Here is a 55874-nt window from a genome sequence, read left to right on the forward strand (position 1 = left end):
GGGCAAGTTGACGACCGCCTCCAGCCAGCTGCGCACCGATGCTTCGACCTTCGGTTCGAACCTGTCTGTGGTGCAGAACCGCCAGGACTTCAGCAAGAACCTGATCAACGTGCTCGACACGGGCGCGTCGAACCTGACGGCGGCGGATCTGAACCAGGAAGCTGCGAACTCGCAGGCCCTGTCGACCCGTCAGTCGCTGGGCATCTCGGCCCTCTCGCTGGCGAACCAGGCCCAGCAGGGCATCCTGCAGCTGCTGCGCTAAGCATCAGCCGCATCGAAGTCGGAACGGCCGGAGCCACGCCCCGGCCGTTTCCGTTTGCGCGTCCGGTTCAGTTTCCTTTGGACGGGGAGGCCCCCGCCCGCCGGAGCGCGTCCGCCAGGGCCCCGCCGCCGGCTGCCGGCGTCGGGTTGGATTGCATCCGGCGCGGGTCGGGCGACGGTTCGCTGGTGCGCCGCGCTTGTGATCCCGGCTCGATCGGATCGTCGAGCCGCATCGACAGGGCGATGCGCTTGCGCGGGACATCGACGCTCAGCACCAGGACCCGGATGACCTCGCCGGTCCGGACCACCTCGGCGGGTGAGGCGATGCGCCGGCGCGCCATCGCGGAGATGTGGACCAAGCCGTCCTGGTGGACGCCGATATCCACGAAGGCGCCGAACGCCGCGACGTTGGTGACCACGCCTTCGAGCTGCATGCCGGGCCGGAGATCGCCGATGGTCTCCACACCCTCCTGGAAGCTTGCCGTCTTGAAGGCCGGGCGCGGATCGCGGCCGGGCTTTTCCAGCTCGCTGATGATGTGGCGCACGGTCGGGGGGCCGAAGCGGTCGTCGGCGAAGGCTTCGGGCGAGAGCTGGCTCAAGGTCGCGCTATTGCCGAGCAGCACGCGGATGTCGCTCTTGGTCGCCTGCAGGATCCGGCGCACCACGGGATAGGATTCCGGGTGGACGCCGGAGGCGTCGAGCGGATCGTCGCCGCCCTGGATGCGCAGGAAGCCGGCGGCCAGCTCGAACGTTTTCGGGCCGAGACCCTGCACCTTCTTGAGGGCCGTCCGCGTCCGGAACGGACCGTTCGCGTCCCGGTGCGCCACGATCCGGTCGGCCATCGACGTGCCGAGGCCCGAGACCTGGGCCAGCAGGGCCGGGGAGGCGGTGTTCACGTCGACGCCCACCGCATTCACCGCATCCTCGACCACCGCCGAGAGCTGGCGCGACAGCTTCGTCTCGCTGACATCGTGCTGGTACTGCCCGACCCCGATCGATTTCGGGTCGATCTTCACCAGTTCGGCCAGCGGATCCTGGAGCCGGCGGGCGATCGAGGCGGCGCCGCGATGGGACACGTCGAGATCGGGCAGTTCCCGCGAGGCGATCTCCGAGGCCGAGTAGACCGAGGCGCCGGCCTCCGAGACCGTGACCTTTGCCAGCGTCAGGTCGGGATTGGCCGCCACGATCTCGGCGGCCAGCCGCTCGGTCTCCCGGGACGCGGTGCCGTTGCCGATGGCGATCAGCTCGACCCGGTGCTGGCGGCACAGCCGACCGAGGCTCGCCACCGCCTCCTTCCAGCGCCGCTGCGGCTCATGCGGGTAGGTGGTCTCCACCGCCACGATCCGGCCGGTCGCATCGGCCACCGCGACCTTCACGCCGTTCCGGTAGCCGGGATCGAGCCCCAGCGTCGCCCGCCCACCCGCGGGTGCGGCGAGCAGCAGGTCCTTGAGGTTGCCGGCAAAGACCTTCACGGCCTCGTCTTCGGCGCGCTCGAACAGGCGGGTGCGCAGATCCTGCTTGATCCCGGTCCGGATCTTGGTCCGCCAGGCGGTGCGCACGACGTCCAACAACCAGGCATCCCCCGGCCGTCCCCGGGCGGCGATGCGATGCCGGCTGCAGATCGCGGTCTCGAACGGGCCGGGCTTCCCGGGCTCCGAATCCTCGCCTTCGGCGGCGAGATCGACATCGAGCACACCTTCGCGTTCCCCGCGAAAGATCGCGAGGATCCGATGCGACGGCATCCGCTCCAGCCGCTCGCTCCATGCGAAGTAGTCCGAAAACTTCGCGCCCTCGGCGGCCTTGCCCTTGCGCATTTTCGACGCGAGCTGGCCGCTCCGCCAGAAATCCGCGCGCAGGCGGCCGACCAGGTCGGCATCCTCGGCGACATGCTCGATCAGGATCGCCTTGGCGCCCTCCAGGGCGGCCTCGGTGTCGGCGATGCCTTTCTCAGCGGACACGAACGGCGCCGCGGCGCGCTCGGGCGCGATCTCGGGCTTTGCCAGCAGGGCCTGGGCCAGGGGTTCGAGGCCGGCCTCCCGGGCGGTCTGGGCCTTCGAGCGGCGCTTGGGCCGGTAGGGCAGGTAGAGATCCTCCAGCCGCGCCTTGGTGTCGGCGGCGGCGAGGGCGGCGGCGAGCGCCGGCGTCAGTTTTCCCTGGGCGCGGATGCTCTCCACGATGGTGGCGCGGCGCTCGTTGAGGTCGCGCAGGTAGCCGAGCCGCTCGTCGAGCTTGCGCAACTGCGCGTCGTCGAGGCCGCCGGTGTTCTCCTTGCGGTAGCGGGCGATGAACGGGACGGTGGCGCCGCCATCGAGCAACGCCACGGCAGCGGCGATCTGCGCCTCCCCGACCCCGAGTTCTTCGGCGATCAGCGCGTTCACGGATGTCATGCGGGCTCCGGCAGGCGAAGGGCGGGGCCCTGCCATAGCCCCCGCGCCGTCGGATGCAAGGCGCCCCGGAGAAGCCGGTCAGGCGTCGCCAATCCGCGCATCGGAGGCGGCCTTGACGGTCTGGGCGAAATCCAGAACGCGACGTCGCTGCGAAGAATCCGTGATCGACAGCATGAGCTGGAGTAATTCTTCGGCGTCCGCGAGGTACTTGGGGGCCGTTTCGCCGAAGAATGTTTCAGGCGCGCAGCCCAGCGTTTTGGCGAGGTTCTGGAGTGTTCGGCGCGACCGGTCGACCGAGGATCCGCTGCCGTACGCCATTGATTCGATCCGCTTCGTCGCCCGAGCAAGCGATGCCGCACAGACATCCGCCGACGAAGGGCAACAGGTGACGGGAGTGTAATCCGATCGAACCGAGCACCTGCGTGTGCAGGAATCGGGGTGACGATCGGATAGCGGGGCGCGGAGGCTGCAAAGCGATGCAAGACGCCCGCGTTGAGCGCCGGTGGATCGAACCCATTCCGGCTACCCCGGTCAAGGGATCCGGTGCGACATTCACGCGTGCGTACAGATTCAGACACTTAAGCGGCTGAGCGAGGCGGAAGCCCCTCAGACCCCAGATCCCCCGCCGGCATCGGTGGCCGTCATCACCTCGTCACCGGCGCGTGCTGAGTTTTTGGCGGCACGTTGTGAATCGGCGAGCAGCCCGTGCGCTTCGAGATTCGCGCCAGCAACAGGTCGCTGTGGTCCTGGGTCCTCGTGAACGAGACCGAGGAGACGGTGGTCGAGTCCCGGCGCGATTTTCCGTCCCAGGCGCAGGCGACGGCGGCGGCGATGGCGTTCGCGCAACTCGTCGCCAGGGCCGGGCGCAATCTCGCGGGCGTGCCGCGCGCCGGCGGATTTTTGTAAGGCTCCCGGCTCAGGTCCGGTGACGCAGCAAACCCATCACGCTCCAGCAGGCGATGAAGCAGCCGACCCCCATGGCGCCGAGGCAGCTGATGGTGCGCACCGGTTCGCCGCGGGCCAGCACGATGGCGATGGCGAGGGGCAGCAGCAGGAACGCGAGCAACAGGGTCATGGAGAGCTCCGTTTGGATCGGCCGACCCTAGGAGCCGTTGGTTAATCACTCCTGACGACGGCCGCCGGCCGGTCCGCCTCGGGCCGGTGACCTCTCGATCCGCGCTGTCCTCCATCCGGGTCCTGCGGCGATCACGAGGGCCAGCCGCCGGCTCACCCGACGCGATACTGGTCGTCGCTCACCGGTTCCAGCCACGTCACCGCTGTGCCGTCCAGGCGCTCCTGGATCGCGATGTGGCTCATCGCCGTCGTCGCGGTGGCGCCGTGCCAGTGCCTCTCCCCAGGCTCGAACCAGACCACGTCGCCGGCCGCGATGTCTTGGATCGGGCCGCCCTCCCGCTGCACCCAGCCGCGGCCGAAGGTGACGATCAGCGTCTGGCCGAGCGGGTGCGTGTGCCAATTGGTGCGCGCCCCCGGCTCGAAGGTCACATGGGCCCCCGCCACCCGGGCGGGATCCGGCGCGGAGAAGAGCGGGTCGATCCGGACGGTGCCGCTGAACCAGTCGGACGGGCCGGGCCCCGAGGGCTGCGATCCGCTGCGCTTGATCTCCATGGAATGTCTCCTTCGATCACCGTCAGGACCTGTTCAGAGCGACCAACCGCCATCGACCGAGATCGACGCGCCGGTGACGAAGGCGCCGAGGTCGGAACTCATCCACAGCACGGCCTCGGCAATTTCCTCGGGTTTGCCGAGCCGGCCGACCGGCTCCAGGTCGATCGCCTTTTGGATGTCGCCGCCGGTGAAACGGTCCATCATCGGCGTCTCGATATTGCCGGGCAGGATCGCGTTCACCCGGATGTTGGCCTTAGCGTAATCGAGCGCGGCCGATTTGGTGAGTCCGATGATGGCGTGTTTCGACGCCGCGTAGCTCGCGCCGCCGGCTACGCCCCGGATGCCCGCCCCCGACGCGGTGTTGACCACCACGCCGCCGCCCTGGCGCAGCATCTGGGTGATCTCGTGCTTCATGCACAGGAACGTCCCGCGCAGGTTGATGTCGAGGATGCGGTCCCAGTCCTCGAGGGTGATGTCCGCCACGGGGGCAGCGGTATTCTCGACCCCGGCATTGTTGAACGCGATGTCGATCCGGCTGAAGGTCTCGACGGTGCGCGCCACCGCGGCCTCGACCTGCTCCGGCAGCGCGACGTCGCAGGCGAGAACCAGAACGTCGGCGCCCGCTTCCCGGATCGCGTCCGCGGTCGGCCGGAGGGCGGCTTCGGTCCGGTCGAGGATGGCGACGCGGGCGCCCTCCCGGGCGAAGGCGATGGCCGTCGCCCGTCCGATGCCGCTGGCGGCCCCGGTAATGAAGGCGGTTTTGCCGGGAAAGCGGTTGGCGTTGGACATGGCCTGACCTCATCGGTTCTGAGCGGATCGTCGCGTCGGGACCGATGTAGCGGCGGCCGCAGGGGCCTGTGAGGACCCGGCGCCTCATTGCAGCGATGAGCAGAGCTCATCGTGCGCGGGCCGGTCGCCGTCCGCTACAGGCCGAGGGGACGCAACTCGCGGATGAGGGCGATCAGCAGGCGCAGGCCGGTCGGGAGCTGGCGCCGGCCCGGATAGTAGATGTGGAATCCCGCGCCCGCGGGAGACCAATCGTCCAGGACGGTCCGCAGGGCGCCGTCGCTGATTAGCGGCGCCACGCTGGGCTCCGGCAGGTAGGCGAGCCCCGCGCCCGCGCGGGCGAGGGCGACCACAAGCTCGGTGCTGTCGAGGGTCAGGGCGCCCGGCACATCGATCGCCACGGTCGCGTCGGCCGTCTCGAATTCCCAATGATAGATCTGGTCGTTGCCGAGGCGGATCCGCAGGCAGCGGTGGCTGCGCAGGTCGCCCGGCACCTTGGGCACGCCGACCGCCTCCAGATAGGCGGGCGCGCCCACGACGAACCAGCGGATGTCGGCGGACAGGCGCTGAGCGATCATGTCCTCCGGCACCGTGTCACCATAGCGGATCCCGGCATCGGCCCCGGCTTCGACCACGTCGATCAGGTGGTTCGACACGCGAATGTCGATCTCGACGTCCGGATAGCGGGCGAGGAAGATCGGCAGAACCGGGGCGAGCAGGAGGACGCTCGCATGTTCCAGGACGTTGAGCCGGATCCGGCCCGCCGGCGCACCGCGATGGCGGTTCAGTGCCTCGACCGCCGAGCCGATGGAGGCGAAGGGGGCATCCACCGCGGCGAACAGCTCCTCGCCGGCGGCGGTGAGCGTGACGCTCCGGTTCGTCCGGTTGAGCAGGCGGACCCCAAGCCGCGTCTCCAACCCCTTCAGGGCATGGCTCAGCGCCGAAGCGCTGACGCCCAGTTCGAGACCGGCGCGCCGGAAGCTGCGATGCTTCGCGATCGCCAGGAAAGAGCCGACATCGGCCAGATTGGCACGGTTGTGCTGCACTGGGCGGTTGTGGCTTCGCGCAGGGCTCAGCGCAACCGTGGTGAGTGGTGTTCAACGTGGATGGAGGGCCGCGCTGGCGCGGTCGCCGATCGGAACACCAGGAAATCTTGCCGAATCCTGATCGGCGCCCCTCCCACCCAATCCCCTCATGCTGAGGCGGTGTCGCGCACCGACGCCCTCGAAGGAGCCCTCTGGGAATCGCGCGGCTGGCTGGAGGGCTCCTTCGAGGCCCAGCGATCTTCGATCGCCGGGCACTTCAGGATGAGGGGGCTGGGTTGCAACAACGCTGGACCCGACACGCGCCCGCGCCTGAACCCTCACCCCCTCGGCGGCGCCGCCCTAATCCAACCGCACCAGCCGGTCGAGGAGCGCGCGGTCGTGCAGCAGCGCCATGCGCTCCTTGGGCGAGAGCCAGGCCCGGGCCTCGGCCACGGTCTCGGCTTCGCAGATCTTGGCGGTGGCCAGCGTCTGGTCCGGGTCGATGGCGCCGCGGGGGCGGGACAGGCCGGCGGGCAACATGGTCGCGTGGGCTTCGGCCAGCGCGGGGTCGGCGTGGAGGGCCGCCAGGGCATCGGCCTCGTCGAGGCCCTGGGCGGCGTTGCGGGCGGCCAGGGCGCCGGCCCGGACGGCGATCTCCGGCGGCGACGCCTCCTCGGGGGTGGCGAGCAGGAGGCGGCGCTTGAGGGCAAGGCCGAGGCCGAGCTGGCCGCTCGCCCAGGAGATCGGGATCGCCAGCACGAGGCCCACGATCGTCGGGCTCATCCACAGGAACAGCGAGGTCGCGAGCGCGAAGGCCGCGATCCCGGCGACGAGGCCGAGGACCATGTGCCAGCGGTGCCGGGCGACGATGTCGCGCATCGGGATCGAGCCGTCGTCCCGGCGCTGCGGGTTCCAGCCGGTGTCGCGCCCGAGCAGGATGCCCATCACCGAGCCGGACTGGATCACCATCGCCACCGGGGCGACCAGGGCCGAGAGCAGGATCTCGACCAGGCTCGACAGGACCAGCCGGCCGGCGCCGCCGCAGGCCCGGCGCACCGGCCCGTCGAGGAGGGCCAGGATCAGGCCGAGGAATTTCGGGGCCAGCAGCACCGCCATGGTCAGGCCGAACAGCTGGAGCGCGCGGACCGGGTCGAACCGCGGGAAGACCGGCGAGAACCCGGCGCCGCCGAAATAATCCGGCCGCTCGGTGGCGGTCTGGAGGACCAGCAGGATACCGACCACGAGTTGGCACAGCCAGAGCGGAGAGGCGAGGTAGCCGGCGATGCCGGTGGCGAAATGCTGGCGGGTCGCCGGGTGCAGGCCGGCGGCGCCGATCACCCTTGCATGCTGGAGGTTGCCCTGCGCCCAGCGCCGGTCGCGCACCGCCACGTCGATCAGGGAAGGCGGGCTCTCCTCGTAGGAACCCGGCAGCCGGTGCAGCATGTAGACCGCCCAGCCGGCCCGGCGGATCAGCGCCGCCTCGACAAAGTCATGGGACAGGATGTGGCCGCCGAAGGGCGGCTTACCGGGCAGGTCCGGCAGGCCGCAGGATTGCGCGAAGGCGCGGGTGCGGATGATAGCGTTGTGGCCCCAGTAATTGCCGTCGCGGCCCGACCAGGCCGACAGCCCGGCGGCGATCACCGGCCCGTAGATTCGGGCGGCGAATTGCTGGAGGCGGGCGAACAGGGTGTTGCGGTTGATGATCAGCGGCAGGGTCTGGATGATGCCGGCATCCGGGTCGGCCTCCATGGCGGCGGCGAGCGCGACGATCGCCGCGCCGCTCATCAGGCTGTCGGCGTCGAGCACCAGCATGTGGTCGTAATGGCCGCCCCAGCGGGTGACGAAATCGCCGATATTGCCGGCCTTGCGGTGATGGTTCTTGGGCCGGTGGCGGTAGTAGAGCCGGGCGCCGAGGCCGAGGCGGCGGCGCAGGTCGAGGAAGGCGCGCTCCTCGGCGATCCAGGCATCGGCTTGCGTCGAATCCGAGAGCACGAACCAGTCGAAATGGTCGCCGAGCCCGGTGGCCTCCACGGCTTCGCGCATGGCCTCGACGCCCGCGAAGGTCCGGGCGGTGGCCTCGTTGTAGACCGGCATCAGCACGGCGGTACGGGTGTGGAGCGTGGCCGGGACCGGGTTCGGGCGCGGCCGGCGCAGTAGCATCGCGAAGCCGAGCAGGCCGCTGGTGAAGGCCAGCGCGATCCACGAGAAGGTCAGGCAGAACAGCACCACCAGGACGAGCTGGAGGGCGGTCGGGCTGCCGGAGACCGACACGGTCTCGACCATCTGCCAGCCGCCGTAGCCGGTGAGCGCCAGGGCGCCGCCGAATACGAACAGCCGGGCCGCCCAGGGCGATCGGTTCTTGCGCGTCGGCTGGTGGGCGGCGGCGCGATCCCAGGACCCGAGATCCTGCACCGGCATTGCCAGGGGTGCTTCGGGCGGCATCGCGGCGGTATTCTCGGAACGCGCGGGGCCGGCATCCTGGCGGGATGCGGGCGGCGGCAACGTCGTGGTCTCGTCCAGGTGCACGGCGGGGTGTGATCCTCGGGGTGATCGGCGAAAGAAAATTACGGCGTCCAGCGGAACAGCCAGGTCTCGCTGGCCCTTTCCTGGCCGCGCCGGAGGCCCAGACGCAATTCGCTCGCCCGCTCGCTGCCGGGATCGAGCTCGAACAGCACCCGCAGGGTGCGGCGCTCGGGGTAGTGGAAGCGGTCCTGCCGGGTGATCGTGCCGGTCGAAGCGGTGAGCGCGATCTCGATCTCGTCGGGCCGGGCCAGCCCGTCGCCCTCGAAATCGACCGCGAACAGACGCCGGTTGCCGGAGCTGCCGCGGCCGGCGCGGCTATCCTTCACCCGGGCGAGTTCCGCGGGCAGCGGATCGGGCCAGCCCTTGGACCAGTGCTGGCGGCAGAGGAAGCGCATCTCGCCGCCCTTGGCGAGCTTCGCCTTCGGGCGCCAATAGGCAAAGACGTTCTCGTTCAGCTCGGAATCACTGGGGATCTCGAGGAGCGTCACCGCGCCCTCGCTCCAATCGTCCTGCGGCTCGATCCACAGGGACGGGCGCTGCTCCCAGTGCCGCCGGTCGTCCTCGAAATCGGCGTAGGCGCGGGCGCGCTGCATCAGGCCGAACCCCTTCGGCCCCCGGTCGAGGAAAGCCGAGACCTGCAGCGCTTCCGGGTTGTGTACCGGGCGCCAGATCGGCTCGCCGTAGCCGTTGCGGATCGCCAACCCCTCCACCGAGAAGGCAGCGGCGCGCAGATCGTCGACCTTCTGCCGGTCGAGGGGGCCGAACAGGTAGCTGCCCTGCATGCCGCCGAGCCCGATATGGTCAAGCTCGGCCCGGGCGAACACGGTGCCGTCGATCCCGGCCACGGAGGCTTCCTTGCCCGGCGTCAGCGTCAGCCGGAACGCGGCGGCGGCGGATTCCGACTCCACCAGCGCGTGGACGGTGATCGGCTGCCCGGGCGCGGGGGCCTCGATGAACAGGGCCCGGAACAGCGGGAATTCCTCGCCCCGGGAATCGGCCGGCCGCAAGGCCAGCGCCCGGGCGTTGATGCCGAAATCCTGCCCCTCGGCCACCAGGCGGAAGAACGAGGCGCCCTGGAACAGCGCGAAGTTCGACGGTTCGCCGCCGTCGCCGAACCGGGCGCGCAGGCGGAAACCCGAGAAGGCGGTGTCGGCGCTCAGGTCCGGTAGGGCGATGTTGGCGGCGATCAGGCTGTCCTTGTCGTAGGGCACGGGCTGGACTAGCCCGTTCTCCACCACGAACAGCGAGACCGGCGTGTCGAAGATCGAACCGCGCAGCAGCGGCTCGATCGCGTAGCCGAAATCGCGGTCGGTCCAGATGGCGCGGCCGGGCACCGGGTGGATTGCCTCGTAGGCATCCCGGGACAGGCCCTTCAGCACCGCCGGCACGTCGTCGGTCCTGGGCGCGACGTAGGCGGCCGCGGCCCGGGCGCGGGCGATGTCGATCAGGGTGTTGGCCTCGAACGGCGCACCGGCACCGGGCAGGGTGGTCGCCGGGTTGGCGCCCTGATCCGCCGCGGCCGCTCCCGGACTCGCCGGCAGAAAACTCGCGGCGGTGCCCACGGCCCCGGCCAATACGGCGCGGCGGGTGGGAGCGGCGGCGAATCCGTCGGCGGTGGTCATGCAGGCCTGCGTCTCAAGTGGCGGAACGGTGCCTGTATACCGGGAGGCCGGCTGAACCCAGGGTTAAGCGCCGGTTCGGACGGAACGGGCGCGCCTCCGTTGACTTAGCGCAAGCCGGCTCTCTAATTCCGGGGACTGAATCGCACGGGGGAGGCAGCATGGGATCGTTGCGGGTCACGGGCCACGGCGTGGATCTCGGAGAGAGTCTGCGCGGCCGTATCGACGAGCGGATGTCCGCCACGCTCGACAAATACCTCGACTCGCACATGAACGATTCCTGCACCGGCCACGTCACGCTCAGGCGCGACGGAACCGCGTACCGGACGGGTTGCGTGCTCCATCTGGCATCAGGTCTGACCATCGAGGCGGTGGGCGTGTCCCACGATGCCCGGTCGAGCTTCGAGCAGACCGCCGACAAGCTCGAGACGCGCCTGCGTCGCTACAAGCATCGGTTGAAGCAGCATGCCAGCGGCCCGAGCGAATCCGCGGCGATCGAGGCCGCCTACGCGGTGTTCGCATCACCCGAGGAGGCGAACGACGACGAGCCGGAGGACGGCGACGCCCACCCGCCGATCGTCGCCGAAAGCACCAAGACCCTGCAACGCCGCACCATCGGCGAGGCGGTCACGGCCCTCGATATGACGGGATCCCCAGTGGTTGTGTTCGTCCACGCTGGCACCGGACGCGTCAACGTCGTATACCGGCGCAGCGACGGTGCGATCGGCTGGGTGGACCCGCCGGGCGCCGTCGACTGACGCGTGTGGACCGTGGGAACGGAGCCGGAACCGGCCCGTTCTTCGGCCCATTGATAGTCGGGGGCGTGGTGCGAGACGCCTCTGCGACGAGGCCCGTTCCGACGCGGACGGGTGACGGGGCAACGGTCGATCGATGCCAATTCTGGAATTCCTCGACCCCGAATCGGTCGTGTCGTCCCTGCGTGCGCGCGCCAAGAAGCAGGTGCTTCAGGAACTCGCGGCGCAGGCGGTGCGTCGGTTGCCGGCACTCGAGGAGCGGCCCGTCTTCGACACGCTGCTCCAGCGCGAGCGCCTCGGCTCGACCGGGATCGGCGAGGGCGTTGCGATCCCGCACGGCAAGCTGCCCGGTCTCGACCGGCTGTTCGGCCTGTTCGCGCGGTTCGACCGGCCGGTGGATTTCGAGGCCCTGGACGGGCAGCCCGTGGACGTTGCCTTCCTGTTGCTCGCTCCCGAGGGGGCGGGGGCCGATCACCTCAAGGCCCTGGCCCAGGTCGCCCGGGTCCTGCGCGAGCCCGGCATGCTCAACCACATCCGCGCCGCCCGCGATTCCAGCGCCCTCTACGCGCTCCTGACCCGCTCGACGGCGCCGCAGGCTGCCTGATGCCGCTGCCCCGTCTCGCTGCGACCCTGGTGATCCTCGCGGGTTTTTCCCACGTCGCCCAGGCACAGGGTGAAGCCACCTGCGGCCGCGACGTCCTGGTGGCGCAGTCGATGCAGCGCCAGGCCCTGGAACAGCTGGAACAGGCGGACGGCGACGACGTCCAGAATTGCCGCGTCTGGCGCCGTCACGTCGACACGATGCGCCGGGTCGCGAGCGTCTACGGCCGCTGCCTCTCGGGCTCGGAGCGCGCCCAGCGGCTCGCTCAGGTGCAGGGCTCCGACCGGGAGTTTTCCGCGACGATCAAGGCGCGCTGCGGCGGGCGGTGACAAACCGTTCGATCGCGTTCCGATCGTTGAGCGACGCTTCGGATCGACCGGTCTTCCATCCAACCCCCTCATCCTGAGGCGGCGGAGCGCAGCGCAGCCCTCGAAGGAGCCCTCCAGTACCCTCCCGATCCCTGGAGGGCTCCTTCGAGGCTTCCACTTCGGGAAGCACCTCAGGATGAGGGGGGTGGATGGGAAAGCCGGGGGTCCAGAAACTCGGCCTTCCAGCGCCCAGAAAAATCAATCGATCCCGCGCATCATCAGCGGCTCGGCGACCATCTTCACCGGCTTGCCGCGGCCGATCAGGATTGCCGCCCGGGAACGCTCCGGATCGTCCTCGAAGCGCGTGCGCACCCAGCTCGCCAGGAATTTCACGTATTCCGAGGCCAGGAGCTTGGCCGTGGGCGGGCTCTGCCACCAGTGGTCGGCATCGAGGCCCTCGGTGACGACCGGATGCGGCAGAACGCGGTCGCTGTCCTGCAGGGCATGGTCCAGCTCGATCAGCGTCCGCGGCATGTGGTAGTTCGAGGTCACCACCGCGACGGTGCTGAAGCGGTGCGCCCGCATCCAGCGCCGGGTCTCGATGGCGTTGCCGATGGTGTTGCGCGCCCGGTAATCGAGATCGACGCAGCAGGCGATCAGGGCGCGCTGGGACGGGTTGAGCCGGGCGATCTCGTCGCGGCTGGTGCGCTCGTTGACGCCGGTGATGAGCAGGCGCCGCCCGTAGCCGCCGGCCAGGAGGTCGATCGCGTCGCCGATCCGCTGCGCGCCGCCGGTGAGGGCGACGATGCCGTCGGCCCGGTCGGCCGGGCTGCGCTCGTGCCGGGCGAGGGCGCCGACGAAGACGAGGAAGCCCGCGAACAGCGCGAGGGCGCCGAGGCCGGCGCCGAGGCTGCAGACCCACAGGGCGCGCCGGCCCCGGGGAAGCGGGTGTGCCGGCGCAGCGAGGCGGCGCGGCGGAAACCGCTCGTTCCAGGCCCAGCCGATCGCGTCGGTCGGGCAGGGGGCCGGTGCGCGTTGCATCCGCGTGGTCATCCTCCGGAGGATCGGCGCCGAATGCGGCGGCCCGGAGGCAGCCGTATCGGCCTCACCCACACCGCCGCGATAACCTTTCCCGATCGTTAACGTTTGGCCCGGACGCCCTGTTTCCCCTGAATGCCCCTACCGTTACGGGTTCAGGACAGGAACCGCCGCACGGTGATCCGTGAGACCACACCGGTGACCAGCGACGCGATCACGCCGATCAGGATGATGCTGGCATAGCCGCGCAGCCCGACCTGGACGGCGCCGAACAAGGCCTCGACCTCCTGGCCGGCCGGTCCCGAGCGGGCCGCCCGGGCGAGCAGGCCGGCGATGGCGAAAGCGAGGATCGCCAGCCCGGCCCCGATCGCACCGCCGCGCAGGCCGAGCCCGAAGAATCGGCGCTGGAACGCCCGGGCGATGTAGTCGTCGTCAGCGCCGACGAAATGGAGCACCTCCACCACCTCGCGGTTGCCCGCCATGGCGCCGCGCGTGGCGAAGGTCACCGCCAACCCGGTGGCGACCAGAACCAGCACCACCATGCCGATGCCGATGCCCACGAAGGCGTTGGCTGCGGTCGAGAGCCGCTGGAGCCAGAGCGCGTGGTCGTCGAGGCTCGCCACGCCGGGGAGCGCCTCGGTGAGGCGGGTGCGCAGACGCTTCAGGTCCGCGCTCCGGTTGTCGGCGAGCTTGAGGGCGATCAGGCGCGGCACCGGCAGGTCCGATAGGTCGAGGCCGCTGCCGAGCCAGGGCTCCAGCAGTCGCTCGGCCTCCGCCTTGGAGAAGACCCGCGCCTCGGCGATCCCCGGCTCGGACTTGGCGATCGTCTCGGCCCGGGCCACGTCGGCATCGACGTCCCGGCCGGGGCCGGGCCGGACCTGGATCGTCACCTCCTGAGCGACGTCGCCCTGCCATTGCCCGGCATTGGTGGCGACGATCTCGGCGGCGCCCGCGCACAGCCCCGCCAGGAAGGTCAGGATCGCGATGACCGCCGCGAGCGAGCGTCCGGCCGCGGTGTCGGTGGGGACCAGGGCGGCGTTGCGGCGCAAATTCGTCGGCAGGCTCGGATCCGCGGGGCCGGACGGTGACTCGGCCTGGGCCCGGGTGGTGGCCGGTGCGCTCATTCCTCGATCCGCAGCCGGCCTTCGCCCAGCACCATGCGGCGGGCGTCGACGGCGTCCATGATGCCGAAATCGTGGGTCGCGATGATCACCGAGGTCCCGAGCTTGTTGAGTTCCAGGAACAGCCGCAGCAGCCGGCGGCCGAGGCTGGGATCGACGTTGCCGGTCGGCTCGTCGGCGAGCAGCAGGTCCGGCCGAGCGATCAGGGCCCGGGCGATGGCGGCGCGCTGCTTCTCCCCGCCCGACAGGAGCGGCGGCAGGGCATGCATGCGCTCGCCGAGGCCCACCCAACGCAGCAACTCGACCACCTCGGCCCGGTAGCTCGCCTCGGACCGACCCTGGACGCGCAGCGGCAGCGCCACGTTCTCGTAGGTGGTGAGATGGTCGAGCAGGCGAAAATCCTGGAACACCACGCCCATGCGCCGCCGCAGGCCGGTGAGCGCCTTCGCCGAAATGCCGCTGACCTCCTCACCGAAGATCGAGACGAGTCCGCGGGTCGGGCGCACCGACAGCAGGATCAGGCGCAGCAGCGTCGTCTTGCCGGCGCCGGACGGGCCCGTGAGGAACTGGAACGAGCGCGGCGCGATCCGGAAGCTCACATCCGACAGCACCTCCGGCCCGAGGCCGTAGCGCATGCCGACATTCTCGAACTGCACCACCGGCCGTTCCGCGCCGGGCAGCAGGCTCTTCATGCTCGCCTGTACGTTCAAAGCCGTGCCGGGTTTTGCCGATCCATGGTTCGGAAATCGCCGGATGGGCGGGCGTTTTCAAGGCCGGTGCTGTTTCACCGACGCTTAACCCTGTTCGGGCACGGTTTCGCAACTGATTTGCAGTCCGGCTGCGGCCTGTCCGATCGGAAACGGTCCCCGATGGAACGAATGGCGCACGTATGCTGATCGTCTGCCCGAGTTGCGCCAGCGAGTACCGGCTCGAAGCCGGCAAGGTCGGTATGGACGGACGCTCGGTCCGCTGCGCGGCCTGCCGGGAGACCTGGTTCCTCACCCCGGCCGACGTGCTGGCCGGCCACGAGGCGGAGCTGGCCGAGAAGGGCGAGGCGGAGCCCGATCCGGTCGCGGACGCCGCCTGGCAGGAGGCTTCGGCCACGGTCCGGGCCGCCTCCGACACGTCCGAGCCACCGCCCACCCGCCGCCGGGCTCCGGTGCGCCCGACCCGCAAGGGCTGGCGCGGTATCCCGGGCCTGTCGCCCTCCCTGGCCGTCGGCCTGACGCTGCTGGCGGCTCTGCCGCTCCTGTGCCTCGCCCGAACCAGCGTGGTCCGGGTCGTCCCGCAGAGCGCCGCCCTGTTCGCCCGGGTCGGGCTGCCGGTGAATGTCCGCGGTATCGAGATCCACGACGTGGTCGCGTTCAGCACCCCCGCCGAGGATGGCCGGCCGGCCGAATTGGTGATCGAGGGGGATCTCGTCGGGATCGCCCGGACCGATGTCCCGGTCTCGGCCCTGAGCGTCGAGATCCGCGATGCCGGCGGCCGCATGATCCGGACGTTCCCGGTGGCTGCGCCCCGGGCGGTGCTCGGCACCGCCGAGAGGGCCCGGTTCCGCGGGAGCCTCACGAGCCCGCCGGCCTCCGGCCGAGCCGTGGTGCTGCGCTTCGCCGATGCCGAACCGTCGCGTGGGCCGTGACGGGGGCACCCGGCGCGCATCGATTCTGGCCCGTTGCCACCACATCGACTCGGCAATCCTGTGCGGCGGTGTCCGTCGTCGGTTCGGCCCTGCCCCCCGTCGGCGGATGCACGCCAAGAAAAGTTCGCGATATTTATACTTATCAGTGCGGGATTTTGACGCACGTATAGTAAATGATGATGGGCTACTATTATTAGAGCGGTTTGATATTTCTGCTTAATCGATCCGTTTTATTTCCTTGAGGCCCCCGATTTGTGTGCGGAGCGGCCTAATAGCGAAATCTTCGCACGAGAAGGCATCTTTGCGGCTCACGGCCTGCCTATTGCTTATCTTTGTCGGATCTGAAATTCTACCTCTGCTGTTGCCTTAACGACAAATAGAATTCATTTAATTCTAAAATTACGGGATAAATCTTTTCCGTGAAGAGCAAGGATAAAATCCCATTTTTGGTCCAAACGACTGATTCCGTCGAACGAAAGCAGGCCTTCGACTATTGGCGGAATACGGTCATGGTCGGCACGGAGGTGGCGCCGATCGATCCGGTCCTGCCGTTCTCGGCGGCTCGAACGATCGTGCCCTCCGCGCACGGCGCGATCTCTCACACGGTCAGCGACCCCTACAGCCTGGAGCGCACCGCACAGCACGTGCGCCGTGATGGGCGTGAAGAGGTCGGCATCATGCTGATCCTACGCGGGAGCGGCTATATCGAGCAGGGCAACAACGGGGCGCTGCTGCAAGCCGGCGACATCACCTTCCACGCCTGGGACCGGCCGGGAGCCGGGGCCGGCCTGGACAATTTCGAGGAGTTGCGCCTCACGGTGCCCCGCGCCACCTTCCTCGAGCAGGTCGGCAACATGTACGATTTCGGCGGCCGCAAGCTGGCCGTGTCGCCGCTGAGCGGGATGTTTTCCGCCTATCTGCAGACGTTCGCCAGGTCCATCCAGCACATGTCGGTCGCGGAGACCGGCATCGCCGTCGAGGGGGCGCTTCACCTGCTGCGCGGCGTCATCAACGGGCAGGAGGCGCGCGAGGATGGAGAACTCACCGCGGAGGCGGTGCGCTCCCTGGCGCTCGCCCATATCCAGCGCCGCCTGCACGATCCCGAATTCGGTCCGAACTCCCTGGCCGCCTCCTTGCGGGTTTCCCGCAGCCGCCTCTACGCGGCCTTTGCCGGCGGGGAAGGCGTCGCGGCCACGATCCGCGACGCGCGGCTCGACCGCGCCCATGACCGGCTCGTGATGATGCGCAAGACCGGCGCCCGGATCGCATCGATCATGGCGAGCTGCGGCTTCACCGATCCGGCCGCTTTCAGCCGCGCGTTCCGCCAGCGCTTCGGCCTCTCCCCCCGGGATCTGGTGGCTCAGGGTGCCGGCTGACCGGATCGGATCCGACGCGGGAATGGCGCGGCGATCCGGCCCGTGCTGATCCATGGGCCGTCGAGAGGCGCGATGTCGGCGGCTGGGCTACCGGGGTACTGCCCGGCATAATCGAGGCACCGAGCATCGATCAATCACGAAGACGGCTTCGATCACGGGTTCGCAGGAAGGGGCCTCATCAGCAGATGGCCGGGTTGCTCGCGATACGCCCTATCAGCAGTTTCACCAAATAAGAGACGAGATGATGAGGCAATGCGCTCAAGCATATAGGAAATTTTTTGGGTTGCTTAAATAAAAGTCTGTATTTGTCCCAGAAACATTGTTTGACGCTCCGTGTTTTTGCGACGTGTACGTTAACGGATTCCGAAACAAGCTTCAGAGTTATGCCTTCATTCGCGCAACTTAAAATTCGACCTGAAATATGATTTCGTGCCGTTTCTTGTCCGGCAATCCAATCTGCATGCAGTATGAATTTGTTTCGTTGCGAGCAAATGGCAATCGATAGCGAAAATAGGCGCTTGAACAGAAAGGCGTGCAAGCAGCATCGACCGTCTTCAGCGGACCTGTGCTTCGCTATTGCCTGCGGATGTCCGATCTGAGACGCTCAGTGCGCGCTCGCTCAGGCGAGCGATCGCCTGGGCTCAAACCCGGGATCTTGAGGCAGATCCGCCGTGAACGCCAAGAAAACGGTCCCGGTCTTTTTTGGAACGACGGATTCCGTCGAGCCGAAGCAAGCGTTCGATTATTGGCGCAACGCCGTCGTCACCGGCACGGATCTGTCGCAGCTTGATTCGGCCAAGCCGTTCGCGGCCTCGCGCCTCGTCGCATCCTCGAGCCACGGCGCGATCTTTCACACGGTCAGCAGCCCGTACAGTCTGGAACGTCGGCCGCTCCACCTGCGCCAGGATGGCCGCGACGACGTCGGCATCATGCTGATCCTCCACGGGAACGGTTACCTGGAGCAGGTCAACAACGGGTCGCTGCTCGGCCCCGGCGACATCAGCTTTCAGACCTGGGGACGGCCCGGCGCTGCGGGGGCCTTGACCGACTTCGAGGAGATCCGCCTCACCGTGCCCCGGGCCACCTTCCTGGCCCAAGTCGGCAACGTCGACGATTTCGCCGCCCGGAAGTTCGCCGCCAGCCCGCTGAACCAGCTCTTCGCCGCCTATATGCGCACCTTCGCGGATTCGGTCGCCCAGATGTCGGACGCGGAGACCGGCATCGCCGTCGAAGGCGCGCTGCACCTGCTTCGTGGTGTCATCAACGGCCGGAACGCGCAGGCGGATGGCGAGCTCTCGGCCAACGCGCTCCGCTCCCTGGCGCTGGCGCGGATCGAGCATCGCCTGCACGATCCCGAATTCGGGCCGGATTCCCTGGCGGCGGACCTTCGGGTCTCCCGCAGCCGCCTCTACGCGGCCTTCGCCGGCGGGGATGGGATCGCGGCCACGATCCGCGAGGCGCGTCTCAACCGCGCCCACGACCGCATCGAGATGATGCGGAAGGCGGGCGCCCGGATCGCGTCGATCATGGCGAGCTGCGGCTTCACCGACCCGGCTGCCTTCAGCCGCGCATTCCGCCAGCGCTTCGGCCTCTCGCCCCGGGACCTGATCGCGCAAGCTTGCGACTGACCGGATCGGAGGCGGCGATCGCGGGCTCCGGCAATCGGTCACCCGGGCGATGCAGTGTTGCGGCCCTCGCGTGCGATCGAGCACCGCGTTGGCCGGGGGGCCGTCGCACAGGATTGCCGAGGGCGGCGCCAGGACAGCAAGCCTCATGCATGGGCCGCTTGGTCGATTGCGCAGAGCTGTGGGATCTGAGACGCCGTGATCGCTCAAGCCAAAGCCGGTAAGACGTCCGGGACGGTTCGAGCGTTGCGAGGCGAGCGCTCCGTGCGTGGCAAGGATAAAGTCCCGGTCTTCATCGCTGAGACGGAGTCCGTCGAGCAGCCGAAAGCGTTCGCGTACTGGCGCGATACCGTGATGTCCGCCGCGGACATCACGCCGTTCGACCCGGTCGCGCCCTTCTCGGCCAGTCGCATGGTCGCGGCCTCCGCGCATGGCACGCTCCTGCGCACCGTCAGCGGCCCGATCGGTGTGGACCGCGACATGCGCCACATCCGCCGGGATGGGCGCGACGAGATGTCGATCATGCTGATCGTGGCGGGCGAGGGCTATGTCGAACAGGGCGACCACGGCACGCTCCTGCGGGCCGGCGACGTGGCGTTCCACGCCATGGGCCAGCCCGGTGCCGCCGGCAGCCGGAAAGGCTACGAGGAGATCCGCCTCGTGGTGCCGCGGGCCACTTTCCTGGCGCAGGTCGGCAACACGCAGGACGTGGTCGGCCGCAAGCTCGGCGCCACGCCCGCGCGCGGGCTGTTGTCGGCTTATCTCAACGCATTCGCGACATCGGTCTCCAGCATGTCGGAGGGCGAGGCAGGCATCGCCGTCGAAGGCGTGCTGCATCTGCTCCGCGGCGTGCTTCACGGTCGGATCGAGCCGGCCAATGGCGAGCTCTCCGCCGAGGCGATGCGCTCCCTGGCGCTCGCCCATATCCAGCGGCGCCTGCACGAACCCGAATTCGGTCCGAACTCCCTGGCTGCTTCCCTGCGGGTCTCCCGCAGCCGCCTCTACGCGGCCTTCGCCGGGGGGCAGGGGATCGCGGCCACGATCCGTGACGCGCGGCTCGACCGCGCCCACGACCGGATCGTGATGATGCGGAACACCGGCGCCCGGATCGCGTCGATCATGACGAGCTGCGGCTTCACCGATCCGGCCACCTTCAGCCGCGCATTCCGCCAGCGCTTCGGCTTGTCGCCCCGGGACCTCGTCGCCCAGGGCGCCGGCTGACACCGGCACGGCCCCGCCGCTTGCCTAACGTTTGGGCCTCTCGGCCGATTGCGTAAAGCTCTCGGATCTGGAACGGCATGCGTCATGCAAAGTTAACCGGGCCGGCACTCGGTCTGCCAGAAGGTTTGTGACGTGAGGATCCCGTGAATGTCAAAGATAAGGTTCCGATCCTTATTCAGTCCACGGACGCCGTAGAGCCGAACAACGCGTTCGAGTACTGGTGCGACACAGTCATGCCCGCCGGGGATATCACGGCGCTCGAGTCCATCGTGCCGTTCTCGGCCAGCCGCATGCTCGCGGCGTCCGCGCACGGCACGATCATGCGCACCGTCAGCGGCCCGATCGATGTCGAACGCGCGGGGCGGCACATCCGCCGCGACGGGGGCGACGAGATCGCGATCATGCTGATCACCGCGGGGCAGGGCTATGTCGAGCAGGGCAACAACGGCACGCTCCTGCGCACCGGCGACGTGGCGTTCCGCGCGATGGGCCAGCCGGGCGCTGCCGGCAGCCGGGACGGCTACGAGGAGATCCGCCTGATGGTGTCGCGTGCCGCCTTCCTGGAGCAGGTCGGCAATCCGCAGGATGTCGCCGGGCGCAAACTCGGCAACACGCCGCTGAACGGGCTGCTGAAGGCCTATCTCGGCTCGCTGGCGACGTCGGTGTCCAACATGTCCGAGGCGGAGACCGGTATCGCCGTCGAAGGCGTGCTGCACCTGCTCCGCGGCATCCTTCACGGGCAGACCGAGCCCGGCGCCGGTGAACTCTCGACGGAAGCTTTGCGCTCGCTGGCGCTCACGCATATCCAGCGTCGGCTGCACGAGCCCGAATTCGGTCCGAATGCCCTGGCGGAAGCCCTGCAGGTCTCCCGCAGCCGCCTCTACGCGGCCTTTGCCGGCGGGGAGGGAATCGCGGCCACGATCCGCGATGCGCGGCTCGACCGCGCCCACGACCGGATCGTGATGATGCAGACAACCGGCGGCCGGATCGGGTCGATCATGGTGAGTTGCGGGTTCACCGACTCGGCCACCTTCAGCCGTGCGTTTCGCCAGCGCTTCGGCTTCTCGCCGCGCGACCTCGTCGCCCAGGGGGCCGGCTGGGGCGCGGTCCCGAAAGGCACCGACCGGCCGGAGGATTCGCGGCGTCTGTCAGTCCCGTTACGCGCGTAGTCGCTCGACGCAATGGACGATCCGCGAATACCGAGGGGATGACGGCAGGCTAGATCCCTCCGCCGCGCGGATCGGTGACCGGACGCCCGGGGGTCGCCGCGTCCGCGGCCGACCGGGCCAGGCCGGCGACGCGCTGGACCAGCCGGATCGCCGCGACGCCGACTCGCGCCAGCCGGATCTGGCCGGGAAGCTGGCGCGGACCGATCGGGCGGTACACCAGGCGCGGGCTGGCGCGCTCGGCCTCCGCGATGGCCTGCCCGAGCGGGAGCGCGGCGATCCGGCCGGCCTCCGCGGGGGCGATCCCGAGGGCGCGCGCCCAGGCTTGGTTCGCGCGCAGGCTGCCTCTGCCGTGCAGACGCCGGAACCGCCGCCGCCAGAGATAGCGGCGCACCACCCGGGGAAACGTCTCCATCCGGGCGTCGCACAGCGCGTCCGGCTCCTCGCAGCGCGAGCGGATCGTGTCCGCGACGCCGCCCGGCGCCCGGCCGGTGAGACGGGCCGAGATGGTCACGCAGACATCGGTGGCGTGGCGGACGCGCAAGCCGTGCTCGATCAGCCGCGCGATGAAGGCGCCGTCCTCGCCGAGCGGGATCTCCGGCATTCCGCCGACCGCGAGATAGGCCTTGCGGGTCACCGCCAGGGTGGCGCCGATCGCGGTGCGGTGGCAGGGCCACGGATCGTGCGGGTCTGGATCGATCCGGGCCTCGGCCTCGGTGATCAGGGCGTCGTAGATGTCCTCGAGGCGGCCACGGGCGGGCAGGGACGGCGGCAGCAAAGCGGCCTCTGCGGCGTCGAGCTCGACCCGGCCGGCGACCGCGTCGGCGCCGGCCTCGATGGCGGCGCGGTTGCGGGCGACCCAGTTCGGCGGCACGCGGCTATCCGCATCCGTCGACAGGATCATCCCCGCATTCCCCGCATCCCCCAGCCAGTCCGCTGCGGCATCCATGGCTTTGCACCGGGCCCAGCCGGCATGCGCGCCGGAAAAATCCTCGGTCTCGACCCGCACCGGGATCGACAAAGTCGGCACCAGCCGGGCCACCAGAGCGTCGGTCCCGTCGGTGCAATTGTTCAGGAACAGCACCAGCCCGAGGCTATCCGGGGCGAGCCCGACCTGCGCGTCGATGGCCCGAAGGCAGGCCTCGATCCGCTCGACCTCGTTGCGCACCGGGATCGCGATAATCGCGCTCGGCGCGGAAGCGTTGTGCGGGGTGGTGCGCGTCACCGGGTACGGTCTCCGTCTCGACCCCCGCGGACGGATCGAAACGGGGGCGAGCCGGCTATGCCGCAGGCCTCCTGAACGAAACCGGAAGGTTTTTCCGGCCGATCGGTCGAGGTCGGCCGTTCAGAGCGTCTTCTCAAGCAAGCCCTCGATCCATTCCGGCTGGGTCTCGCCCACCGAGCGGCCGGTCTCGGTCTCGCCCTTGTAGGCGATCAGCGTGCTCTGCATCCGGGCATTGAACCGGCGCAGCAGGTCCTTCTGGCTGTCGAAGTCGATGTCGAAGATCTGAAGCTCCTTGAAGCGCGGCTCGGCGCCGAGCTTGGCCAGAATCGGCTTCTGGGTCTTGCAGATCGGGCACCAGGGGGCGCTGACCTCGATCAGGATCGGCTTGCCGCTCTTCTGCGCGGCCTCGAAGGCTGCGGCCGAGAACGGCATCGCCTCACCGGCCAGGGCGGGCGACAGGCAGGCGGCGAGACCTGAGCAGACCAGCGCAAGGATGCTGCGGCGGCGCATCGTCATGGGTTTTCTCCCTGGCGGCACCGATTGTGTGTCGTCTCTCGGCATCCGTCCGGTCGTGGTTACACGAACGACGGGGAAACGCTGCCGCTAGGGCGCGGCTCCCGCGGCCTCGGCCCGTCACATCATCGAGAGGCCTCGGCCTGCCGGTCCTGCTCGATCAGGTCGGCGATGTCCTGGGCATCCACCGCATCCATCGGACGCCGGATCCGCAGCGCCCGGGTCGGCGCGCCGGCGCGCATCACCAGCACGATCGTTTCCATGTCCGGGCAGCCGGGATCGGCGCAGGCGATCTCGTTCACCGCCAGTGCGTCGGCCTCGGTCAGGCCGAGGGCGGCGATCAGGTCCCGTTTCAAGCGCGACGCGATCTCGGCGCGTTCCGCCGAGCGCGTGCGCCATGCTTTCAGACTCACGAAAGCCATGCCGAATGGTCTTCCCTCTGGCGAAGGCCGCAGTGATATGCCCGTCTTCGCAAAGGGCGATGCGATTCGGCCGAGCGCGATCCGATCCCGGTGCGCCTTTTGGAGTACCTCACAAAACGCCCGTTCACGGAGAGTCTCGTTCTGCACTGCACGGCGCAGCGGGAGTTTTGTGAGAGGCTCTCCGGCGGGTCAAGCGATCGGCCCCCGTTCGCGACCGCAACAAACGTCGGGCTCGACCGTAATGCCTGCGCACGCGCGGAGGACATGACACCTTGCGACCCTGGCGAGACGGACCGGGCGACCGGCGAAGCTATCACCACGGGAACCTCAAGGAGGCCCTGATCGAGGCCGCGCGCCGATTCATCGCCGAGCGTGGGATCGGCGGGTTCGCGCTGGTCGATGCCGCCCGCCTGGTGGGGGTGACGCCCGCGGCCCTGTATCGGCACTTTCGCGGCCGCGAGGCGCTGCTGGAAGAGCTGGCCGGGCGCGGCTTCGCGGAACTCGCGGCCCGCCTCGCGAGGACGCTGACCTCCCGGGGCACGCCGCTCGAACGCTTCACCCGGATGGGCGAAGCCTATCTGGCCTTCGCCGAAGAGGAGCCGGCCTACTACGCGGCGATCTTCGAGACCCGCGGCACCGTCGCCGCCGCCCCCGAAACCGATACGCCGCCCGGTCGCCCATCTCCGTTCGACCTGCTGGTCGAGGCGCTGCAAGCGACCTTCGCCGATGGGTTCGGGGGCGTCGCGCCCCGGTTCATCGCCCTCGAAGTCTGGGCGCTGGCCCACGGCCTCGCGACCCTCTCGGCGGCCGGGCACCTGCCACGGGGGCCCGGCTTTCCGGACAAGTACGAGCTTCTGCGCGCCGGGGTGCTGGCCCTGGTCCATGGCGCGGCACAATCGGGCGACCGATCGCGGTCTTGAAAGCCCGCCCGGGCACCCGCATGTTAACTCCGTTCACATGAGCAGCGGAGCCAAGCCGTGACCACGCAATCCTCCTCCCCCTGGGCGACCGGCAAGCTCTGCCGTTCGGGCCCATTCCCCCGTCGCTCCCTCGAAATCGGCGCGATCGTCGTCGGCTTCATCTATTGGTGGCCGGTCGGCCTGGCGCTCGTTGCCTGGAAGATCGCCGGATATCCGGCCTTCGCGGAACTGCGCGATGCCGCCCGCCGGGGCGTCGCCGGCTTCGAGGGCGGCGGCCGCTCGGCCTCGCGCTTCGCCCGGGCCTTCGAGGCGGCCAATTATGGCGGCACTGGCAACGCCGCCTTCGATGCCTACCGCCGTACCGAGCTGGATCGGCTCGAAGCGCAGCGCAAGGCGCTGGAAGACGAGAGCCGCGCCTTCACGGATTTCGTCGAGGAGCTGAGGCGGGCCAAGGACCGCGAGCAGTTCGACGCCTTTATGGCCAAGCGCCGGGGCGAGGGCGGCTCCTACACCGCCTGATATTCGTCTGCTCCACGGGACCCGGCCGACAAGCCGGGTCCCGCCTTCGATAGGCGTTACGCAGCCCGCACCGTGTCGAGGAAGCGGGAGACTTCGGCACGGAGGTGCTCGGACTGGCGCGACAGCTCCGAGGCCGCGCCGAGGACCTGGGTCGCCGACCGTCCGGTTTCCTCGGCGGCATCGGCGACGCCCGAGATGTTGCTGGTGACCTCGCCGGTGCCCTGTGCCGCCTGACCGACGTTCCGGACGATCTCCTGCGTCGCCGCGCCCTGCTCTTCGACTGCTGCGGCGATCGAGGTCGCGACGGTGCTGATCTCCTGGATCCGCGCGGTGATCGAGCCGATCGCCGTCACCGCCTGGCCGGTCGAGGCCTGGACCCGGGCGATCTGGCCGGCGATCTCTTCCGTCGCCTTGCCGGTCTGTTCGGCCAGGGCCTTCACCTCGGAAGCGACCACGGCGAAGCCCCGTCCCGCATCGCCGGCCCGCGCGGCTTCGATGGTCGCGTTCAGCGCCAGCAGATTGGTCTGCCCGGCGATCGAGGAGATCAGCCCGACTACGTCGCCGATCCGGGCGACGGCGCTGCTCAGCTCGTGCACCAGCGCGCCGGTCTGCCCGGCCTCGTCGACCGCGCCTTGCGCGAGCTTGGCCGAGCTGTCCATCTGCCGGCCGATCTCTTGCACTGAGGAGCCCAATTCCTCGGCCGCGGCGGCCACGGTGTTGACGTTGCTGGCGGCTTCCTCCGCGGCGGCCGCCACCGCGCCGGACTGGGCGGAGGTCTCCCCGGCCATGGCCGACATCGCTCCGGCCGTGGCCTGCAACTCGGTGGCCGAAGACGAGACCATGCCGATGATGCCGCCGACCGCGGCCTCGAAGCTGTCGGCCATCTGGCGCATGCCGGCCTTGCGCTGCTCTTCGGCGGCGGCGCGCGCCTGTGCGGTCTCGGCCTCCAAGGCGCGGGTACGGATCAGGTTGTCCTTGAATACTTCCACGGCCGCCGCCATGGCGCCGATCTCGTCGCGCCGATTCCGGGCCGGCACCGCCACGTCGGTGTCGCCGCCGGCGAGCCGGGACATGGCCTGCGTCATCCGCTGGATCGGACGCGAGATGCGGTACAGAGAGAAGGCCGCCGCCACCAGCGCCGCGAGGACGGAGAGGATGCCGTTGCCCCAGGCGGCCGCGGCCGCGGTGTTGGCCCGGTCCACCGCGACGGTGACTTCTTTCTTCGCGTTCTGCTCGTTGAAGGCGACGAGGCGGGACAGCGCGGCGCGCGCATCGTCATAGATCTTGACCGTGTCGGCGCCGGTCAGCATCGCGAACGCGTCCGCCTGCCGGCCGGAACTCGTCAGCCGGCGCATCTCGCCATCCACCCGCTCGTAACGGACCCATTGGGCCGCGAAGGTGTCGTACAGGGCCTGTTCCTCGGGGTTGGTAATCAAGCGCTCGTAGGCCCGGCGCCGCTCGCCGAACTGCGCCAGCGTTGCCGCGAGCTGAGTCTCGCCCGCCGCGCGATGGTCGCTGTCGAGCGTCATCAGGCGGAATTGCTTGATGCGCACCTCCGAGGCCGCAATCTCGACTTCATTGATCTGGACCAGCGAGGGCAGCCAGTTGTTTGCCACCTCCGTCATCGAATGCCGGATGTCGGTCAGTTCGATGATCGACAACCCTCCCTGGCCTGCCGCGAGCAGAGCGAACAATCCAAAGATTGCCGCGAGCGTCGTCTTGAGAGAAACGGTAAGGCGCATGGCTTGGCCCGAGTTCGTAGTGGATGCGCCCAATAACAGCCTGACGGCGGATCTGGAAAGAGCGCTAACATTGAGTCCGTAAGATTGTGGGGTGATTCATCAAAAAAGTTACACGCGAGTGAACGATCACGTAGATTTGTTTTCTCAACCGATTTAGTATTTGTGTGACAGTGTATTTATATTGGCATCAACATCAGTTCAGAACAATTCTAAGATCTTGGTCGAGCAGGACTTGTGAAACAGTTTTGCCGGTCAACCCGATAGGTCTTTTGCGGCTTCTGCTGTCGTTGCTGTGATCGGTCTACTTGAGGTTTAGAGACGTCCTCGCGGGTTTCCAAGGGTCGTCGCCACGCCGTCCGAGCCCTGCACGGACTGCGCCGCCACGAGGGCGCGCAACCGCCGGCGGCGTCGGTCCCGTGCCGGGGGATGGACGGCTTCGAATACGGATATTCGCGCCGAGTCACGTTGCGCCCCGGCCCCCGCTCCGGCATTCCTCCCCCTCCGGGTTGGAGGGATGTGCGATGCCGACGAGTCGGGTCACGGTGGTCGATCACCCTCTGGTGCAGCACAAGCTCACCTATCTGCGGGACAAGAATCGGTCGACCAAGGGGTTTCGCCAGATCCTGAACGAGATCGGCATGCTGCTCGCCTACGAGGTGACGCGGGATCTGCCGCTGGAGCCGGTCACTATCGAGACGCCGATCCAGCCGATGGAGGGGCGGCAGATCCAGGGCAAGAAACTGGTCTTAGCCCCGATTCTGCGGGCCGGGGTCGGCTTCCTCGACGGCATGCTGTCGCTGGTCCCGTCGGCGCGGGTCGCCCATGTCGGGCTCTACCGCGACCCGGAGACGCTCGAGGCCGTCGAGTACTATTTCAAGGCGCCATCCGACCTCGCCGACCGGACCGTGCTGGTGCTCGATCCCATGCTTGCCACCGCAAACTCCGCCATCGCGGCCCTGGACCGGCTGAAGGCCCGGGGCGCGTCGGACCTGCGCTTCGTCTGCTTGCTGGCCGCCCCGGAGGGACTCGCCAAGTTTCAGGCCGCGCATCCGGACGTGCCGATCTGGACGGCGGCCATCGACAGCCACCTGAACGACCACGGCTACATCGTGCCGGGCCTCGGGGATGCCGGGGACCGGATGTACGGAACAAGGTGATCCGGCGTTTCGCTCGGACGAACGTCGGTTTTATCGATTTGCCGACCGGTGTTTCGTGATCCGGTCGGATGCACATTGTATTCATCTGCCCGAATGCTACAAAAATCGTCCGACCCCGATGCGGCGCCAAAAGCCGCACGGCTCGGAGGAGGAAGCACCATGGCGATGGATCGCAGCGTGACGAGCCGGGCTTTGGCCTTGCTGGCGGCCGGGTTGTTGGCCGCGGGCGAGGCGCGAGCCGCGGACCCGATCAGGATCGGGGTGATCGCCGAGGCGCAGTCGGTGGTCGGCGCCTCGATCCCGCAGGCGGTCCAGCTCGCCGCCGACGAGATCAATGCCAAGGGCGGCGTCGATGGACGCCAGATCCAGGTGGTCTCCTACGACGACAAGAGTTCGGCCTCCGACGCGGTCCGCGCTTTCCAGCGGGCGGTCAGCGAGGACAAGGTCAACCTCGTCATCGCCAGCTACGTCTCCGAGGTGGTGCTGGCGCTGATGCCCTGGGCGGCCCGGCTCAAGACCCCGATGATCACCCCGGGCGCCGCCTCCAACGAGATCAGCCTGGCGGTCCACAAGGACTACGCCCGCAACAAGTACACCTTCCACGGATACCTTACATCCGCGGCTTTGGCGCAGTCGATCTGTGACTCGACGAAGGACATGCTGCTCGATCTGATGAAGGTGAAGACCGCCGCCATCATGAGCGAGGACGCGGCCTGGACGCGTCCGCTCGATGTCGGTTACGAAAAGTGCCTGCCCGAGATCGGCGTGAAGGTCGTCGACCACATCCGGTTCTCGCCGGACACGGGCGACTTCACGCCGATCTACAACAAGATCGAGGCGGCCAAGCCCGACCTGATCGTCACCGGCATCTCGCATGTCGGCGTGCAGCCCACCGTGCAGTGGCGCAACCAGCAGGTGCCGCTCGCCATGACCGGCATGAACTCGCAGGCGACCTCCTCGACCTTCTGGGCCAACACCAATGGCGCGACGCAAGGCGTGATCTTCCAGAGCATTGCGGTGCCGGGCGCCGCGATCACCGACAAGTCGCTGGCCTTCAGCGAGGCGTTCAAGAAGCGCTTCGGCAGCGATCCGTCCTATGCCGGCTACATGGCCTACGATCAGGTCTACTACACCGCCGACGCGGTGAAGCGCGCCGGCTCCACCGAGGCCGACAAGCTGGTGGATGCCCTGGAGAAGACCGACTGGGTCGGCACGGTCGGCCGCACCCAATTCTACGGCAAGGATGACGACTTCACCCACTCGATCAAGTACGGGCCGGGCTTCGTCACCGGCCTGATGGCGCAGTGGCAGGACGGCAAGCAGGTGGCGATTTGGCCCAAAGGCCTCGCCCAGGGCCAGATCATCCTGCCTCCCGCCGTGAAGGCCGCGGCGCGATAGGTTCCAGCCGTTCCCGATCGCGTCGCAATCGGGTTCGCCTCTGAGGTCTTGATGTGACGCGCTCGCTCGCCGCCGAACCGGTACCCACTTCGGCGGCGAGCGCTCCAGCCCCGTCGCACGCTTGCCAAGCGCGCCCATTGCCGCAAGTACAGCCGGACCGCGCCTCCGGGCATGGCCCGGACCACGCATGCGTTGAGGATACTTCCATGGCCAGCCCCGCCCTGCCCGAGACCATGCGCCGGATCCACTTCACCGGCCCCGGCGGACCGGAGGTGATCGCGGTCGAAACCGCGCCGCTGCCGAGCCCCGGTCCGGGTCAGGTGCTGATCGAGGTCGTCGCCGCCGGGGTGAACCGGCCGGACGTGATGCAGCGTGCCGGCCTGTATCCGCCGCCGCCCGGTGCCACCGAGATCCCGGGCCTCGAAGTCGCCGGCCGCATTGCCGCGCTCGGGGAGGGGGTCGATACATTCTCGGTCGGCGATGAGGTCTGCGCGCTGGTGATCAGCGGCGGCTACGCCGAATTCGCCGTCGCCGAGGCGTCCCACTGTTTGCCGCGCCCGAAGGCCCTCTCGCTGGTCGACGCGGCCGGGCTGCCGGAGACCTTCTTCACGGTCTATTCCAACGTCGTGCAGCGCGGCCGTCTCGCCAAAGGGGAAAGCTTCCTCGTGCATGGCGGGTCGAGCGGCATCGGCGCCACCGCGATTCAGATCGCCAAGCATGTCGGCGCCAAGGTCTTTGCTACCGCGGGCTCGGCCGAGAAGTGCCGGTTCTGCGAGGAACTCGGGGCCGACGCGGCCATCGACTACAAGCAGGCCGACTTCGCCGAGGAGATCAAGCGCCTCACCGACGGGCGCGGCGTCGACGTGATCCTCGACATGATCGGCGCGAGCTACCTCGCCCGCAATCTCAAATCGCTGGCACCGGATGGCCGCCTGGTGATGATCGCCCTGATGGGCGGCTACAAGGTCGACGGCCTGAACATCACCCCGATCATGCGCAACCGCCTGACCTTCACGGGCTCGACCCTGCGGCCCCGCCCGAAGGCCGACAAGGCCGCGATCGCCGAGGGTCTGCGCAAGGATGTCTGGCCGGAGCTGGAGGCCGGGCGGATCCGGTCGGTCACGCACGCCACCTTCCCGCTGGAGCAGGCGCAGAAGGCCCACGAACTGATGGAATCGAGCGCCCATCTCGGCAAGATCCTGCTCACCACCGGCCGCGCCAGTCTTTGATCTGGCGCGCTCGCTCGCGCCGAACCGGGCTCCATTTCGGCGGCGGCGCGCGCTAACCTCAGCGATCGGCAGGAACCCGTCTCGGCGACGCCGCGTTGGCGGCCGGTAACGAAATCGTGTCGCGCACGTCGCGTTCGGGCGGGGAAGGATTGGATATGGCCGAGAAACTGAACCCGCAGGAGAGCCGTCAGGGCGAGCGCGGCAAGCCCGTGCTCTGGGTGCTGGTCGCCAGCCTCGTCCTGCTGGCGATCGCCACGGTGGGCCTGCTGACCTGGAACGGCGCCAATGCGCCGAAGGATTACGCCAGCCAGAGCCAGGATGCGTCGCGGCGCGAAGTGACCGGTTCGGTCAACGGCCAGTCCGGCGGCGCTACACCGTCGAACAGTAGCGCGGTCCCGGCTGGCAATCCGTCCTACCCGCAGCCGGCCCAGCCGAACGCGAACGGCGGCACCGCGAAGTGATGTTTTGATTTGGGGCGGCGCTGCGCGCCGTCCCCGTCATCGACCCGCAGGGACGAACTGTCAGCGGGTCGGAATTGGCGTCGGCCCGCGATAGTCATAAAAACCGCGCTTGGCCTTCCGGCCGAGCCACCCGGCCTCGACGTATTTCACCAGCAGCGGGCAGGGGCGGTACTTCGAATCCGCCAGCCCCTCGTAGAGCACCTGCATCACCGACAGGCAGGTATCCAGCCCGATGAAATCGGCGAGCTGCAGCGGACCCATCGGGTGGTTGGCGCCGAGCTTCATGGCGGTGTCGATCGACTCGACCGATCCGACGCCCTCGTAGAGCGTGTAGATCGCCTCGTTGATCATCGGCAGCAGGATCCGGTTGACGATGAAGGCCGGGAAATCCTCCGACATCGTCGAGATCTTGCCGAGCTTGGCGATGAACGCCTTGGCCGACTCGTAAGTGGAATCTTCCGTTGCGATGCCGCGGATCAGCTCCACGAGCTGCATCACCGGCACCGGGTTCATGAAGTGGATGCCAATGAACCGCTCCGGCCGGTCGGTGGCCGCGGCGAGCCGGGTGATCGAGATCGACGAGGTGTTGGTCGCCACGATCGCGTCCGGGCGGAGCGAGGCGCAGAGGCTGGAGAAGATCTCCCGCTTGGTCGCCTCGTTCTCGGTCGCGGCCTCGATGACGAGGTCGGCGGGCCCGAGATCGGCGAAGCCGTGGGCCGGCTGGATGCGGGCCCGGATCTCCTGGCTTTCGCCCTCGCCAATGGTGCCCTTCGACACGAGGCGGGCGAGGCCAGCGTCGATCGACGACAGGCCGTTCTCCAGACGGTTCGGGTCGCGGTCGTTCAGCAGGACGTCGAGACCGGCTGTCGCGCAGACCTGCGCGATGCCGCTGCCCATCTGGCCCGCGCCGATGATGCCGACCCGCTTGATCTCCATGTCCATCTGTCGACCCGTGCCCCCATACCGGCACCGATGTGCGACCACCCGACGGGGTGGCGCCAGCACCGACGCCGCGGCCCGCGCAGAGGCGGACCGTCCCTGACTTCTAGACCATTCTCGTTCGCAGAAGGAACCCGCCGATACGCGTGTTGCGACAATGCTCGCCCGCTGAATCCGTCCGGGCGCGCAAGTCCTTTACTGGCCCTTGGCCTTGCCGATCTCCGCCTGCAGGTCCGGCACAACCTGGAATAGATCGCCGACCAGGCCATAATCGGCGACCTGGAAGATCGGCGCGTCCTCGTCCTTGTTGATCGCGACGATGACCTTCGAATCCTTCATGCCGGCAAGGTGCTGGATCGCCCCGGAGATGCCCACCGCGACGTAGAGATCCGGCGCCACGACCTTGCCGGTCTGGCCGACCTGCCAGTCGTTCGGCGCGTAGCCGGCATCGACCGCCGCGCGCGAGGCACCGACCGCGGCGCCGAGGGCATCGGCGAGCGGCTCGATCAGCGCGTGGAACTTCTCGGAGGAGCCGAGCGAGCGGCCGCCCGACACGATGATCCGGGCCGAGGCCAGTTCCGGCCGGTCGGACTTGGCGATTTCCTCGCCCTTGAAGGTCGAGCCACCGGCCTCGGGGGCCGCCGCCGAGACGGCCTCGACGGGGGCCGCCGCGCCACCCTCTTCGGCCGCCTTGAACGCCGCGGTGCGGACCGTGATCACGGTCTTGCCGGCGGGGATCTGCACGGTCTGGATGGCGTTGCCGGCGTAGATCGGCCGCTCGAACGTGTCGGGCGCGACGACCTTGATGATGTCCGAGACCTGCGCGACGTCGAGCAGGGCGGCCACTCGCGGCAGCACGTTCTTACCCGTGGTCGAGGCCGAGGCGATGACGATGTCGTAGGGCTCGGCGATCGACGCGATCAGCGCCGACACCGGCTCGGCGAGGTCGTGGTCATAGACCGCATCCTCGCCATTCAGGACCTTGTCGACGCCGTCGAGCTTGCCCGCCGCCTCGGCCACCGCCTTCGAATTGCTGCCCAGCACGAGGGCGTGGACCGGCGCGCCGATACCCTTGGCGGCGGTCAGCGCCTTCAGCGTGCCGTCCTTGATCTGACCGTTGCCGTGCTCGACGAAGAGGAGAGTCGTCATGTGCGCGTGAACCTCGGTTGCGGCTGGCCGCGCTCGACCGTCTCGACGGGAACGCGGCTCAGCTCAGGAAAATCAGATGACGCCGGCTTCGACCTTGAGCTTCTGCACGAGTTCCGCCGCGGACCCGACCTTGACGCCGGCGGAGCGTCCCGGCGGCTCGGCGGTCTTGAGCACCTTGAGCCGCGGGGTCACGTCGACGCCGAGCGCCTCGGGGCTCAGCTCCTCGAGCGGCTTCTTCTTGGCCTTCATGATGTTGGGCAAGCTCGCGTAGCGCGGCTCGTTGAGGCGCAGGTCGGTGGTGACGATCGCCGGGAGCTTGAGGCTCACGGTCTGCAGGCCGCCATCGACCTCGCGGGTCACGTCGAGGCTGCCCTCGGAGGCCTCGATCTTGTACGCGAAGGTGCCCTGCGGCCAGCCGAGCAGCGCGCCCAGCATCTGGCCGGTCTGGTTCGAATCGTCGTCGATCGCCTGCTTGCCGAGGATGACGAGCTGCGGCGTCTCCTTCTCGACCACGGCCTTCAGGAGCTTGGCCACCGCCAGCGGCTCGCAATTTACGTCGGTCTTGACCAGGATCGCCCGGTCGGCACCCATGGCGAGAGCGGTGCGCAGGGTCTCCTGCGCCTGCTGCGGGCCGATCGACACCGCCACGATCTCGGTGACGGTGCCCTTCTCCTTCAGACGGATCGCCTCTTCGACAGCGATCTCGTCGAACGGGTTCATCGACATCTTGACGTTGGCGAGTTCGACCCCGGAGCCGTCGGCTTTCACGCGGATCTTGACGTTGTAGTCCACCACCCTCTTGACGGGCACCAGCACCTTCATGGCGGTCTCGATCCTTCCCCGGGGATTCTTGTCGTCGGACCCGCCGGTCCCTCGCGCATTCGGCGCTCAGGCTGGGCAGGCACGCAAAGCGCGCGGACCGTAACGGCCACATTTCCGCCTTGTCAACGCGGGGCGATCGCGCGGCGGGAGTGAGGTCGGGTTCTACGGATCGACGGGACCGCCGGGCCAATGCTTCGTCGGCTCGTCCGCCTCTCCCGATGGCGGGGCCAGCCATTCCTTCCGCCCTCGCGTCCTCGGCCGGACTGCGAGGAGGAAGGCGGCACCGACGGTCAACACACCGATGCCGATCCCGAGAACGATGGGAGCCCATTCAGGCATATCGTTTGTCGGATCCTCAACAGGTTCCAATCGAGCCGGCGCCAAACGGCCTCAGCGATTGGCGCCCGGCACCCACAGCACGTCGTCGGCTCCATCCGCGTTCGCGGTCCGGCTCGCCACGAACAAGAAGTCCGAGAGGCGGTTCAGATACTGGATGGCCTCGGGCGAGACCGCCTCGCCCTCCCGGTCGGCGAGGCTCACGGCCAGCCGCTCGGCACGCCGGCAGATGGTGCGGGCGAGATGCAAAGCCGCCGAGGCCGGCGATCCGCCGGGCAGCACGAAGGACTTCAGCGGCGGGATGGTCGCGTTCAGGGCGTCGATGTCGCGCTCGAGCCGCTCGACCTGGCTGGCGACGATTCGCAGCGGCTCGTAGGGCAGGGGCTCCGGGCTCGGCGGTGTCGCGAGGTCGGCGCCGAGATCGAACAGGTCGTTCTGGATCGCCCCGAGCATCGCGTCGAGGGGGCCTTCCGTGTGCAGCCGGACCATGCCGATGCAGGCATTGGTCTCGTCGACGGTGCCGTAGGTCTCGACCCGCAGGTCCGCCTTGGATCGGCGCTGCCCGTCCGCCAGGGCGGTGGTGCCCTTGTCGCCGGTGCGTGTGTAGATCCGGTTGAGCTTGACCAAAGGACCTGCGCCTCAAAACGGTCGCCGGGCCGGCGACCCCGTGAACGCTAGGGCGTAAGGCCGTTCTGCTGACGGCGCAATCGGCCTGAATCTCAGAACGTGTAGCCGATCTTGCCGCCGAAATTGGTCAGGCCGCGGTTGTTCGCGCAGAGACCGGCATTGGACATGTGCTCGACCGTGGCCATGACGCTCCAATGCTCGGTCAGGCGGTAGCCGAGCGCCGCCGCCTCGCGGAACATCGGCGAGCAGCCCAGCGTGTTGAAGCCGTAGGGCGTCTGCGCCTTCGGTCCGGTATAGCCGTTATGGGCGACGCCGCCGAAGAAGCCGTCGAGGAAGACGCGCCGGCCCAGGGTCTCGGGGAAGATGTCGACGGTCCAGGTGGCGCCGAGATAGGCGTAGCTGGTCCGGCCGCCGGTGTTGTAGCTGCCGCCCACGGTCGGACGCGGCACGAAGGCCTGCCAGAACGGATCCGGGCTGACCTGCGGCTTGGCGAACAGGATCTCGCCGTTGACGTTGGCCTTGCTGAAGCCCGGGAGCTTGCCCTCGGCGCTGCCCGGATCCTGCACCGCGCCGCCGATGCGCACCTCCGACACGATGCTGAGCGGCTGGGCCGGTGCCGCGTAGGCCGTCGGCAGCGGGGGCGCATCCGCCGCGAAGGCCGGCAGGATCGCCGCACCGGTGAGGAGGCTGACGGTGCAGATACGGAGGGCGGCAATCATGGGGCTCGGCCGGTTAGGCTTGGCGAATTGGCTCACCCGAGCGTAGCACGAGCCCCACTCACGCCAGCGGCCAATTCATCCCGGTCCCCCGCGAAAGGCGCGGGGTGCGGCGGGACGGACACAGTGCGGCGCCGTTCCGAAGGATGGTTTCCGCGTTCGGAAGGCCTCGTTCAGGCCGAGCGCCACCAGACGACGCCCATGATGATCAGGATCGCCACGAATTGCAGCAGCACGCGCAGGCGCATCAGTTTCTGGGAGAGGTTGGCGTTGCCGCCCCGCATCATGTTGGCGAGGCCGAACAGCAGGATCACGGCGACCGCCGCGCAGGCGACGAAGACGAGCAGATTGGACGACATGACGGGATGGATCCGAATCCGACGGGCGCCGTGATCCGGCGCGCCGCCGCTTGACGAGACGATGGGCGTTCGACGCGCCGTTACGGAAAGCCGGTTCGGCGCCTAGGGGCGTGTCACGAGAGTGAGATAGGGCGCGCCCTCAGTTGCGCCGAAGCAGGCGCTCGAAATAGTCGAGCTCCTCCCGCGGTCGCGTGGGATCGCCGAGCTTCCGCCGCAACTCTTCCATGATGCGGCGCGCACGCTGGACGGCGGATTCGTCGGCGGTCGGGACCCGGACGCGGCCGTCGCTCATGTCGCGGCCCTTGGTCGGGCGCCCGAGCGGATCGTCGTCGCGGGCGCCAGCCTGACCCTGCTGCCCCGGCTGCTGGCCGCCTTCCTGCTGGCCTTCGCCCTGGCCCTCAGCCATTTCCTGCATCTGCTGCGCCATGCCCTCGGCGCCCTTCTTGAGCCCTTCGAGCGCGCGGCCCTGGGCGTCGACAGCCTCGTCGGCATCGCCCTGCTTCAGGGCGTTCTCGGCCTCGCGCATGGCGTCCTCCGCGTCGGAGAGGCCCTGCTCGCCGCGCATGCCGTTCTCCTTCATGCGCTGCTCGAGGTCCTCCAGGCGCTGGCGCAGCGCCTGCTGGCGGTCGCCGACATTGCCCTGCTGTCCCTCACCCTGCTGACCTTGGCCTTGCTGCCCTTGGCCCTGTTTCCCTTGACCCTGTTTTCCTTGGCCTTGCTTGCCCGGTCCCTGCTGCGGCCGGCCCTGTTGCCCTCGGCTGCCTTGCTGGCCCTGCTGCTGCTGTTGTCCGCGGTTCGACGGGCGCTGGCCGTCTTGCGGCTCCTGCCCATCCTTGAACGTCTCGTCGCGCAGGCCCTGCTGCTCGCGCGCCATGGCGTCGAGGTCGCGCATCTGCTTCTGCATCTCGCGGCTGGCCTGATCGGACTTGCCGCCCTTCTCCGCGGTCTGCAGGTTCTCTAGGATGTTGCGCAGCTGCTCCATCAGGCGCTGCGCCTCGGCGGTGTCGCCGCGCTTCATCGCCTCGGCCATGTCCTGGATCATCTTGTCGAGATCCTCGGGCGTGACCGTCTTCGATTGCTGGTTGTTCTGGTTCTTCTCGCCCGGTTCGCGGGGCTGGCGGCTCTGTTTCTCGGCCATCTGCGAGAGGAACTTGTCGAGGGCCTGCTTGAGGTCCTGCGTCAGGCGCTTGATCTCGTCGTCGGGGGCGTTGCGCTCGATCGCTTCCTTCAGCCGATCCTGAGCCTGCCGCAGCTGCTTCTCGGCATCCGACAGGTCGCCGTCCTCGATCTTGAGGGCCATCTCCCAGAGAAGATCGGCCACGTCGATCAGATCGGCATCGGTCTTGGCCTTGCGCAGGCGCTCGGTGGCGGTCCTGAGACCGAGGAACACCGGCGGCTGCGGCGTGAACATGTCGGGCGCGACCAGCAGCGCGTCGAGGGCGCCCTGGACCCAGAGGCGGTCGGTGTCGGGCGCCGTCACCAGGCGGCGGCGATCCTCCGCGAGCGCCCGTGCCAGGGGATCCCGGAAGGGCCGAGCCGGCAGCGTGATCTCGGAGACTGGCGTGCGCCCTTCCTGGCCGGCCTCGTCCTTGACGACGATCTGGTAGCGGACGCGGGCGCCCGACCACGGGCTATCGGTGAGGTCGACCAGGGTCTTGGTGTCGGTCTCACCCGAGGCGTCGGCCGGCAGCGCCAGGTTGATCCGCGGGATCGGCGCCAGCGAGCGGCCGGCTTTCATCGGCTCGATCACGCCTTCGGCGGAACTGATTCCGTAATCGTCCTTGGCCCGGTAGGTCAGGTTGAAGGTGCCGCGGCCGTTCATCTCCGGACCGCCCACGGCCGTCACCTCCGGCGGCTTGTCCGGGATCGCCTCCACGGTCAGGCGCTGGCGCCCGGCCGGGGTAACGATCACCAGTTCGGCGCCGCCGACGATCCGGTAGCGCTCCTCGCGCAGGTCGGGGCGCTGGTCCTGCCCCGGGATCGGCGTCAGTCCGGCATTGGGCGTCAGCGTCGTGTTCGCCGCCGCTCGGCCCTGGCCCGCGATCCGCACGATCAGCTGCGCGTTGACCGGCGCCCGCAGATGCTGGTCACTGCCATCCATGGCGATCAGGAGCGGCGGCAGCCTCGTGTAGAGCGGCGGATCGATCCAGCCGTCAACGCGGAAGTTCGGCCCCGGAGCGACCGGCTCGTGCCAGTCGAATGCGGCGCCGATCCGGTCCCGCCATTCGGGGCCGGCCACGAACAGGCTGGCGACCGCGGCGACCACCATTCCGGCGCGTAGCGCGTAGGGGTCGCGCCGGGTCATGCCGGGGCGCGGCAGCCCGACCTTGAGGGAAGCGACCGCCTGGGCGGCCCGGCGCTGGTGCAGCGCCCAGAGGGTCCGGCTGCCCGGATCCGCGGCGCCGACCGCCAGGGAATCCTGCGCCGCCGAGGCGGGGCCATGGCGGAGCGCCGGATCACGCGCCGCCGCCTCCCGGTCCAGCCGGGCCAGGGCGATCCGGCGATCCGGCCGCGCGAGATGCACGAGGGGCAGGAGCGCGACGACCAGCAGGAGGGCCAGCACGGCCAGCCCGATCTGTCGCCAAAGCGGGGCGAGATCGAGCCAGAGGCCGGCCCAGGACAGGGCAAGGAACAGCAGCAGGACGCCGAGCCCACGCCAGAGTACCGGCCAAGCCTGCTCCCACAGGGACGCCACCCGCGCCTGGGCGACGAGCCGGTCGAGCCGCGCGGCGGCCGCCTGTCCCGTGTCGGTGCCGGTCGTGCCGGTCGCGTTGCCGAAGCCGTCCCTGTCGTTCACGCCGACCGTTCCGCCTCACGCCGAGGAATGTGTCAGGGGCGCCCGGAAGGATCCAGGCCCCAACAACCAGAGGCTAGCATGGTGGGCCGCGCCGGTCGGCGGGTCAAATCGGCGCGACCGCGGGCTACGAAGCCGCCTTGGTAGCCACAAGCATGTTGCCACAGGCCAGCTCGGAAAAGGCATCCGGCGGAAGCGCGTTCAGGAACTTCCACCACAGCGGGTCCTGCTGGTCCATCGAGACTAGGTCGCTGACCCTCATTTGTGCAAACTCATTGCGCAGTTTCGGATCTTCGAGATGATGGGCGAAGCGCCCCAGGATCCACTGGATGGTGTAAGCGGCCGTTTGATGGGCTCCCGTGAAAGCCAGGTCGGTCTTGAACCCGTTATCCTCGAAGAGGCTAACTAACCCTTCGCGCGTGGCATTGAAGAAATGCGATGGGTAACCGTGAACCGGCTGTAGGAACGGCCAGTCGATGAAGACCTGATCGTTTGGCTTGAGCATACGCGCGATCTCCTGCACGACCAGCCAGGGCTTGCGTGTGTGTTCGAGAACCGCGAAGCACCCGATGCCGGACAAAGAGCCCGATCGGATCGGATAGAGGCAGTTCGGCTCGACGATCAGATCCGCCGAGCGGGAAGGGTAGACCTCGAGATAAAGGCAGTTCTCGAAGGTGCGCTCCCGATAACCGCAGCCGAGGTCAAGGAACAACTCGTCAGGGCAAGCCTTGATGAGATTGTCGAACATCTCGACGTTATGATTGGCGCTTTCGGCGGCGTAGTCGCTCAAATCGAAATGGCGATCCGTCGTAAAGATCGGGAATGTTCCGCTCGGATGCTGATCGAATGGTGCGAGTAGAGCGGATCTGAAACGTTCGTACTTCGCTCTGCGCAAATCGCGCATGACGACACGTCCTCTAATCGGAAGCCCTGTGATGGACCGAAGGGACGTTGGTAATCGATGAAGGCTGCTTCGAGCTTGCGTCGATGTCGGCCGTTGATCTAGTCCGATGCGTGGGTGAGAAGTCTCATAGTGGCCGTGCCGGCCTTCGGCAGGCCAACGACGCTCAGTTATGCGCCTGGATGAAATTCCGCACCTGCGGGTAAATCTGCGTCTCCCAGCGCTTGCCGGCGAAGACGCCGTAATGGCCGACGCCGGCCTGGAGGTGGTGCGTCCGCATGTAGGGGGCGAGCCCGGTACAGAGGTCGTGCGCCGCCATGGTCTGGCCGGGGGCGCAGATGTCGTCCCGCTCGCCCTCGACGGTCATCAGCGCCGTGCGGCGGATCGCTCCCAGATCGATCGGCTCGCCGCGATAGCGCAGCTCGTTCTTGGCGAGGGTGTAGTCCTGGAACACGGTCTTGACCGTCTCCAGGTAGAACTCCGCCGCCAGGTCGAGGACGGCGAAATACTCGTCGTAGAAGGTCTCGATCGCCTCGGCCTTGTCGTCCTCGCCGTTGGCCATGTGCCAGAACAGGTCGGAATGGCCCTGGACGTGGCGCTTGGTGTTCATCGACATGAACGCCGAGACCTGCACGAAGCCCGGATAGACCCTACGGCCGGCGCCCTTGTGTCGGGCCGGGACCGTGGCGATGAGATTCTTCTCGAACCACTCGATCGGCTTCGAGGTCGCGAGCTCGTTCACGCCGGTCGGGTTGATCCGGCAATCCACCGGCCCGGCCATCAGGGTCATGCTACGCGGAGCGGCCGCATCCTTCGCCTGGGCCATGACGGCGGCGGCGACCAGCGCCTGCACGGTCGGCTGGCAGACCGCCACCACGTGCGATCCCTCGCCCATGACCTGGAGGAACTGGATCAGGTGCGCGACATACTCGTCGAACCCGAACCGGCCCGCCGACAAGGGGACGTCCCGGGCGTTGTGCCAGTCGGTGATGTAGACGTCGTGATCGGGCAGCATCACGCGCACGGTGGCGCGCAGCAGGGTCGCGAAGTGGCCCGACAACGGTGCGACCAGCAGCACCTTGGGCTGCTCGGTGTGGATGTCCTTCTTGAAGTGCAGTAGGGTGCCGAACGGCGTGACCGTCACGGCCTCCTCGCTGACCGGCACGCTCCGGTTGCCCACGGTAACCGATTCGATCCCGTAGGCGGGCCGCGCGAAGGTCAGGCCCGCGCGCATCATCATGCGGGCATTGGCCGACATCCATCGGGCCGGCTCGCTCCAGCGGATCCAGGGCGACCACGCGTCGTTTATCATCCGGCCCCACGCCCGGGTCTGGGCGGCGAGGTCGGTCTGCAGGTCGAACGCATCGTACAGCATCGGGCGGGCACTCGCGGGCGCCCGGCCCGGCACGCGGGCGATCGGGACGGCAAACTTGGGCGGATGCCGGGATGGGAGATGCATCAGCATGGCCGGTGAGCATCGGCCCACCGCCCTAAGGTCGCAACTGTCCAAAAGGCTGAGGCCCACAGGAAAGCGAGGGCCGTGGCTTTGATGCACCAACTCTAGACTGTGCCGGCCCGCGGGGCCGGACGGTGCCGTCAGCCAAACATCCGGTCCGAAGAAAGGTCCGTCCGCCTCACGAGGCGCGGCGCACGACCGGGCCGGGCTCGGCCTCGGTCCGGCGATGCTCGCAGGCGATCTTGAGGTAGCGATCGCCGCCGCCGGGCAGCCCTGCCTGGGCCGCCATGGTCTGGGCGTGCATCAGGCACTCCATCGGCGAGTGGGCGGGCGCGACGATGATGTCGAGGGCGGTATCGCGGGAGCAATCCTGCGCCAGCAGGGTGCCAGCACAAATCAAGGCAACAGACAGCAATTCGGACATGACGGACCTCAGCTTCGATGGATCGAAAGGTCCGCGGGGTGCTCTTGGCGTCCGAGCCGCCGCGTTGTCGTTGCCTGGGTGCTTCCTCGCCTATTCCTAAATCGCCAAGCATGCGGCGTGCCAGCCGCGACGGATATTGCGAAGCGATTGATCTTACCGGGCTCAGTCCCGGGTCGAAAGCCACTGGGTCTCCGGTTCGATGGCCGGGAGAAGGGCCGCGACGGCATCGAGATCGACGACGTAGTGGTCGGTCAGCGCCTGCCACATCTCGGCCGAGGAACTGACCTGCGGCCTCAGGCCGTCGAGGGCGCGGGCGAGGAGTGCCGCATTCACGAGCTTCGGGCGTGCCACGAGTGGATCAGCGTTCAGCATCGGAATCGATCCCGTTTCGATACCGACACTGTCCGCCCGGTTTGGTTAATGTCGCGTTACGGACCTGCGCCAAACCTTTACGTCTTCTTGAGCCGGCGACACAAAGCCTTGCCAGACGGGCAATGTCCAATTGGATGGTGGATTTGGCTGTTCTCGGGCCGACAGACTCTTGCCGAGGTGCTCTATCCGCCCCAATAGCCTGGTGATCGCAGGCCTCTGCCGGTGCGGGGCGTCTGGTTCACAAGCCGGACCCCATCCCTTATCAGGCGGCAGAGATCGAGACGGTCCCGGCGGAGCGGGGATACGCCGCGCCCCGCGCGCGATCATCCGCATTGCGGGGCGGGCTCGGCCGAACGTGCGAGCGGAACACCATGGACGCCACACCTGAAGCGATCGGTCCGGCGCAGGGGCCGGCCACCCGGTTCGTGCTCGCCTCCGGCTCGCCGCGCCGCCTGGCGCTGCTGCAGCAGATCGGCATCGAGCCGGATTCGCTGCTGCCCGCCGACATCGACGAGACGCCGCGCAAGGCCGAACCGCCGCGCGACTTGGCCCGGCGCCTCGCCCGCACCAAGCTCGCCGCCGCGGAGGCCGCGCTGCATCACCAGGACCGGACGATCCCGACCTGGCTGCTCGCCGCCGATACGGTGGTGGCGGTCGGCCGCCGTGTCCTGCCGAAGGCCGAGGGGCCGGACGAGGCCGCCGATTGCCTGCGGCTCCTCTCCGGACGGCCGCATCGCGTCTTCACGGCGATCTGCCTGCTGTCGCCGAACGGACGGCGGGAGCGGATCGTCGAGACCCGCGTGCGGTTCAAGCGCCTCTCCGGCCGCGACATCCAGGGCTACCTCGCCTCGGGCGAATGGCGCGGGAAGGCGGGCGGCTACGCGATCCAGGGCCTGGCCGGCGCCTTCGTGGTGAAGCTCGTCGGCTCGTACAGCGCCGTGGTCGGCCTGCCGCTCTACGAGACCCTGAGCCTGCTCGACGGCGAGGGCTATCCGGTCCGGGCCGCCTGGGGCAGCCTCGCATGATCGAACTGCCCATTCTCCGAGAGCGCCGCCCGGCCTGCCCGATCTGCCGGCGGCCCGAGGCCGACGACTTCCGGCCATTCTGTTCGCAGCGCTGTGCCGATGTCGATCTCGGCCGCTGGCTGAACGAGCGCTACGCGATTCCGGAGGAACTCGACCCGGACGCGCCGCCCCCGGAGCCGGATCAGGAGCGCTGAAATTTTTCCGCCGTCTTCGTCACGTCGATGTCACGGCAAGGCTGGACAGGCCCCAGACTCCTGACTATACCCCGCGGCGTCCGAGGCCCACAGCGGCGCGGGCGACGCCCAGGTAGCTCAGTTGGTAGAGCATGCGACTGAAAATCGCAGTGTCGGTGGTTCGATTCCGCCCCTGGGCACCATCATCCCGCTGAGCGGTGGATGGTGCTGAAGTAAAACTCCCCCGCGAGATTGACACGCCCAGGCGCGGAGAGCGTATGTTTTGCGTCCTGCTCGATCCGGCGCTTCGTACGGTGTGCCGTCCGGGCGAGTTGTATCTCAAATCATCCCTTCGAGGCTGACGGCTTGATCGTGCATCGCCGGGTCATTGCAACAGCCCGGCTCCGTAAGCCTCACGCCTGACAGCCGGTAACGGGTCACGCCCGTAAGCCGCCCGGTCGGGGCAAAGCGATCGATCACGCATCAAAAATCCAACTCACCGGAGCGGTCAAATTTTTTGGTATGCCAGCCGAGTGGCATCCCAGGACAAGCTTCGCTACGCTGCCGAACACACGGCCGGCGCCGCCATGCGGAAAGCCTGAACCCGTACGCCATACGGGTTCGCCGCAGGACAAGACGAAGACGGACCTTGGGAGTCGAAGCATGCCCCGCAACATCCTGATCCTGGGGGCCTCGTACGGCTCCCTGCTGGCGACCAAGCTCCTGATGGCCGGGCACAACGTGACCCTGGTCTGCCGCCGGAAGACCGCGGACCTGATCAACCAGGAGGGGACCGAAGTCCGCATCAAGCTGCGGGACGAGCCGAACCATCGCGCGATCCTGTCGCGCGACCTGCCCGGCACCCTCGACGCCGCGCCGCCTGAGGATATCGACCCGTCGCGCTACGACCTGGTCGGCCTCGCCATGCAGGAGCCACAGTACAACAACCATACGATCCGGGTGCTGATGATCAAGATCGCGGCGGCGAAGCTGCCGTGCCTGTCGATCATGAACATGCCGCCGCTCTCGTATCTCAAGCGGATCCCGGCCCTGGCCGCGATGGACCTCGAGGACGCCTACACCAATGCCGGCGTCTGGGACCGGTTCGAGCCCGGGCTGGTCTCCCTGTGCTCCCCGGATCCCCAGGCGTTCCGTCCGCCGGACGAGGGGGCGAACGTGCTCCATGTCGGCCTGCCGACCAACTTCAAGGCGGCGATCTTCGCGGACGAGGCGCATAACCGGCTGCTGCGCGAGCTGGAAACCGACATCGACGCCGTGCGCCTCGACGGCCAGGACGTGCCGGTAAAGCTCAAGGTGTTCGATTCGCTGTTCGTCCCGCTGGCGAAATGGTCGATGCTGCTCACAGGCAATTACCGGTGCATCACGCCGCAGGAGCCGCAATCGATCCGCGACGCCGTGCATGGCGATCTCGCCAAGTCCCGCGCCATCTACGAGCATGTGGATGGCATCGCCCGGCGCCTGGGCGCCGATCCGCAGGATCAGGTGCCCTTCGAGAAATACGCCAAGGCCGCCGAGAGCCTGCTCAAGCCGTCCTCGGCCGCCCGGGCGGTGGCGAACGGCACACCGTTCATCGAGCGCGTCGACCTGCTGGTGAAGCTGATCTCGCACCAGCTCGGCACTCCCGATGCCGAGATCGACCGGACGGTCCAGATCGTCGACCGCAAGCTCGACGAGCGGGTGATCGAGGGCTGAACGGCCGCCGCGCGGCGTGCCGATCGTGTCCCGCGCGGCTCGCCTGGGAATAGTTTGCCGGATACGGTTGTGGCCGGCCCCCGGCACGGGTAGATGCGCCCGCTCGGAAGTGGGAGCCGGGGCACACGGATGGGCGATGACGTGGCCGCTCTCCTCCTGGCCCTGGCCACCGAGAATGCCGAGCTGCGCGCGCAATTGGCCGCCGCCCAGGACATGCTGATGGAAACGGCGATCGATGCCGGCCATCTGCACGCCCGGATCGAGGCGGTTCAGGCCGAGCGCGATTCCTGGCGAGCGGAGGCGGAGCGTCTGAGCCGGCCGAGCACCGGAACCGGCGCACGGTGACGGCGATAGCCTCTCGATCATCGCGAAACCTGTCCGGCAGACGCGGCGTAGAACCCTCCGGCGCGTCGGCGCCGGTATGGGACCGGAGGTCGGTCCTCACGTCGGCGAGGCCGGGCGGGCGCCACGCGTCACAATCACGCAAAAGTTGCGGTGAGATGCATATATTCTTCTTGAAGTTGTGACGTGATGGCCTAAACCCGGTTCGATTCCGGTTCGGAACCAGACCCTGCATGCCAAAACCGAAGTTCTCCGAATACCGGACGTGTGCAGCGGCGTTCCAAGGCGCGCTCGATGCTCTGGATGTGATCGGCAGCTGGTCGTGGGATGCCGCCTCGGATAGCATCCAAGCCGATCTGTTCGTGGCGCTGCTGTTCAACGTCGATCCGGAGGAGGCCGAGGCAGGCCTGCCCCTCGACGCCTTCCTCGCCAGCATCCACCCGGAGGATCGGGACCGGGTGCAGGCGCATATCCGCAGGGGCGGCCGCGACGGCGGGCTCTACGTCATCGAGTATCGGGTCTGCTCGGCCGACGGCATCACCCGCTGGGTGCTGGGCCGGGGCCGCTTCCTGCACAACCACAGAGGGCAGCCGGTCAGCGGCCGCGGGATCATCGTCGACATCACCGACGTGCGGATGGGCGAGGCCACGATGGGCGCCGTCGAGACGACCGAATTTCATGAGCCCGAGCCGCCGCTGGAGCGCGCCGCCGACTTCGCCATGGCGGCGCATCGGGCGATCTGCGAGTTGCAGGACCCGGCCCTCAAGGCCCGGGCGGAAGCGCTCCTGCTTGATCTCGGTCGCAAGCTCGCCGAGCAGGAGTGGCGCATGCGCCGGACGCAGATGAACTGAGTCCGGCTTCGGCGGGATTCAGGCCGGGTCCGGTTCGGTGAGGTGCAGGTAGGCCGGGTCGAACTCGGCCGCCGCCTTCAACCCGTCCCAGTCGTGGACGATCAGGCGCCGGCTGCGAAGCGTGATCAATCCGGCTTCCTTCAGGTCGCGGATCGTGCGGTTGACGTGGACCGGCGTGATCCCGAGGGCATCCGCCAGCTCAGGCTGGATCATCGGCATCTCGCAGCTCCGATCCGGGGCGAGGCCGACGACGCCCAGGCGCGTCACCAGCTCGCAAAACAGATGGGCCATGCGAGCATAGGCATCCCGCCGGCCGGTGTTGAGCATCCACTCGCGAACTATGGCGGCGTCGATCAGCGTCGCGCGCCACAGGACGTCGCCCAACCGTGGAAACGCACGCAGCAATGCTCGCACCGCATCGTGCTGGACGAAGCCGATCCGACACGGGCCGACCGTGCCGATGCTGATGTCGAGGACCTTTAGATGCAGGCTCTGGATGTCGGGTATGTCGCCGGCGACGTGGTAGGCCATGACCTGCCGCTTGCCGCCCAGCGTCGTCTTGTAGGTGCAGGCGATCCCTTCGAACAACGCGAAGCAGCGTGCGGGACGATCGCCCTCGCGCACGATGTCCTGATACGCCTCGAACTGCACCATCTGCAGGGGCAGGGCGAGAAGCGCCGCCCGTTCGTCGTCCGTGAGTGTGAAGAGGGCGATGCTTTCGATTTTGCGGACGAACGGATGCTTGTCGGTTTGGTGAAGAGTACCCGTCATCGCGCCTCCGCCGACCGGCGAGCACCCCGGGCCTCGCCGCCATCGGCGCTCAAGGTCTGCGCCGATCCCGCCACCCCATAGCAGCCACACTTCACCTCTGCCACAGTCGAGTGACTGATGCTCACCGGAAAGTACCGTATAATAAAGTACAGTATTGATGGAAGGCATAAATACTTGTGCTGATCGGACGAAAGTATCAGATGACCTCAAGGAACGTAGAGTTTCCCAGGCATCGATCAAGTCGTATCGGACGGCATGGCGTCCCCGGGTACGGCCGAATCCCGCGATGCCAAGATCACCGTGTGTCGGGGCCATTTGCCGGTCGGATTGATGCTTCGCTTCGCCGTCGAGGTGGCTGAAGGCACGTTCTTAGGCTCGATCCCGTGAGGTGCGAAGGTCCGATCGGGCGCGTCGCCTTTGGGAAAAGGCGGGTGATCTGTCGAGGGCGCGCCATGACGGCAGCATCCTGAAAGATCCGGCACCGGTCTCCGAAAAAGACGGTGCTGCCGGACAGGACGATTCGCGCGACGGGTCTGAGTTCGGAGCGTTCGCTCGTTCCAAGGCACCGACCGACAGTCGATTCACGCGCGTCAGTCTTTATAGCCAGCTATTCATTTACATCGACGACCCGGTCAATGATCTAATGCGCGAGATTGAATAATTTTGCTATATTTTTAGATCAAGTCGTCTATTTGGAATAACATGATATCTCAGAAAATTTCTAGTCCGTGATGTAATAAATCATTCCCCTTTCATACTAATTTTGAGAAACTTGCTCCTCAATTTTGAATTATTTCCTGTGTTATATGAACGTTCTAAATGTTATGGAATTGCCATTGCCGCATGTCGAACACTTTTGTTGAGTGGGAGGGTGTTGTGAAGATATCGACATTGATTATTCTATTTACGACGTTAATCAGCGCCGTGTGCTTGGCCGTCACCGGTCAGGTGATAGTGAGAGAAGACCGTGATTATCAGAGTAGTGTCGATGCCCGCATCGGCGTTTCGACATCTCGGACGATTCTCGCAGCATCGACGCGGATTTCGCAGGAGCGTGGGCCGACCAACGCGGCTCTGGGGAGCGAGCGGCCCCTGTCGAGCGCGACCGAGCAGGCTCTTACCGAAATCCGCGGCTTGAGCGACGCGGCTTTGCGCGACGCGACAGCCGTCACGTCCGCATTGCCGGCGCAGTGGAAAGTCCAGGCGTCCGATGCCGTGGCGGACGCCACGCGTCTCCTCGCTGCAGCGCGCCGGCGTGTCGATGCCCTGACGGGCCAGCCCCTGGCGCAGCGGCGTCCGGATGAGGTGGCCGGCGTGGTGGACGCCCTGATCGCCGTTCCCCCCACCCTGGATTCCGCTCTGAACGCCGTGGACGAGATGGCGGTGACGGCCGATTCACGTCTGGGCTCCTGGCTGACGATGACGCGGACCGCCACCGAACTGCGCGATGTCGCCGGTCAGATCGGCTCGGTGTTCACGCCGGCATTGGTCGGCAAGCGGGCGATGACCATCGGGGAGATCGGCCAGTACAACCGCCTGAGCGGGCAGGTCGACGCCCAGATCCGGCAGATGCTCCTGGCGCGGGGCAAGATCGGCGAGGATGCGCGGGTCGACGAGTTCCTGAGGACGCTCCAGGCCAAGTACGTCGAGGGCGGCCGGCGGCTCGCGGCCGGGATCGTCGAGCAGAGCCTCGCCGGGCGCCCCTCCGACCTCTCGGTCCAGGACTTCGGGGGGCAGTATGTGCCGGCGATGCGGTCGATCATCGAATTGCGGGAGCGCCTGTTCGACCTGGTTTCCGATCAGATCGAGCGGCGGATCGAGGCGGCGCGGATCCGCCTGTACGTCTACCTGCTGTGCGGTCTCGCCGTGATCGCGACCTGTGCCGGTGTGATCGTCCTGTGCATCCGCAAGGTGTCGCTCCCGATCCGCCGGATGGCGCAGGTGATGAGCCGGATCTCCGACGGCGACACCGAGATCCGCGTCCCCGACACGGAGACGAAGAACGAAATCGGTGCGATGGCCGCGGCCGTGCAGGTGTTCAAGGACAACCTGATCCGCACCCGCGCCTTGGAGGCCGAAGCCGCAGAGGCGCGGGCTGCCGCCGAGGAGCAGCGCAAGGCCGGCATGCGCCAGATGGCCGAGGCCTTCGAGCATGCGGTCGGCGGCATCATCGGCATGGTCTCGTCCTCGGCCACCGAGCTGCAGGCCACCGCCGGCGCGATGTCGGCCATGGCCGGCCAGACCTCGGCCCAATCCGGCGCCGCGGCCTCCGCGGCCGACGAGGCGGCCAGCAACGTCAATACCGTGGCGGCTGCCGCCGAAGAGCTGGGCTCGTCGGTCCAGGAGATCGGGCGGCAGGTGGACGACTCGGCCAAGCTCGCAAACAACGCCGTCGACGAGGCCGGGCAGACTGCCGGCTTCGTGCAGGCGTTGAGCGAGGCTGCGGGCCGGATCGGCGACGTGGTCCGGCTGATCTCGGATATCGCCGGCCAGACCAATTTGCTGGCCTTGAACGCGACGATCGAAGCGGCCCGCGCCGGGGAAGCGGGGAGGGGCTTCGCGGTGGTCGCCTCCGAGGTGAAAGCCCTCGCCGAGCAGACCGCCAGGGCGACCGAAGAAATCGGTCAGCAGATCGGCCAGATCCAGGGCGTGACCGGCCAGGCCGTCTCGGCCATCGGCGCGATCACGGCACGGATCCAGGAGATCAGCGGTGTGGCGACGTCGATCGCCGAGGCGGTCGAAGAGCAGGGTGCAGCGACTCAGGAGATCGCCCGCAACGTCGCCCAGGCGGCGCAGGGCACCGGTACGGTGACCAACAACATTGCCGGCGTGGCTGGCGCCGCCGAGGAGACCGGCGCCGCCGCGACCCAGGTTCTGGACGCGGCCACGGAGCTGTCGCGCCAGTCCGAGCACCTCACCGCCGAGGTCGCACGCTTCCTACACACTGTCCGTGCGGCCTGACCGATCGGCACGGGGTGCTCCGGCCCCGGGGAAAGGGGCTGGAAATCTCCGGCCCGTCCGCGCACACACGCGATGCGGCGCGGTCGCCGTGCAGCCTGACGGAACGGTCCGATGAACACGGCAGATCTCGCCCCGCACGCCCATCAGGTCCTGCGCGAGGCGACCCTGCCCGAGCTGCCGAACCATTACCGCGGCAAGGTCCGGGACAATTACGACCTGCCGGACGGGCGGCGCATCCTGATCACCTCGGACCGGATCAGCGCCTTCGACCGGGCGCTCGCCGCGATCCCGTTCAAGGGCCAGGTGCTGACCCAGACCGCGCGCTACTGGTTCGAGCGCACCGCCGATCTCTGCCCGAACCACGTCCTCGCCTATCCGGACCCGAACGTCGTGGTCGGTCGCCGCCTGGAGATCCTGCCCGTGGAGGTGGTGGTGCGGGGCTATCTCGCGGGCACCACCTCGACCTCCGTGCTGACGCGCTACCGGGCTGGCGAGCGGGAGATGTACGGGCATCGCTTCCCGGACGGCATGCGGCCGAACGAGCGCCTGGAGAAGCCCATCATCACGCCCACCACCAAGGCGTTCGACGGGGGCCACGACGAGCCGCTGACGGAAGCCGGGATCCTGGAGGGCAACCTGCTCAGTCCGGAGCAGTGGCGGACCGTCTCAGAAGCGGCTTTGGCGCTGTTCGCCCGCGGGCAGGACCTGGCGGCCGAGCGTGGGCTGATCCTGGCGGATACGAAATACGAATTCGGCACGGACGCGGAGGGCCGTATCGTTCTCGCCGACGAGATTCACACGCCGGACAGCAGCCGGTACTGGTTCGCCGCGAGCTATCCCGAGCGTTTCGCCGCGGGTGCCGCCCCGGAGAGCTTCGACAAGGACTTCGTGCGCAACTGGGTTGTCGCCCGCTGCGATCCCTACAAGGACGCGATCCCCGAGATCCCGGCGGAAATCGTCCTGGAGACGGCCGCGGTCTACATTCGCGCCTATGAGACGATCACCGGAGCGCGCTTCGCGCTGCCCGACCCGAGCGAAGTGCCGCTCGATCGCATCCGGCGCAACCTCGCCGCCTATCTGGCGGCCGAGCCGATCCGCTGAGGGCGGGACGGCGCGCAGGGCGCCGTCCCCTCCCATCCCGTCAGGCGGCCGCCTTGATCGGGGCCGGGGCGGGCGCGTCCATGGCCCGCAGGTAGACGTCGAGCAGCGTCTCGTGCTCGTCGCGCTCGTCCTTGTCCTGTTTGCGGATCTTCAGGATCTCCTTGAGGATCTTGACGTCCAGGCCCTCGCCCTTGGCCTCGGCGAAGACTTCCTTCTTCGCCTCCATCAGGTCCTTGATCTCCTCCTCCAGCCGTTCCACGCGCTCGATGATCGAGCGGATGCGGTCGCCCGCGACGCCCACGGTGTCGGTCATGTCGGTCATGCAAAGCCTCGTCGTATGACGGGCCGTACCCTCGCGGCAGAGGGTAAGCAGGGGGTTAAGGCCGGGGTGCGCTGGCGCCGATCCGCGTCTCGATCCACCCGACGATCGCGTCGGCTACCTGATCGCTGTTCGATTCCAGCATCATCATGTGGCCGTTGCCGTGGATGCCCTGCTCAGCGAGGGCCAGCCGGTCCGGCTTGGCTCCGGCCTGGGTGAGGAAGGCCGCGGTGCAATCGTCCATGGTCGCCCGGAACGAGGCTTCCGCGGTGACGATCACGGCCGGCACCTTGGCGAGATTCGGCAGGGCGCGGGCGGGCTCCGCCTGTAGCCAGCAGCGGATCTGGTCCGGAGCAGCCGCGCGCTCGGCCTGGACCACGGTCAGGTCCGTCGGGCCGCTCACCGGCGGCTCGAAATGCAGCGGCACCCGGGTGATCCCGTAGGGGCGGGCCCGGGCGTCGCCGACCCGCTCGTACCAATCGGTGCCGCCCTTGAACCGGATGTCGAAGAAGGTCGGCCCGTTCGGCTCGACGGCGACATGCGCCTTCACGAGGTCCGGCCGCTGGTCCGAGACCGCCCAGCCGAACACGCCGGCCTGCGAGTGGGTCAGCACGATCGCCGGCCCGATCTTTTCGAGCAGCGCGATCAGCGCCGGATCGACTAGCTCCTCGCTCCGCAGGGCACTCGCGATGTAGGGCACCTGCGACCGATAGAACTGATCGAAGGCGGCATTGCCGCGCAGACCCGCTCCGCCGGGCCATTGGGTATGGAGTTTTGCCTGCGGGTAGAGTTCGGACCGCTCCTGCCCGGTGAACACCGTTTCAAGATCCTCAGCGGGCAGGCGCGCGTAGGGTCCGTACGTCTCCGCGTCGCCGCCCGAGCGGCCCCGCCCGACCTGATCGACCACGTAGACCGCGAAACCCTTGGCGGCGAAGCGGTCCGCCCAGCCGGGCCGTCCGTCGGGCGTGCCCAGGAAGTTGGTCCCGGTCTGCGCCGTGCCGTGAACCATCACGACCGGATAGGGCTGCGTGACCCGCCCCGGCGCGCGGTATGCGACGAACATCTGCCCGAGGGCGGTGGTCCGGCCGTTCGCGGTCTCGTAGCGGCCGCCGACGAAGAAGTAGCCGGCGGGCTGCGTCGGCTTGAACGGCCCGGACTCGTCGGCCTGGGTGCGTTGGGCGGCGCCGAGACAGAGCAGCGCCAGGGCGCCTGCGGCGGCACGTTTGAGCATGGTGGCCTCCCGCCGATGTCTCACGTGACCGGCGGGAGGCCGGTCATCGGAAAAGGCCCGGCCGCATTCCGAGCGGCCGGACCACCGGGGTCAGGCGTGGGCGAAGCGGCGCTTCTTGCCCAGCGCCTCTTCCACCGTGCCGGCGCCGTCGAGGTAGCCGTGCACCTTCGGGTTCGGCATGATCAGCGAGCCCACGAAGGCCACCGCCATCAGCACGGTCACGTACCAGAAGAACGTGCTCTCCATGCCGTTGTCCTTGAACCACAGGGCGACGAACTCGGCGGTGCCGCCGAATAGGGCGTTGGCCAGGGCGTAGGACAGGCCGACGCCCAGCGCTCGCACGTTGGTGGGAAACAGCTCGGCTTTCACGATGCCGCTGATGCCGGTGTAGAACGACACCACTGAGAGACCGAGTGTGATCAGCGCGAAGGCCAGGTAGGGATCCTTGTTGGTCCCCAAAGCCGTCATCAGCGGCACCACCATGAGTGTGCCGAGGCCGCTATAGAGCAGCATGTTCGCCTTGCGGCCGATCTTGTCGGACAGCGCACCGAACAGCGGCTGGATCGCCATGTAGACGAACAGCACGACGGTCATGACCTGCGACGCCGACGTCTTCGGCATGCCGGCGGTGTTGACCAGGTACTTCTGCATGTAGGTCGTGAACGTGTAGAAGCTCAAGGACCCGCCGGCCGTGTAGGCCAGGACGACGCAGAACGCCCGCCAATGCTTGAACAGCTCGGCGAAGGTGCCGGCGGTCTCCTTGTCACCGGCTTCCTTGGTCTCGGCGAGCGAGCGCCGGAGATAGAGGGCGACCACTGCCAGCCCGGCGCCGATGAAGAACGGGATGCGCCAGCCCCAGGCGGTCAGCTCGGGCGCGGTCATCACGGTCTGGAGCAGCACCAGCACCAGCGAGGCGAGCAACTGCCCACCGATCAGCGTGACGTACTGGAACGAGGCGAAGAATCCGCGCTTCCCCTTGATCGCCACCTCGCTCATGTAGGTCGCCGAGGTGCCATACTCGCCACCCACCGACAGGCCCTGGAGCATGCGCGCGAGCAGAAGCAACACGGGCGCGAGCGTGCCGACATGCTCGTAGGTCGGCAGGATGCCGATCAGCAGCGAGCCGAAACACATCATCAGCACCGAGACGACCATTGAGGTCCGGCGCCCGACCCGGTCGGCGATGCGGCCGAACAGCCAGCCGCCCACGGGCCGCATGAAGAAGCCGACCGCGAAGATGCCGGCGGTCTGGAGGAGCTGGCTGGTGGAATCGCCCTTCGGGAAGAAGGCGGGCGCGAAGTAGAGCGCGAAGAACGCGTAGCAGTAGAAGTCGTACCACTCGACCAGATTGCCCGAGGATGAGCCGACGATCGCCCAGATGCGACGGCGGCGGTCTGCGGCGTCGTCGGCGGCGCTCGGCGCGATACCGATCGTATCGTCCCTCAAGGCGGACATGGCGTCTCCGTCTCACGGCTCATCGGCCGGTAACAGCCGGCCTATTCTTCGATAAGCGCGACGTTACAGGCGACGATCGTGATCGCAAGTCCGTGATCGGACTTTGACCGGGACAGTGGCTGCCTGTGTCACTTCTCATAGGCCCCTATGGCAGGGCGGGACGGAACGGTTTCGCACGGGACCCCGTTGCGGCCCGGCATGGGTGCCGTGGGCGCCTCAACCACAACGGGACGAAATGCCATGACGCGGATCTTCAGGGACACGGTGGCGGCCGCCATCCTCATCGCCGGCGCGGCGACGGCCTTCGCGCAGGGCGGCCCGGGCGGAGGTGGCGGTCCGGGCGCCGGCGGCCCCGGCGGCGGTGCCGGCCCGGCGGCCGGCGGCGGCGCAGGACCGGGCGGGGCCGGCGGTGGTGGCATGCGCGGGGGTGCCGGCGGCGCCGAGGGCGGCGGGATGCGCGGTGGTGGCGCCGAAGGCGGTGCGCGCGGCGCCGAGCCCGGCGGTCCGGCCTCACGCGGCGCCGAGGGTCCCGGCCGGCCCGGACCGGCCGGCGGTCCTCCCGGCGAGCGCAACGGCGCTGCGGACAGGAACGGGCCGGGCGGCAATCCCGGTGCCGGCGAGCGGGGCGGGCGCGACGGCGGCCCGGCCGAGCAGCGCGGCGGTCGCGACGAGACCGGTCCGGGCCAGCGCGGCGACCGAGGCGGGCGTGACGAGACCGGCCCCGGCCAGCGCGGCGATCGTGGCGCGGCGGGTGATCGGGGCGATCGGGGTGGTCGCGACGGTGCCCGGGGCGCCCGCGGCGGCGGTTCGGCCCGCGGCGCGGTCAACCGGCTCGACACCCGCCAGCGCACCGAGTTCCGTGGTTCGATCACCCGGCTCGGCGTCTCACCGCTCCGCGACGTGGCGTTCGGTCTCGCGGTCGGCACCGCGATCCCGCGCTCCGTCAGCCTGCACCGGCTGCCGCCCGCGATCGTCGAGATCGTGCCGGAATACGAGGGCTACGACTTCATCCTCGTGCGCGACGACATCGTGATCATCGATCCCGACACCTACGAGATCGTGGACGTAATCCCGGCGTAAGGTACGCCGAGGCCATCCGACCGCGCATGCAAGCGTAAACACACCAAATGCCCGATCGCCAGGATGTAGAACGCCTGGCGATCGGGCATTTTTGCGAGACTTACGAAGAAGGATCTGACAACCTGATCGATGTGAGAAGGCCTGTTGAAAGAAACGTGAAAGATCCAGGAGGTTAAAAGAACGAACGGCATAGCTGATGCGTCTGCATCGAGCACCGTGACGATTGGGTGGACGATCCAGCGCCGAGTGCCTGGGACTTGCGCTTCGACGGCGGGCAATGATGTTCATGGCCGGACTTGGCACGCGGGGCCTGCGGGATGGCCGATCGTTCATAGGTAGATGTGAAGACGAAGCATGTCGGAACCCGATTTCAAGGCGGCCGGACTTGCCGGACTCTCGCGCCCGCGCATCGGCGTGTCCGGTCGTGCCGTGCTCCTGATCCTCGCTGTGGTGTGCACCGCCTTCGCGGCGAGTTCCGCCTACCTCTACGCCACGCAATCCGCCGCCCTGCGGACCAGTCTCAACGCCAGCATGTCCAGCCTGAGTGCCGCGTCTGCGCGGAGCGTCGGCAACTGGCTGCGCGGCAAGCTCGAATTGACGCAGCTCATGGCGCAGCAGATCGCGGTCGTCGGCGTCGGGCCCAAGGCGGACGACGTGCTCGGCTTGCCGTTGGCACGCGAGGTCTTCTTCAGCGCCTATCTCGGCCGTGTGGACGGATTCTTCACGGAGATGCCCAAGACGGAGCTGCCCGCCGGTTACGATCCGCGTGAGCGGCCCTGGTACAAGGATGCCCTGGCGGCGGGACAAGCGGTGCTGACCGAGCCCTATACCTCGGCCGGAACGGATGTCGTTACCATCACCGCGGCGGGGCCGATCCTCGCCGAGAACCGGGCGGTCCTCGGCGTGATCGGCGGCGATTTCGACAGCGCCGCCCTGACCCGGATGATCGCGGAGGTCGCCACGGGTGACACAAGCTACGCCTACCTGGTGTCGGGCTCCGGAACCGTGCTGGTCCATCCGCGGGCGGAGCTGATCGGCAAGCCGCTGTCGGACCTGTTGTCCGGACCGCTCCCGAAGATCGGCAGCACCCTGGCCGAGACCCGCGAGGGCGACCGGGCGACCTTCACGGTGTTCGCCCGCGTCCCGAACTTGCCGCCGTCGCTCGACTGGTACGTCGCTATCTCAGTGGACAGCGCCACAGCGTTGGCCCCGACCACGGCCCTGGCGCGGGACCTGGCGGTGACCACCCTTCTCGTGCTCCTCGTCCTCGCGATCGTGATCGGCCGGCTGATGA

Annotated in this window: 56 protein-coding genes and 1 tRNA gene (1 of these 57 running past the window's edge); 27 read left to right on the forward strand and 30 right to left on the reverse strand. The window is 68.2% G+C overall.

Going from position 1 to position 55874, the window contains the following annotated elements; genetic code table 11:
- A partial coding sequence (locus MKK67_RS01605) for a flagellin (protein WP_279601379.1) occupies nt 1–262 on the forward strand: 262 nt, incomplete at its 5' end.
- A 67-nt stretch (nt 263–329) separates the two neighbouring features.
- On the opposite strand, the gene MKK67_RS01610 is transcribed toward MKK67_RS01605, so the two are convergent.
- Together MKK67_RS01610 and MKK67_RS01615 are read right to left on the reverse strand one after the other, a co-directional pair.
- Nucleotides 330–2648: a Tex family protein gene (locus tag MKK67_RS01610; RefSeq protein WP_243961451.1), complete on the reverse strand. Its 2319-nt coding sequence runs from the start codon at nt 2646–2648 to the stop codon at nt 330–332.
- A 78-nt stretch (nt 2649–2726) separates the two neighbouring features.
- The gene (locus MKK67_RS01615) at nt 2727–2966 is read right to left on the reverse strand and encodes a hypothetical protein (protein ID WP_243961453.1); all 240 of its coding nucleotides are present in this window, start codon (nt 2964–2966) and stop codon (nt 2727–2729) included.
- 387 nt (nt 2967–3353) lie between these two features.
- Between MKK67_RS01615 and MKK67_RS01620 the strand changes: the two genes are divergently transcribed.
- Nucleotides 3354–3554, forward strand: a complete 201-nt coding sequence (locus tag MKK67_RS01620) for a hypothetical protein (protein WP_243961454.1) — start codon at nt 3354–3356, stop codon at nt 3552–3554.
- Between the two features lie 10 nt (nt 3555–3564).
- On the opposite strand, the gene MKK67_RS01625 is transcribed toward MKK67_RS01620, so the two are convergent.
- The 6 genes from MKK67_RS01625 to MKK67_RS01650 form a co-directional block, all read right to left on the reverse strand.
- Complete coding sequence (locus MKK67_RS01625; protein WP_243961462.1) at nt 3565–3723, reverse strand: hypothetical protein; 159 nt, start codon at nt 3721–3723, stop codon at nt 3565–3567.
- A gap of 152 nt (nt 3724–3875) precedes the next feature.
- Nucleotides 3876–4274, reverse strand: coding sequence for a cupin domain-containing protein (locus MKK67_RS01630; RefSeq protein WP_243961464.1), 399 nt, complete (start codon nt 4272–4274; stop codon nt 3876–3878).
- 33 nt (nt 4275–4307) lie between these two features.
- Nucleotides 4308–5063, reverse strand: coding sequence for an SDR family NAD(P)-dependent oxidoreductase (locus tag MKK67_RS01635; protein ID WP_243961466.1), 756 nt, complete (start codon nt 5061–5063; stop codon nt 4308–4310).
- Between the two features lie 134 nt (nt 5064–5197).
- Nucleotides 5198–6106: a LysR substrate-binding domain-containing protein gene (locus MKK67_RS01640; RefSeq protein ID WP_243961468.1), complete on the reverse strand. Its 909-nt coding sequence runs from the start codon at nt 6104–6106 to the stop codon at nt 5198–5200.
- A gap of 339 nt (nt 6107–6445) precedes the next feature.
- On the reverse strand, nt 6446–8611 hold the full coding sequence (gene mdoH, locus MKK67_RS01645) for a glucans biosynthesis glucosyltransferase MdoH (protein ID WP_409568355.1): 2166 nt from the start codon (nt 8609–8611) through the stop codon (nt 6446–6448).
- A 38-nt stretch (nt 8612–8649) separates the two neighbouring features.
- Entirely contained in the window at nt 8650–10230 is a 1581-nt protein-coding gene (locus MKK67_RS01650) for a glucan biosynthesis protein D (protein ID WP_243961470.1), read from the reverse strand.
- A gap of 158 nt (nt 10231–10388) precedes the next feature.
- Between MKK67_RS01650 and MKK67_RS01655 the strand changes: the two genes are divergently transcribed.
- From MKK67_RS01655 to MKK67_RS01665, 3 genes are all read left to right on the forward strand, one after another.
- Complete coding sequence (locus MKK67_RS01655) at nt 10389–10985, forward strand: HPF/RaiA family ribosome-associated protein (RefSeq protein WP_243961472.1); 597 nt, start codon at nt 10389–10391, stop codon at nt 10983–10985.
- Between the two features lie 133 nt (nt 10986–11118).
- The gene (gene ptsN / locus MKK67_RS01660) at nt 11119–11586 is read left to right on the forward strand and encodes a PTS IIA-like nitrogen regulatory protein PtsN (protein WP_243961481.1); all 468 of its coding nucleotides are present in this window, start codon (nt 11119–11121) and stop codon (nt 11584–11586) included.
- Nucleotides 11586–11912: a hypothetical protein gene (locus MKK67_RS01665; protein ID WP_243961484.1), complete on the forward strand. Its 327-nt coding sequence runs from the start codon at nt 11586–11588 to the stop codon at nt 11910–11912. The genes ptsN and MKK67_RS01665 overlap by 1 nt, the downstream gene beginning before the upstream one ends.
- Nucleotides 11913–12149: 237 nt before the next feature.
- Here MKK67_RS01665 and MKK67_RS01670 read toward each other — a convergent pair whose 3' ends face one another.
- The 3 genes from MKK67_RS01670 to ftsE form a co-directional block, all read right to left on the reverse strand.
- Complete coding sequence (locus MKK67_RS01670; RefSeq protein ID WP_243961486.1) at nt 12150–12932, reverse strand: YdcF family protein; 783 nt, start codon at nt 12930–12932, stop codon at nt 12150–12152.
- 152 nt (nt 12933–13084) lie between these two features.
- A complete protein-coding gene (locus MKK67_RS01675) occupies nt 13085–14053 on the reverse strand; it encodes a cell division protein FtsX (protein ID WP_243961490.1) in 969 nt (322 codons plus the stop codon).
- Nucleotides 14050–14742: a cell division ATP-binding protein FtsE gene (gene ftsE / locus MKK67_RS01680; RefSeq protein WP_243961492.1), complete on the reverse strand. Its 693-nt coding sequence runs from the start codon at nt 14740–14742 to the stop codon at nt 14050–14052. Before ftsE ends, MKK67_RS01675 begins: the two co-directional genes overlap by 4 nt.
- A 197-nt stretch (nt 14743–14939) precedes the next feature.
- Between ftsE and MKK67_RS01685 the strand changes: the two genes are divergently transcribed.
- The 5 genes from MKK67_RS01685 to MKK67_RS01705 all read left to right on the forward strand — a co-directional run bounded on the left by MKK67_RS01685 (nt 14940) and on the right by MKK67_RS01705 (nt 21080).
- Nucleotides 14940–15689: a zinc-ribbon domain-containing protein gene (locus MKK67_RS01685; RefSeq protein ID WP_243961494.1), complete on the forward strand. Its 750-nt coding sequence runs from the start codon at nt 14940–14942 to the stop codon at nt 15687–15689.
- A 509-nt stretch (nt 15690–16198) separates the two neighbouring features.
- A complete protein-coding gene (locus MKK67_RS01690; RefSeq protein WP_243961496.1) occupies nt 16199–17065 on the forward strand; it encodes a helix-turn-helix domain-containing protein in 867 nt (288 codons plus the stop codon).
- A gap of 671 nt (nt 17066–17736) precedes the next feature.
- The gene (locus MKK67_RS01695; protein ID WP_243961503.1) at nt 17737–18693 is read left to right on the forward strand and encodes a helix-turn-helix domain-containing protein; all 957 of its coding nucleotides are present in this window, start codon (nt 17737–17739) and stop codon (nt 18691–18693) included.
- A gap of 261 nt (nt 18694–18954) precedes the next feature.
- Entirely contained in the window at nt 18955–19911 is a 957-nt protein-coding gene (locus tag MKK67_RS01700; RefSeq protein WP_243961505.1) for a helix-turn-helix domain-containing protein, read from the forward strand.
- A gap of 233 nt (nt 19912–20144) precedes the next feature.
- Nucleotides 20145–21080, forward strand: coding sequence for a helix-turn-helix domain-containing protein (locus tag MKK67_RS01705; RefSeq protein WP_243961507.1), 936 nt, complete (start codon nt 20145–20147; stop codon nt 21078–21080).
- A gap of 49 nt (nt 21081–21129) precedes the next feature.
- Here the strand turns inward: MKK67_RS01705 and MKK67_RS01710 are convergent, their stop codons facing one another.
- The 3 genes from MKK67_RS01710 to MKK67_RS01720 form a co-directional block, all read right to left on the reverse strand.
- A complete protein-coding gene (locus tag MKK67_RS01710) occupies nt 21130–22302 on the reverse strand; it encodes a glycosyltransferase (protein WP_243961510.1) in 1173 nt (390 codons plus the stop codon).
- Nucleotides 22303–22422: 120 nt separating this feature from the next.
- On the reverse strand, nt 22423–22818 hold the full coding sequence (locus MKK67_RS01715) for a thioredoxin family protein (protein ID WP_243961511.1): 396 nt from the start codon (nt 22816–22818) through the stop codon (nt 22423–22425).
- A 122-nt stretch (nt 22819–22940) separates the two neighbouring features.
- Nucleotides 22941–23237 (reverse strand): hypothetical protein, encoded by a 297-nt coding sequence (locus MKK67_RS01720; protein WP_243961520.1) that lies wholly within the window; start codon nt 23235–23237, stop codon nt 22941–22943.
- A gap of 272 nt (nt 23238–23509) precedes the next feature.
- Here MKK67_RS01720 and MKK67_RS01725 point away from each other — a divergent pair, with 272 nt between their 5' ends.
- Both MKK67_RS01725 and MKK67_RS01730 read left to right on the forward strand, forming a co-directional pair.
- Nucleotides 23510–24157, forward strand: a complete 648-nt coding sequence (locus MKK67_RS01725) for a TetR/AcrR family transcriptional regulator (RefSeq protein ID WP_243961527.1) — start codon at nt 23510–23512, stop codon at nt 24155–24157.
- A gap of 57 nt (nt 24158–24214) precedes the next feature.
- Nucleotides 24215–24676, forward strand: a complete 462-nt coding sequence (locus MKK67_RS01730) for a DUF2852 domain-containing protein (protein ID WP_243961529.1) — start codon at nt 24215–24217, stop codon at nt 24674–24676.
- Nucleotides 24677–24732: 56 nt separating this feature from the next.
- Here the strand turns inward: MKK67_RS01730 and MKK67_RS01735 are convergent, their stop codons facing one another.
- The gene (locus MKK67_RS01735; protein ID WP_243961531.1) at nt 24733–26418 is read right to left on the reverse strand and encodes a methyl-accepting chemotaxis protein; all 1686 of its coding nucleotides are present in this window, start codon (nt 26416–26418) and stop codon (nt 24733–24735) included.
- 521 nt (nt 26419–26939) lie between these two features.
- Here MKK67_RS01735 and upp point away from each other — a divergent pair.
- The 4 genes from upp (at nt 26940) to MKK67_RS01755 (ending at nt 30663) form a co-directional block, all read left to right on the forward strand.
- Nucleotides 26940–27575: a uracil phosphoribosyltransferase gene (gene upp / locus MKK67_RS01740; RefSeq protein WP_243961533.1), complete on the forward strand. Its 636-nt coding sequence runs from the start codon at nt 26940–26942 to the stop codon at nt 27573–27575.
- 159 nt (nt 27576–27734) lie between these two features.
- Nucleotides 27735–28973, forward strand: a complete 1239-nt coding sequence (locus MKK67_RS01745; protein ID WP_243961536.1) for an ABC transporter substrate-binding protein — start codon at nt 27735–27737, stop codon at nt 28971–28973.
- Between the two features lie 206 nt (nt 28974–29179).
- Nucleotides 29180–30202, forward strand: a complete 1023-nt coding sequence (locus tag MKK67_RS01750; RefSeq protein WP_243961543.1) for an NAD(P)H-quinone oxidoreductase — start codon at nt 29180–29182, stop codon at nt 30200–30202.
- A 155-nt stretch (nt 30203–30357) separates the two neighbouring features.
- On the forward strand, nt 30358–30663 hold the full coding sequence (locus MKK67_RS01755) for a hypothetical protein (RefSeq protein ID WP_243961545.1): 306 nt from the start codon (nt 30358–30360) through the stop codon (nt 30661–30663).
- Between the two features lie 60 nt (nt 30664–30723).
- Here MKK67_RS01755 and MKK67_RS01760 read toward each other — a convergent pair whose 3' ends face one another.
- From MKK67_RS01760 to MKK67_RS01810, 11 genes are all read right to left on the reverse strand, one after another.
- Nucleotides 30724–31605 carry a 3-hydroxybutyryl-CoA dehydrogenase gene (locus tag MKK67_RS01760; RefSeq protein WP_243961554.1) on the reverse strand — a complete coding sequence of 294 codons (882 nt, stop codon included), beginning with the start codon at nt 31603–31605 and terminating at the stop codon, nt 30724–30726.
- Between the two features lie 192 nt (nt 31606–31797).
- Nucleotides 31798–32751, reverse strand: coding sequence for an electron transfer flavoprotein subunit alpha/FixB family protein (locus tag MKK67_RS01765; RefSeq protein WP_243961556.1), 954 nt, complete (start codon nt 32749–32751; stop codon nt 31798–31800).
- A 72-nt stretch (nt 32752–32823) separates the two neighbouring features.
- On the reverse strand, nt 32824–33573 hold the full coding sequence (locus MKK67_RS01770; RefSeq protein WP_243961558.1) for an electron transfer flavoprotein subunit beta/FixA family protein: 750 nt from the start codon (nt 33571–33573) through the stop codon (nt 32824–32826).
- A 390-nt stretch (nt 33574–33963) separates the two neighbouring features.
- Entirely contained in the window at nt 33964–34536 is a 573-nt protein-coding gene (locus tag MKK67_RS01775; protein WP_243961568.1) for a cob(I)yrinic acid a,c-diamide adenosyltransferase, read from the reverse strand.
- A gap of 92 nt (nt 34537–34628) precedes the next feature.
- On the reverse strand, nt 34629–35255 hold the full coding sequence (locus tag MKK67_RS01780; protein WP_243961571.1) for an acyloxyacyl hydrolase: 627 nt from the start codon (nt 35253–35255) through the stop codon (nt 34629–34631).
- A 170-nt stretch (nt 35256–35425) separates the two neighbouring features.
- Entirely contained in the window at nt 35426–35611 is a 186-nt protein-coding gene (locus MKK67_RS01785) for a twin transmembrane helix small protein (RefSeq protein WP_243961574.1), read from the reverse strand.
- Between the two features lie 139 nt (nt 35612–35750).
- The gene (locus MKK67_RS01790; protein WP_243961576.1) at nt 35751–38408 is read right to left on the reverse strand and encodes a TIGR02302 family protein; all 2658 of its coding nucleotides are present in this window, start codon (nt 38406–38408) and stop codon (nt 35751–35753) included.
- 124 nt (nt 38409–38532) lie between these two features.
- Nucleotides 38533–39309 (reverse strand): class I SAM-dependent methyltransferase, encoded by a 777-nt coding sequence (locus tag MKK67_RS01795; protein WP_243961577.1) that lies wholly within the window; start codon nt 39307–39309, stop codon nt 38533–38535.
- A gap of 163 nt (nt 39310–39472) precedes the next feature.
- Nucleotides 39473–40681: a polyhydroxyalkanoate depolymerase gene (locus MKK67_RS01800; RefSeq protein WP_243961647.1), complete on the reverse strand. Its 1209-nt coding sequence runs from the start codon at nt 40679–40681 to the stop codon at nt 39473–39475.
- A gap of 259 nt (nt 40682–40940) precedes the next feature.
- A complete protein-coding gene (locus MKK67_RS01805) occupies nt 40941–41186 on the reverse strand; it encodes a hypothetical protein (protein WP_243961579.1) in 246 nt (81 codons plus the stop codon).
- A 162-nt stretch (nt 41187–41348) separates the two neighbouring features.
- Nucleotides 41349–41558: a hypothetical protein gene (locus tag MKK67_RS01810; protein WP_243961582.1), complete on the reverse strand. Its 210-nt coding sequence runs from the start codon at nt 41556–41558 to the stop codon at nt 41349–41351.
- Nucleotides 41559–41929: 371 nt separating this feature from the next.
- On the opposite strand from MKK67_RS01810, the gene MKK67_RS01815 reads away from it, so the two are divergent.
- From MKK67_RS01815 to MKK67_RS01840, 6 genes are all read left to right on the forward strand, one after another.
- Nucleotides 41930–42583: a Maf-like protein gene (locus tag MKK67_RS01815; protein WP_243961584.1), complete on the forward strand. Its 654-nt coding sequence runs from the start codon at nt 41930–41932 to the stop codon at nt 42581–42583.
- On the forward strand, nt 42580–42777 hold the full coding sequence (locus tag MKK67_RS01820; RefSeq protein ID WP_243961586.1) for a DNA gyrase inhibitor YacG: 198 nt from the start codon (nt 42580–42582) through the stop codon (nt 42775–42777). The genes MKK67_RS01815 and MKK67_RS01820 overlap by 4 nt, the downstream gene beginning before the upstream one ends.
- 106 nt (nt 42778–42883) lie before the next feature.
- Nucleotides 42884–42959, forward strand: a tRNA-Phe gene (locus MKK67_RS01825).
- Nucleotides 42960–43419: 460 nt separating this feature from the next.
- Nucleotides 43420–44469: a ketopantoate reductase family protein gene (locus tag MKK67_RS01830; RefSeq protein WP_243961588.1), complete on the forward strand. Its 1050-nt coding sequence runs from the start codon at nt 43420–43422 to the stop codon at nt 44467–44469.
- A gap of 129 nt (nt 44470–44598) precedes the next feature.
- A complete protein-coding gene (locus tag MKK67_RS01835; protein ID WP_243961590.1) occupies nt 44599–44814 on the forward strand; it encodes a hypothetical protein in 216 nt (71 codons plus the stop codon).
- 230 nt (nt 44815–45044) lie between these two features.
- Nucleotides 45045–45662 (forward strand): PAS domain-containing protein, encoded by a 618-nt coding sequence (locus MKK67_RS01840; RefSeq protein WP_243961598.1) that lies wholly within the window; start codon nt 45045–45047, stop codon nt 45660–45662.
- A gap of 18 nt (nt 45663–45680) precedes the next feature.
- On the opposite strand, the gene MKK67_RS01845 is transcribed toward MKK67_RS01840, so the two are convergent.
- Nucleotides 45681–46433: a Crp/Fnr family transcriptional regulator gene (locus MKK67_RS01845; protein WP_243961649.1), complete on the reverse strand. Its 753-nt coding sequence runs from the start codon at nt 46431–46433 to the stop codon at nt 45681–45683.
- Between the two features lie 388 nt (nt 46434–46821).
- Between MKK67_RS01845 and MKK67_RS01850 the strand changes: the two genes are divergently transcribed.
- From MKK67_RS01850 to MKK67_RS01860, 3 genes are all read left to right on the forward strand, one after another.
- Nucleotides 46822–47094, forward strand: coding sequence for a hypothetical protein (locus MKK67_RS01850; protein WP_243961600.1), 273 nt, complete (start codon nt 46822–46824; stop codon nt 47092–47094).
- 473 nt (nt 47095–47567) lie between these two features.
- Nucleotides 47568–49394, forward strand: a complete 1827-nt coding sequence (locus MKK67_RS01855) for a methyl-accepting chemotaxis protein (RefSeq protein ID WP_243961602.1) — start codon at nt 47568–47570, stop codon at nt 49392–49394.
- 111 nt (nt 49395–49505) lie between these two features.
- Complete coding sequence (locus MKK67_RS01860; protein ID WP_243961605.1) at nt 49506–50495, forward strand: phosphoribosylaminoimidazolesuccinocarboxamide synthase; 990 nt, start codon at nt 49506–49508, stop codon at nt 50493–50495.
- Nucleotides 50496–50535: 40 nt separating this feature from the next.
- Here the strand turns inward: MKK67_RS01860 and MKK67_RS01865 are convergent, their stop codons facing one another.
- The 3 genes from MKK67_RS01865 to MKK67_RS01875 form a co-directional block, all read right to left on the reverse strand.
- Nucleotides 50536–50817 (reverse strand): DUF2312 domain-containing protein, encoded by a 282-nt coding sequence (locus MKK67_RS01865; RefSeq protein WP_058193308.1) that lies wholly within the window; start codon nt 50815–50817, stop codon nt 50536–50538.
- Between the two features lie 55 nt (nt 50818–50872).
- Entirely contained in the window at nt 50873–52045 is a 1173-nt protein-coding gene (locus MKK67_RS01870) for an alpha/beta hydrolase (protein ID WP_243961607.1), read from the reverse strand.
- A 90-nt stretch (nt 52046–52135) separates the two neighbouring features.
- A complete protein-coding gene (locus MKK67_RS01875) occupies nt 52136–53500 on the reverse strand; it encodes an MFS family transporter (protein WP_243961609.1) in 1365 nt (454 codons plus the stop codon).
- 240 nt (nt 53501–53740) lie between these two features.
- On the opposite strand from MKK67_RS01875, the gene MKK67_RS01880 reads away from it, so the two are divergent.
- Nucleotides 53741–54580: a DUF1236 domain-containing protein gene (locus tag MKK67_RS01880; RefSeq protein WP_243961617.1), complete on the forward strand. Its 840-nt coding sequence runs from the start codon at nt 53741–53743 to the stop codon at nt 54578–54580.
- Nucleotides 54581–54934: 354 nt separating this feature from the next.
- Nucleotides 54935–55874, forward strand: partial view of a methyl-accepting chemotaxis protein gene (locus MKK67_RS01885; protein WP_243961619.1) — the beginning only. It continues 1061 nt past the right edge of the window; 940 of the gene's 2001 nt are visible here — the first part of the coding sequence; the start codon lies at nt 54935–54937; the stop codon falls past the right edge of the window.

The organism is Methylobacterium sp. J-072, assembly GCF_022829425.1.
GTDB lineage: Bacteria > Pseudomonadota > Alphaproteobacteria > Rhizobiales > Beijerinckiaceae > Methylobacterium.

Coding starts and splice junctions, on each gene's coding strand:
- MKK67_RS01860 (WP_243961605.1), top strand. CDS start 49,506: ATGAACACGGCAGATCTCGCCCCGCACGCCCATCAGGTCCTGCGCGAG.
- MKK67_RS01715 (WP_243961511.1), bottom strand. CDS start 22,818: ATGACGATGCGCCGCCGCAGCATCCTTGCGCTGGTCTGCTCAGGTCTC.
- MKK67_RS01625 (WP_243961462.1), bottom strand. CDS start 3,723: ATGACCCTGTTGCTCGCGTTCCTGCTGCTGCCCCTCGCCATCGCCATC.
- ptsN (WP_243961481.1), top strand. CDS start 11,119: ATGCCAATTCTGGAATTCCTCGACCCCGAATCGGTCGTGTCGTCCCTG.
- ftsE (WP_243961492.1), bottom strand. CDS start 14,742: ATGAAGAGCCTGCTGCCCGGCGCGGAACGGCCGGTGGTGCAGTTCGAG.
- MKK67_RS01830 (WP_243961588.1), top strand. CDS start 43,420: ATGCCCCGCAACATCCTGATCCTGGGGGCCTCGTACGGCTCCCTGCTG.
- MKK67_RS01615 (WP_243961453.1), bottom strand. CDS start 2,966: ATGGCGTACGGCAGCGGATCCTCGGTCGACCGGTCGCGCCGAACACTC.
- MKK67_RS01675 (WP_243961490.1), bottom strand. CDS start 14,053: ATGAGCGCACCGGCCACCACCCGGGCCCAGGCCGAGTCACCGTCCGGC.
- MKK67_RS01750 (WP_243961543.1), top strand. CDS start 29,180: ATGGCCAGCCCCGCCCTGCCCGAGACCATGCGCCGGATCCACTTCACC.
- MKK67_RS01835 (WP_243961590.1), top strand. CDS start 44,599: ATGGGCGATGACGTGGCCGCTCTCCTCCTGGCCCTGGCCACCGAGAAT.
- MKK67_RS01795 (WP_243961577.1), bottom strand. CDS start 39,309: ATGCGCGATTTGCGCAGAGCGAAGTACGAACGTTTCAGATCCGCTCTA.
- MKK67_RS01635 (WP_243961466.1), bottom strand. CDS start 5,063: ATGTCCAACGCCAACCGCTTTCCCGGCAAAACCGCCTTCATTACCGGG.
- MKK67_RS01665 (WP_243961484.1), top strand. CDS start 11,586: ATGCCGCTGCCCCGTCTCGCTGCGACCCTGGTGATCCTCGCGGGTTTT.
- MKK67_RS01705 (WP_243961507.1), top strand. CDS start 20,145: ATGCCCGCCGGGGATATCACGGCGCTCGAGTCCATCGTGCCGTTCTCG.
- MKK67_RS01810 (WP_243961582.1), bottom strand. CDS start 41,558: ATGCTGAACGCTGATCCACTCGTGGCACGCCCGAAGCTCGTGAATGCG.
- MKK67_RS01820 (WP_243961586.1), top strand. CDS start 42,580: ATGATCGAACTGCCCATTCTCCGAGAGCGCCGCCCGGCCTGCCCGATC.
- MKK67_RS01760 (WP_243961554.1), bottom strand. CDS start 31,605: ATGGACATGGAGATCAAGCGGGTCGGCATCATCGGCGCGGGCCAGATG.
- MKK67_RS01630 (WP_243961464.1), bottom strand. CDS start 4,274: ATGGAGATCAAGCGCAGCGGATCGCAGCCCTCGGGGCCCGGCCCGTCC.
- MKK67_RS01765 (WP_243961556.1), bottom strand. CDS start 32,751: ATGACGACTCTCCTCTTCGTCGAGCACGGCAACGGTCAGATCAAGGAC.
- MKK67_RS01650 (WP_243961470.1), bottom strand. CDS start 10,230: ATGACCACCGCCGACGGATTCGCCGCCGCTCCCACCCGCCGCGCCGTA.
- MKK67_RS01785 (WP_243961574.1), bottom strand. CDS start 35,611: ATGTCGTCCAATCTGCTCGTCTTCGTCGCCTGCGCGGCGGTCGCCGTG.
- MKK67_RS01875 (WP_243961609.1), bottom strand. CDS start 53,500: ATGTCCGCCTTGAGGGACGATACGATCGGTATCGCGCCGAGCGCCGCC.
- MKK67_RS01685 (WP_243961494.1), top strand. CDS start 14,940: ATGCTGATCGTCTGCCCGAGTTGCGCCAGCGAGTACCGGCTCGAAGCC.
- MKK67_RS01805 (WP_243961579.1), bottom strand. CDS start 41,186: ATGTCCGAATTGCTGTCTGTTGCCTTGATTTGTGCTGGCACCCTGCTG.
- MKK67_RS01670 (WP_243961486.1), bottom strand. CDS start 12,932: ATGCAACGCGCACCGGCCCCCTGCCCGACCGACGCGATCGGCTGGGCC.
- MKK67_RS01745 (WP_243961536.1), top strand. CDS start 27,735: ATGGCGATGGATCGCAGCGTGACGAGCCGGGCTTTGGCCTTGCTGGCG.
- MKK67_RS01800 (WP_243961647.1), bottom strand. CDS start 40,681: ATGCTGTACGATGCGTTCGACCTGCAGACCGACCTCGCCGCCCAGACC.
- MKK67_RS01845 (WP_243961649.1), bottom strand. CDS start 46,433: ATGACGGGTACTCTTCACCAAACCGACAAGCATCCGTTCGTCCGCAAA.
- MKK67_RS01735 (WP_243961531.1), bottom strand. CDS start 26,418: ATGCGCCTTACCGTTTCTCTCAAGACGACGCTCGCGGCAATCTTTGGA.
- MKK67_RS01690 (WP_243961496.1), top strand. CDS start 16,199: ATGGTCGGCACGGAGGTGGCGCCGATCGATCCGGTCCTGCCGTTCTCG.
- MKK67_RS01770 (WP_243961558.1), bottom strand. CDS start 33,573: ATGAAGGTGCTGGTGCCCGTCAAGAGGGTGGTGGACTACAACGTCAAG.
- MKK67_RS01815 (WP_243961584.1), top strand. CDS start 41,930: ATGGACGCCACACCTGAAGCGATCGGTCCGGCGCAGGGGCCGGCCACC.
- MKK67_RS01755 (WP_243961545.1), top strand. CDS start 30,358: ATGGCCGAGAAACTGAACCCGCAGGAGAGCCGTCAGGGCGAGCGCGGC.
- MKK67_RS01720 (WP_243961520.1), bottom strand. CDS start 23,237: ATGGCTTTCGTGAGTCTGAAAGCATGGCGCACGCGCTCGGCGGAACGC.
- MKK67_RS01880 (WP_243961617.1), top strand. CDS start 53,741: ATGACGCGGATCTTCAGGGACACGGTGGCGGCCGCCATCCTCATCGCC.
- MKK67_RS01780 (WP_243961571.1), bottom strand. CDS start 35,255: ATGATTGCCGCCCTCCGTATCTGCACCGTCAGCCTCCTCACCGGTGCG.
- MKK67_RS01840 (WP_243961598.1), top strand. CDS start 45,045: ATGCCAAAACCGAAGTTCTCCGAATACCGGACGTGTGCAGCGGCGTTC.
- MKK67_RS01610 (WP_243961451.1), bottom strand. CDS start 2,648: ATGACATCCGTGAACGCGCTGATCGCCGAAGAACTCGGGGTCGGGGAG.
- upp (WP_243961533.1), top strand. CDS start 26,940: ATGCCGACGAGTCGGGTCACGGTGGTCGATCACCCTCTGGTGCAGCAC.
- MKK67_RS01865 (WP_058193308.1), bottom strand. CDS start 50,817: ATGACCGACATGACCGACACCGTGGGCGTCGCGGGCGACCGCATCCGC.
- MKK67_RS01870 (WP_243961607.1), bottom strand. CDS start 52,045: ATGCTCAAACGTGCCGCCGCAGGCGCCCTGGCGCTGCTCTGTCTCGGC.
- MKK67_RS01655 (WP_243961472.1), top strand. CDS start 10,389: ATGGGATCGTTGCGGGTCACGGGCCACGGCGTGGATCTCGGAGAGAGT.